Annotated in this window: 46 protein-coding genes and 1 pseudogene (2 of these 47 cut by a window edge); 30 read left to right on the plus strand and 17 right to left on the minus strand. The window is 68.1% G+C overall.

Features of this window, described 5'->3' with window-relative positions; translation table 11 throughout:
• From AB5T46_RS02640 to AB5T46_RS02655, 4 genes are all read left to right on the plus strand, one after another.
• Positions 1-2851 carry the 3' portion of an efflux RND transporter permease subunit gene (locus tag AB5T46_RS02640; protein ID WP_370562266.1) on the plus strand. Its footprint begins 284 nt before the window's first position, so only the last 2851 of its 3135 coding nucleotides appear in the window; the start codon falls outside the window, past its left edge; the stop codon is at positions 2849-2851.
• Complete coding sequence (locus AB5T46_RS02645) at positions 2844-3401, plus strand: GNAT family N-acetyltransferase (protein ID WP_370562268.1); 558 nt, start codon at positions 2844-2846, stop codon at positions 3399-3401. The genes AB5T46_RS02640 and AB5T46_RS02645 overlap by 8 nt, the downstream gene beginning before the upstream one ends.
• Before the next feature lie 448 nt (positions 3402-3849).
• Positions 3850-5283, plus strand: coding sequence for an alanine/glycine:cation symporter family protein (locus AB5T46_RS02650; protein ID WP_459558934.1), 1434 nt, complete (start codon positions 3850-3852; stop codon positions 5281-5283).
• A gap of 4 nt (positions 5284-5287) precedes the next feature.
• Positions 5288-6127 carry a TrmH family RNA methyltransferase gene (locus AB5T46_RS02655; RefSeq protein WP_370562270.1) on the plus strand — a complete coding sequence of 280 codons (840 nt, stop codon included), beginning with the start codon at positions 5288-5290 and terminating at the stop codon, positions 6125-6127.
• Positions 6128-6616: 489 nt separating this feature from the next.
• On the opposite strand, the gene AB5T46_RS02660 is transcribed toward AB5T46_RS02655, so the two are convergent.
• On the minus strand, positions 6617-6943 hold the full coding sequence (locus tag AB5T46_RS02660) for a hypothetical protein (protein ID WP_370562271.1): 327 nt from the start codon (positions 6941-6943) through the stop codon (positions 6617-6619).
• A gap of 174 nt (positions 6944-7117) precedes the next feature.
• Between AB5T46_RS02660 and AB5T46_RS02665 the strand changes: the two genes are divergently transcribed.
• Together AB5T46_RS02665 and AB5T46_RS02670 are read left to right on the plus strand one after the other, a co-directional pair.
• A complete protein-coding gene (locus tag AB5T46_RS02665) occupies positions 7118-7774 on the plus strand; it encodes a LamG-like jellyroll fold domain-containing protein (RefSeq protein WP_370562273.1) in 657 nt (218 codons plus the stop codon).
• Positions 7775-7935: 161 nt separating this feature from the next.
• On the plus strand, positions 7936-10950 hold the full coding sequence (locus AB5T46_RS02670) for a TonB-dependent receptor (RefSeq protein WP_370562274.1): 3015 nt from the start codon (positions 7936-7938) through the stop codon (positions 10948-10950).
• Positions 10951-11188: 238 nt separating this feature from the next.
• Here the strand turns inward: AB5T46_RS02670 and AB5T46_RS02675 are convergent, their stop codons facing one another.
• The 6 genes from AB5T46_RS02675 to AB5T46_RS02700 all read right to left on the minus strand — a co-directional run bounded on the left by AB5T46_RS02675 (position 11189) and on the right by AB5T46_RS02700 (position 16669).
• A complete protein-coding gene (locus AB5T46_RS02675) occupies positions 11189-12376 on the minus strand; it encodes an AGE family epimerase/isomerase (protein ID WP_370562441.1) in 1188 nt (395 codons plus the stop codon).
• A gap of 165 nt (positions 12377-12541) precedes the next feature.
• Positions 12542-13591, minus strand: coding sequence for a LacI family DNA-binding transcriptional regulator (locus AB5T46_RS02680; RefSeq protein ID WP_370562275.1), 1050 nt, complete (start codon positions 13589-13591; stop codon positions 12542-12544).
• A 68-nt stretch (positions 13592-13659) separates the two neighbouring features.
• The gene (locus AB5T46_RS02685; RefSeq protein WP_370562276.1) at positions 13660-15063 is read right to left on the minus strand and encodes a M28 family peptidase; all 1404 of its coding nucleotides are present in this window, start codon (positions 15061-15063) and stop codon (positions 13660-13662) included.
• A gap of 138 nt (positions 15064-15201) precedes the next feature.
• Entirely contained in the window at positions 15202-15621 is a 420-nt protein-coding gene (mscL, locus tag AB5T46_RS02690) for a large-conductance mechanosensitive channel protein MscL (RefSeq protein WP_370562278.1), read from the minus strand.
• 30 nt (positions 15622-15651) lie between these two features.
• Positions 15652-16365, minus strand: coding sequence for a fumarylacetoacetate hydrolase family protein (locus AB5T46_RS02695; protein ID WP_370562279.1), 714 nt, complete (start codon positions 16363-16365; stop codon positions 15652-15654).
• 10 nt (positions 16366-16375) lie between these two features.
• On the minus strand, positions 16376-16669 hold the full coding sequence (locus AB5T46_RS02700; RefSeq protein WP_370562280.1) for a hypothetical protein: 294 nt from the start codon (positions 16667-16669) through the stop codon (positions 16376-16378).
• A 121-nt stretch (positions 16670-16790) separates the two neighbouring features.
• Here AB5T46_RS02700 and AB5T46_RS02705 point away from each other — a divergent pair, with 121 nt between their 5' ends.
• A complete protein-coding gene (locus tag AB5T46_RS02705) occupies positions 16791-17144 on the plus strand; it encodes a Rieske (2Fe-2S) protein (RefSeq protein ID WP_370562281.1) in 354 nt (117 codons plus the stop codon).
• Between the two features lie 107 nt (positions 17145-17251).
• On the opposite strand, the gene AB5T46_RS02710 is transcribed toward AB5T46_RS02705, so the two are convergent.
• Positions 17252-17593, minus strand: a complete 342-nt coding sequence (locus AB5T46_RS02710) for a hypothetical protein (protein WP_370562282.1) — start codon at positions 17591-17593, stop codon at positions 17252-17254.
• Positions 17594-17935: 342 nt separating this feature from the next.
• Between AB5T46_RS02710 and AB5T46_RS02715 the strand changes: the two genes are divergently transcribed.
• From AB5T46_RS02715 to AB5T46_RS02730, 4 genes are all read left to right on the plus strand, one after another.
• The gene (locus AB5T46_RS02715; protein WP_370562283.1) at positions 17936-19180 is read left to right on the plus strand and encodes an alkaline phosphatase family protein; all 1245 of its coding nucleotides are present in this window, start codon (positions 17936-17938) and stop codon (positions 19178-19180) included.
• 354 nt (positions 19181-19534) lie between these two features.
• Positions 19535-21055 carry a DNA-3-methyladenine glycosylase 2 family protein gene (locus tag AB5T46_RS02720; protein ID WP_370562284.1) on the plus strand — a complete coding sequence of 507 codons (1521 nt, stop codon included), beginning with the start codon at positions 19535-19537 and terminating at the stop codon, positions 21053-21055.
• A 42-nt stretch (positions 21056-21097) separates the two neighbouring features.
• Positions 21098-21601, plus strand: a complete 504-nt coding sequence (locus AB5T46_RS02725; protein ID WP_370562285.1) for a methylated-DNA--[protein]-cysteine S-methyltransferase — start codon at positions 21098-21100, stop codon at positions 21599-21601.
• A 336-nt stretch (positions 21602-21937) separates the two neighbouring features.
• Positions 21938-22324 carry a SpoIIAA family protein gene (locus AB5T46_RS02730; RefSeq protein WP_370562287.1) on the plus strand — a complete coding sequence of 129 codons (387 nt, stop codon included), beginning with the start codon at positions 21938-21940 and terminating at the stop codon, positions 22322-22324.
• Positions 22325-22456: 132 nt separating this feature from the next.
• Here AB5T46_RS02730 and AB5T46_RS02735 read toward each other — a convergent pair whose 3' ends face one another.
• Complete coding sequence (locus tag AB5T46_RS02735) at positions 22457-25006, minus strand: membrane-bound PQQ-dependent dehydrogenase, glucose/quinate/shikimate family (protein WP_370562442.1); 2550 nt, start codon at positions 25004-25006, stop codon at positions 22457-22459.
• A gap of 266 nt (positions 25007-25272) precedes the next feature.
• On the opposite strand from AB5T46_RS02735, the gene AB5T46_RS02740 reads away from it, so the two are divergent.
• A complete protein-coding gene (locus AB5T46_RS02740) occupies positions 25273-26454 on the plus strand; it encodes a COG3904 family protein (RefSeq protein ID WP_370562288.1) in 1182 nt (393 codons plus the stop codon).
• On the opposite strand, the pseudogene AB5T46_RS02745 reads toward AB5T46_RS02740, so the two are convergent.
• Positions 26424-28253, minus strand: a pseudogene (locus AB5T46_RS02745) (ABC transporter ATP-binding protein); the annotation flags it as partial. The gene AB5T46_RS02740 and the pseudogene AB5T46_RS02745 sit on opposite strands and share 31 nt — an antisense overlap.
• 77 nt (positions 28254-28330) lie before the next feature.
• Entirely contained in the window at positions 28331-28906 is a 576-nt protein-coding gene (locus AB5T46_RS02750; protein ID WP_370562289.1) for an NADPH-dependent FMN reductase, read from the minus strand.
• A 71-nt stretch (positions 28907-28977) separates the two neighbouring features.
• Between AB5T46_RS02750 and soxR the strand changes: the two genes are divergently transcribed.
• From soxR to AB5T46_RS02825, 15 genes are all read left to right on the plus strand, one after another.
• Positions 28978-29448, plus strand: coding sequence for a redox-sensitive transcriptional activator SoxR (gene soxR, locus AB5T46_RS02755; protein ID WP_370562290.1), 471 nt, complete (start codon positions 28978-28980; stop codon positions 29446-29448).
• A gap of 271 nt (positions 29449-29719) precedes the next feature.
• A complete protein-coding gene (locus AB5T46_RS02760) occupies positions 29720-31096 on the plus strand; it encodes a YfcC family protein (RefSeq protein WP_370562291.1) in 1377 nt (458 codons plus the stop codon).
• 200 nt (positions 31097-31296) lie between these two features.
• Positions 31297-34632 carry an RHS repeat domain-containing protein gene (locus AB5T46_RS02765; protein ID WP_370562292.1) on the plus strand — a complete coding sequence of 1112 codons (3336 nt, stop codon included), beginning with the start codon at positions 31297-31299 and terminating at the stop codon, positions 34630-34632.
• A complete protein-coding gene (locus tag AB5T46_RS02770) occupies positions 34520-36154 on the plus strand; it encodes an RHS repeat domain-containing protein (protein WP_370562293.1) in 1635 nt (544 codons plus the stop codon). Before AB5T46_RS02765 ends, AB5T46_RS02770 begins: the two co-directional genes overlap by 113 nt.
• Positions 36151-36633 (plus strand): hypothetical protein, encoded by a 483-nt coding sequence (locus tag AB5T46_RS02775; protein WP_370562294.1) that lies wholly within the window; start codon positions 36151-36153, stop codon positions 36631-36633. The genes AB5T46_RS02770 and AB5T46_RS02775 overlap by 4 nt, the downstream gene beginning before the upstream one ends.
• 111 nt (positions 36634-36744) lie before the next feature.
• Complete coding sequence (locus AB5T46_RS02780) at positions 36745-37014, plus strand: hypothetical protein (protein ID WP_370562295.1); 270 nt, start codon at positions 36745-36747, stop codon at positions 37012-37014.
• A 6-nt stretch (positions 37015-37020) separates the two neighbouring features.
• Complete coding sequence (locus AB5T46_RS02785; protein ID WP_370562296.1) at positions 37021-37512, plus strand: hypothetical protein; 492 nt, start codon at positions 37021-37023, stop codon at positions 37510-37512.
• Positions 37509-38120 carry an RHS repeat-associated core domain-containing protein gene (locus tag AB5T46_RS02790; RefSeq protein ID WP_370562297.1) on the plus strand — a complete coding sequence of 204 codons (612 nt, stop codon included), beginning with the start codon at positions 37509-37511 and terminating at the stop codon, positions 38118-38120. The genes AB5T46_RS02785 and AB5T46_RS02790 overlap by 4 nt, the downstream gene beginning before the upstream one ends.
• A gap of 334 nt (positions 38121-38454) precedes the next feature.
• On the plus strand, positions 38455-38916 hold the full coding sequence (locus tag AB5T46_RS02795; protein ID WP_370562298.1) for a hypothetical protein: 462 nt from the start codon (positions 38455-38457) through the stop codon (positions 38914-38916).
• 309 nt (positions 38917-39225) lie between these two features.
• The gene (locus AB5T46_RS02800) at positions 39226-41187 is read left to right on the plus strand and encodes an alpha/beta hydrolase family protein (protein WP_412753977.1); all 1962 of its coding nucleotides are present in this window, start codon (positions 39226-39228) and stop codon (positions 41185-41187) included.
• A 344-nt stretch (positions 41188-41531) separates the two neighbouring features.
• Positions 41532-43613, plus strand: coding sequence for a prolyl oligopeptidase family serine peptidase (locus AB5T46_RS02805; RefSeq protein WP_370562300.1), 2082 nt, complete (start codon positions 41532-41534; stop codon positions 43611-43613).
• Positions 43614-43782: 169 nt separating this feature from the next.
• Positions 43783-45030 carry a DUF819 family protein gene (locus AB5T46_RS02810; protein WP_370562301.1) on the plus strand — a complete coding sequence of 416 codons (1248 nt, stop codon included), beginning with the start codon at positions 43783-43785 and terminating at the stop codon, positions 45028-45030.
• A 212-nt stretch (positions 45031-45242) separates the two neighbouring features.
• A complete protein-coding gene (locus tag AB5T46_RS02815) occupies positions 45243-46925 on the plus strand; it encodes a carbon starvation CstA family protein (RefSeq protein ID WP_370562302.1) in 1683 nt (560 codons plus the stop codon).
• A 2-nt stretch (positions 46926-46927) separates the two neighbouring features.
• Positions 46928-47203, plus strand: coding sequence for a cory-CC-star protein (locus AB5T46_RS02820; protein ID WP_370562303.1), 276 nt, complete (start codon positions 46928-46930; stop codon positions 47201-47203).
• Entirely contained in the window at positions 47194-48189 is a 996-nt protein-coding gene (locus AB5T46_RS02825) for an ArsA family ATPase (RefSeq protein ID WP_370562304.1), read from the plus strand. The genes AB5T46_RS02820 and AB5T46_RS02825 overlap by 10 nt, the downstream gene beginning before the upstream one ends.
• 167 nt (positions 48190-48356) lie before the next feature.
• Here AB5T46_RS02825 and AB5T46_RS02830 read toward each other — a convergent pair whose 3' ends face one another.
• From AB5T46_RS02830 to AB5T46_RS02845, 4 genes are all read right to left on the minus strand, one after another.
• The gene (locus AB5T46_RS02830) at positions 48357-49364 is read right to left on the minus strand and encodes a magnesium and cobalt transport protein CorA (RefSeq protein ID WP_370562305.1); all 1008 of its coding nucleotides are present in this window, start codon (positions 49362-49364) and stop codon (positions 48357-48359) included.
• 54 nt (positions 49365-49418) lie between these two features.
• The gene (locus AB5T46_RS02835) at positions 49419-51449 is read right to left on the minus strand and encodes a glycoside hydrolase family 97 protein (RefSeq protein ID WP_370562306.1); all 2031 of its coding nucleotides are present in this window, start codon (positions 51447-51449) and stop codon (positions 49419-49421) included.
• Positions 51450-51796: 347 nt separating this feature from the next.
• Entirely contained in the window at positions 51797-52939 is a 1143-nt protein-coding gene (locus AB5T46_RS02840; RefSeq protein WP_370562307.1) for a lipoprotein N-acyltransferase Lnb domain-containing protein, read from the minus strand.
• A gap of 119 nt (positions 52940-53058) precedes the next feature.
• The gene (locus tag AB5T46_RS02845) at positions 53059-53940 is read right to left on the minus strand and encodes an HlyC/CorC family transporter (RefSeq protein ID WP_370562309.1); all 882 of its coding nucleotides are present in this window, start codon (positions 53938-53940) and stop codon (positions 53059-53061) included.
• Positions 53941-54294: 354 nt separating this feature from the next.
• On the opposite strand from AB5T46_RS02845, the gene AB5T46_RS02850 reads away from it, so the two are divergent.
• On the plus strand, positions 54295-54804 hold the full coding sequence (locus AB5T46_RS02850; RefSeq protein ID WP_370562311.1) for a hypothetical protein: 510 nt from the start codon (positions 54295-54297) through the stop codon (positions 54802-54804).
• 95 nt (positions 54805-54899) lie between these two features.
• Here AB5T46_RS02850 and ybeY read toward each other — a convergent pair whose 3' ends face one another.
• Positions 54900-55382 (minus strand): rRNA maturation RNase YbeY, encoded by a 483-nt coding sequence (gene ybeY / locus AB5T46_RS02855; RefSeq protein ID WP_370562313.1) that lies wholly within the window; start codon positions 55380-55382, stop codon positions 54900-54902.
• A gap of 258 nt (positions 55383-55640) precedes the next feature.
• Entirely contained in the window at positions 55641-56624 is a 984-nt protein-coding gene (locus AB5T46_RS02860) for a PhoH family protein (RefSeq protein ID WP_370562315.1), read from the minus strand.
• A 124-nt stretch (positions 56625-56748) separates the two neighbouring features.
• Between AB5T46_RS02860 and AB5T46_RS02865 the strand changes: the two genes are divergently transcribed.
• Together AB5T46_RS02865 and AB5T46_RS02870 are read left to right on the plus strand one after the other, a co-directional pair.
• On the plus strand, positions 56749-57465 hold the full coding sequence (locus tag AB5T46_RS02865) for a TetR/AcrR family transcriptional regulator (RefSeq protein WP_370562316.1): 717 nt from the start codon (positions 56749-56751) through the stop codon (positions 57463-57465).
• Positions 57455-57671: the start of an HlyD family secretion protein gene (locus AB5T46_RS02870; protein WP_370562317.1), read on the plus strand. Its footprint extends 866 nt past the window's final position; 217 of the gene's 1083 nt are visible here — the first part of the coding sequence; it begins with the start codon at positions 57455-57457; the stop codon falls past the right edge of the window. The genes AB5T46_RS02865 and AB5T46_RS02870 overlap by 11 nt, the downstream gene beginning before the upstream one ends.

A 57671-nucleotide genomic window follows, 5' to 3' on the forward strand; every position in this document is an offset into this window, starting at 1 on the left:
CAACCTGAGCCGCGACATCGAGGCCGCCGCCAACGACGTGCGCGACGCCGTGAGCCGAGTGATGGACCGGCTGCCGATCGAGGCCGATGCGCCCGAGATCGAGAAGGCGCAGTCCGACGGCGACGTGATCGCCTGGCTCAACATGCGCTCCAGCACGATGGACACGATGGAGCTGACCGACTACGCCGAGCGCTACGTGGTCGATCGCCTGTCGTCGATCGACGGAGTGGCACGCGTCGCCCTCGGCGGCGGCCAGCGCTACGCGATGCGCATCTGGCTGGACAGCGACGCCATGGCTGCGCGCGGCATCACCGCCAACGACGTCGAGACCGCGTTGCGCAACGAGAACATCGAACTGCCGGCCGGGCGGATCGAATCCGAGGACCGCGACTTCACCCTGCGCGTGGAGCGCGGCTACATCGAGCCGGCGCAGTTCGCGCAGATTCCGCTGGGCAAGGGCGAGGGCGGCTACGTGGTGCGCCTGGGCGACGTGGCCGAGGTGGAGCTGGGCGCGGAGGAGCGGCGCGCCTACCTGCGCAGCAACTTCGTGCCGAACGTGGGCATCGGCATCATCCGCACCTCGACCGCCAACGCGCTCGACGTGGTGCGCGCCGCGCGCGCCGAGGCCGAGCGGATCCAGCAGACCCTGCCCGAAGGCACCGACATCTACGTCTCCTACGACGGCACGGTGTTCATCGACGCCGCGATCAAGCGCGTGTACTGGACGCTGCTCGAGGCGATGGCATTGGTGGTGCTGGTGATCTGGCTGTTCCTGGGCAGCGCGCGCGCGGCGCTGATCCCATCGGTGACGGTGCCGGTCTGCCTGATCGCCGCCTTCATCGCGCTGTACGCGTTCGGCTTCACCATCAACCTGCTCACGCTGCTGGCGCTGGTGCTCTGCATCGGCCTGGTGGTGGACGATGCGATCGTGGTGCTGGAGAACGTGCAGCGCCGTGCCGACCTGGGTGAGCCGCCGCTGGTGGCGGCGCGGCGCGGCACCGCGCAGGTGGCGTTCGCGGTGATCGCCACCACCGCGGTGCTGGTCGCGGTGTTCCTGCCGGTCGGCTTCATGGAGGGCAACAGCGGACGCCTGTTCCGCGAACTGGCGGTGGCGCTGGCCGGCGCGGTGGCGCTGTCGGCATTCGTGGCGCTGTCGCTGACGCCGATGATGTGCTCCAAGCTGGTGCGCCCGCACGGCAGGGAGACCGGGTTCAACGCCTGGATGAACCGGCAGCTGAGCCGCGTGAGCGCCGGCTACGGACGCCGCATCTCGCGCCTGGTGGCGTTGCCCGGCCGCCGCATCCTGTTGCTGATGCTGATGGCGATGGGCGCCTGCATCGCGCTGGTGCTGCTGTTGCTGTGGCGGGTGCCGAGCGAGCTGGCGCCGGCGGAGGACCGCGGCCGCTTCTTCATCTCGGTCGACGGGCCGGAGGGCGCCGGCTTCGACTACACCGTGGCGCAGATGCAGCAGGTCGAGCAGATCCTCGGCGACTACATCGGCGAGGGCAAGCCGATCCAGCGCGCCAACTCGCGCGCGCCGCGCGGCTGGGGCGGCAGCGAGGAGATGCATACCGGGCAGGTCATCGTGTTCCTGCAGGACTGGGACGTGCGCGACATCGCCACCGAGGACCTGGTGGCGGAACTGCGCGGCAAGTTCGCCGCGCTGCCGGGCGTGCAGGTGCGCGCCAACGTGCCCGGCGGCCTGGTCAGCAGCCGCGGCCAGCGCTACCAGCTGGTGCTGGGCGGGCCCAACTACGAGGACCTGGCGGAGTGGCGCGACCGCATGCTGGTGCGGATGGAGGAGAACCCCGGCCTGACCGACATCGACTCCGACTACAAGGAAACCCGTCCGCAGATGCGCGTCAACATCGATCGCGACCGCGCCGCCGACCTGGGCGTGTCGGTGACCGAGATCGGGCGCACGCTGGAGACGATGATGGGCTCGCGCCGGGTCACCACCTTCGTCGACGACGGCGAGGAGTACGACGTGCTGCTGCAGGCCGGCCGCGAGAACCGCATGACCCCGGCCGACCTGCGCGACACCTACGTGCGCGGCCGCGGCGATGCGCTGGTGCCGTTGGCCAGCCTGGTGACGCTGAGCGAGATCGCCGAGCCGGGCAGCTTCAACCGCTTCAACCGCCTGCGCGCGATCACCATCAGCGGCGGGCTGGCGCCCGGCTACACCATGGGCGAGGCGCTGGAGTGGACCCGGCAGGTGGTCGCCGAGGAACTCCCCGACTACGCCCAGATCGACTGGAAGGGCGAGTCGCGCGAATACCAGGAGGCCGGCGGCGCGGTCATCGTCACCTTCACCCTGGCGCTGCTGGTGGTGTACCTGGTGCTGGCGGCGCAGTTCGAGAGCTTCGTGCATCCGCTGGTGATCATGCTGACGGTGCCGCTGGCGATCCTCGGCGCGCTGGTCGGATTGTGGCTCACCGGCGGCACGCTCAATCTCTTCAGCCAGATCGGCATCATCATGCTGGTGGGGCTGGCGGCCAAGAACGGCATCCTGATCGTGGAGTTCGCCAACCAGCTGCGCGACGAGGGACGCAGCGTGACCGAGGCGATCGCCGAATCCGCCGCGGTGCGCCTGCGCCCGATCCTGATGACCTCGATCGCGACGATGGCCGGCGCGGTGCCGCTGGTGGTGGCCGGCGGCCCCGGCTCCGCCAGCCGCGCCACGATCGGCGTGGTGGTGATCTTCGGCGTCGCCTTCGCCAGCCTGCTGTCGCTGTTCGTGGTGCCGGCGTTCTATGCGCTGCTGGCGCCGTTCACGCGCTCGCCGGAAGCGCTGGCGCAGAAGCTGGAGCGACTGGAGGCGGACACGCCGCCGGTCAGCGGCCATGCCTGAGCCGGCCGCGGACCGCTGGGACGGGGTCCGCCTCGGCGGCGACGGATTCGTCCTGCGCCGCTGGCGCCGGGACGACCTGGACGCGCTGGTGCGCCATGCCGACGATGCGCAGGTCTCGCGCGCGGTGAGCGACCGTTTTCCGCATCCGTACACGCGCGAGGATGGGATCCGCTTCCTGGCCGGCGAGGTGGTGGACCTGTCGCAGCCCGTGTTCGCGGTCGAGATCGGCGGCGAGGCCTGCGGCGGCATCGGCGCGCGGCCCGGCAGCGCCGAACGGGCGCACAGCGCGGAGTTCGGCTACTGGCTCGGCCGCGCGCACTGGGGGCGCGGCACAATGACCCGCGTGGTGGCCGCGTTCGCGCCGTGGCTGATGCGGGAACTGGCGCTGCATCGCCTGTTCGCCACCGTGCTCGATACCAACCCGGCCTCGGCGCGGGTGCTGCTCAGGAACGGATTCGACGAGGAAGGCGTGCAGCACTGCGCGGTACTCAAGCGCGGCCGGCTGCACGATCTGCGCGTGTTCGCGAAGGTCGACCGCAGCGCCCCGTAGGAGCGCGCCATGCGCGCGATGCCGCGCCAGGCAGTCCTTTCCGCTACGACGAAGCCAGCCCCGTCGCCACGGGCGGTGTCAGCGAATAGCCCGCACCTCAAGCCAAAGAAGATGAGGGGTTGGTCCATCGTGATGGGCTTGGCTATTGATTGGCACCGCCCGTGGCGACGGGGCTGGTCTCACCGCAACGGAGAAGACTGCCTGGCGCGGCATCGCGCGCATGGCGCGCTCCTACGGGGATGCCGGCTGGCACGGTCGTGCCACCACGCAGGCTGGCGGTAGAAGCGCTCTGCCGTCGTTTTCCTTCGCGACGCGCGGCGGCGCGTTCATCGTGGTCGCCGCCGATGGGTCTGCCTAGCGCGATTTCGCGTTTGCGCCGGGGATCATGGAGAATCGGGACTTCGTTCGCGTCGCGGACCGAATGCCGTCCAACCGGGGAGCACGCCTAGTGGAACAGATCGTCAACACCCTCAACAGCCTCATCTGGAGTCCGCCGCTGATCGTGCTGTGCCTGGGCGCCGGGCTGTACTTCTCGATCCGCACCCGCTTCATGCAGATCCGCCAGTTCGGCGAGATGATCCGGCTGATGCTCAGCGGCACCAAGTCGGACGCCGGCGTGTCCTCGTTCCAGGCGCTGGCGATGTCGCTGTCGGGGCGGATCGGCATCGGCAACATCGCCGGCGTCGCCACCGCGATCGCCTTCGGCGGCCCGGGCGCGGTGTTCTGGATGTGGGTGGTGGCGTTCTTCGGCGCCTCCACCGCCTACGTCGAATCCACCCTGGCGCAGATCTACAAGGAGAAGGACGAGAAGGGCCGCTACCGCGGCGGGCCGGCCTACTTCATCGAGAAGGCGATGGGGCAGCGCTGGTACGCGTGGCTGTTCGCTGTGGTCACCGTGATCGCCACCGGTTTCCTGCTGCCGGGCGTGCAGGCCAACGGCATCGCTTCGAGCATGACCAACGCCTGGGGCATCCCGCCGACCGCGACCGCCGCGGTGGTGGTGGTGGGCCTGGGCTTCATCATCTTCGGCGGCGTCAAGCGCATCGCCAGCTTCGCCCAGGTGGTGGTGCCGTTCATGGCGCTGGCCTATCTGCTGATCGCGCTGGTGATCATGTTCCTCAATGCCTCGGCGCTGCCCTCGATGCTGGCGCTGATCTTCAAGAGCGCCTTCGGGCTGGAGGCCGGCATGGGCGCGATGCTGGGCCTGGCGATCGAGTGGGGCGTCAAGCGCGGCATCTACTCCAACGAGGCCGGGCAGGGCACGGGCCCGCACCATGCCGCAGCGGCCGAGGTGTCGCATCCGGCCAAGCAGGGCTTCGTGCAGGCGTTCTCGGTCTACGTCGACACGCTGCTGGTGTGTTCGGCGACCGCGTTCATGATCCTCTCCACCGGCATGTACAACGTGGTCGGCCGCGGCGGCGAGATGATCGTCGAGGCGTTGCCGGGCATCGAGGCCGGGCCCGGCTTCGCCCAGCACGCGGTGGAATCGGTGCTGCCCGGCTACGGCGCCGGCTTCGTCGCGGTGGCGCTGCTGTTCTTCGCCTTCACCACCATCCTCGCCTACTACTACATGGCCGAGACCAACGTCACCTACATCAACCGCAAGGTGCACCGGCCGTGGCTGGTGTTCGCGCTGCGGATCGGGGTGCTGGCGGCGGTGACCTTCGGCGCGGTGCGCAGTGCGGAACTGGCGTGGACGCTCGGCGACATCGGCGTCGGCCTGATGGCCTGGCTCAACATCATCGCCATCCTGATCCTGCAGAAGCCGGCGCTGGCGGCGTTGCGCGACTACGAGCGGCAGCAGGCGGCGGGCGTGGATCCGACCTTCGATCCGGAGGCGCTGGGCATCCGCAACGCCGATTTCTGGCGCACGCGAAAGTAATCCGATGGCGCGCAAGCCGCCCGGTTCGGGACCGGATTCGCCCTGGGGCGGGCGTGCGCGGGAAGCGGCACGCCCGGCGCCGCCGCGCGACGCCGCGCCCCGCCCCGATCGCCGCGAGGAAGTGCGCCTGTACGGCCGCAATGCCGTGCAGGCGGTGTTCGCGCACCGGCCGCAGGCGATCCGCAAGCTGTATCTGGGCCAGGCGCTGATCCCGCAGCTGCAGCCGCTGCTGAAATGGTGCGTCGCGCAGCGGGTCGGCTACCGGGTGGTCGAGGAGGCGGAACTGGGCAAGCTGGCCGCCAGTTCGCATCACGAAGGCGTGGTCGCCGACGTGCTGCGGCAGGAGCCGGGCACGCTCGAACCGTGGCTGCGGGAGGTGCCGGAGGGGCCGTGCTGCGTCCTGTGGCTGGATGGCATCGGCAACCCGCACAACTTCGGCGCGATCCTGCGTTCGGCGGCGCACTTCGGCGTCTCCGCGATCCTGCTGCCGGAACGGTCGGGCCTCGGCCTGTCCGGCGCCGCGGCGCGCGTGGCCGAGGGCGGCGCCGAGGCGGTGCCGCTGCTGCGGTTCGCCGACGGCGGGGATGCGATGGCACGGCTGCGCCGGGCCGGCTTCACGCTCGCGGCGACGCTGGCGCGCGGCGGCGCGGATCTTTTCGGCACGCCGCTGCCGCAGCGACTGGTCTACGTGCTGGGCGCGGAGGGCGAGGGCATGAGCGACGCCCTGGCGCGCGACTGCGACCTGCGCTTGTCGATCCCGGGCAGCGGCGCCGTCGAGAGCCTCAACGTCGCGGCCGCGGCCGCGGTGCTGCTGGCGGCGTGGCGGGCGCGGATCAGCGCTTAGGATGGGGCCGGATGCGGGTGCAGCGGAGCAAGCTCCGCTCTACGGGAGCGGCGGGCGCTCGATGTAGCGGCAGGCAGGTCCGATCCGACGGTACCGTAGAGCCGAGCTTGCTCGGCTGCTTTGGACGGCGCCGCAGCTGCGGGTGCAGCGGAGCAAGCTCCGCTCTACGGGAGCGGCGGGCGCTCGATGTAGCGGCAGGCAGGTCCGATCCGACGGCACCGTAGAGCCGAGCTTGCTCGGCTGCTTTGGACGGCGCCGCAGTTGCGGGCGCAGCGGAGCAAGCTCCGCTCTACGGGAGCGGTGGGCGCTCGATGTAGCGGCAGGCAGGTCCGATCCGACGGCACCGTAGAGCCGAGCTTGCTCGGCTGCTTTGGACGGCGCCGCAGCGCGGGCGCAGCGGAGCAAGCTCCGCTCTACGGGAGCTGTGGGCCGGCATGCGGCACGAGCCGCAATGCCGCGCTGCCGTTGGCGGCCATCGGCAGCGACAGTTCACCCGCCGGCATCGACCGGCACGTCTCGATGCGCAGCGCATCGGGTCGCGGGCCGTCCAGGTAGAGAACGGCCGTGAAGCTGCAGGAAGTCGATGGGAACGCGCACCGTGCGCGTCTTGCGGTCGAGCCCGAGCAGCGACGGCGCGATGACCTCTCGGCCGCGGAACGACACCGCGTATTGCGCCGCACCATCGGGCGCGAGTGACAGCGCGATCGCGACTTCGCCGCCGGGAGAGCGCAGCTCCAGCGGCGGTTCCGCGGCGGAACCGCCGCGCGGGAACAGGCAGATCGCGAGTGCGGCGGCGACGATTCGGCTTGCTCGCATCGATGATTCCTCCCGGAAGCGGCCGCTCGCGGCCGTCGTGTTGAAATCGCCAAGATCCTGGGATAACGTTACCAGAAACCGGTGTCACCGAGATTCAGGCACCTGGATCGCTCGCGGCGATTCGCGCGACCAAAACACGCGGTCTTGAGGCAGAAGGGCTTGGGAGGGTCTCTAATGCTGCAACGGCTCCAGTGCATCATGTGCGGCCTGGTGTTCGCGGCGGGTGTCGCGGCGCTGGTGCCGGCGTCGGCGGCGGAGTTCGGCTCCTGGAATGCCGAGGTGCCGGCGGGTGGCGTGGGACTGGAAAAGCCGCTTCCGGAAAATTCGCCGCTGCTGGCCGCGGACGCGCGGTGGACCGCCTACGGCTGGATCAACGCCACGCGTTCCGCATCCGGCAAACAGCCGCTGGCGGGTCTGGGTGATCCGGACAGCGAAGCGCGCTGCTTCATGGCCGGTGCGGGGCGGCCCGGGTTCTGGTGGGGCGCCGATCGCGCGCTGTCGTCGAACGCGCGACTGCAACCCGGCCGATGGCACTTCCAGGCCGCGTCGGCGCGCGACGGCGAGCTGACCCTGCCCCTGGACGGCCGCCGCGTCGCGTCCGGTCCCGCGAGCGCTTCGCCGATCGCGCCCGCGGCTGCTGGGCCGCATCGGCAGCCGTCGAACGACGCGCAGCACTTCGCCGGACGCATCGCCGGCTTCACCGTGGGAGACACCGTGCTCGACGCCGCGCGCGTCGCCGCACTGGCGCGAACGCCGCCTGACGCATCGACCCGCTGCGAGCCGGCATCGCCCAGCGGCCGGTGCAGACGCGGCAGGTGGCCGGGCAGGTGACGCCACAGCCGCCGGCAACGCTGCCGGCCTGAGGCCGCACGCCGGGACCGGTCAAGGGACGATGCGCACCACGGAGGTATCGTTAACAGAAAACGAGGTCGCTTCACCGCATCCGCTGTTGCCGCAAGCGCAATCGAAGAAGCCATTCGCTGGAGGGTCCAATGAAGACATTCTCGAAGAACCGCATCTCGCCGCTGGCGCTGTCCATCGCCGCATCGCTGTTCACGCTGGCCGCGGCACCGCCTGCTGCGGCGCAGGAGGACACTCCCAATCCGGCGAGCGAGGCGGTGGAACTCGATCGGGTGGTCGTCCGCGGGGTGCGCAATGCGCAGGCGGAGGCGATCAACACCAAGCGCGACGCCGCGCAGATCCTCGATTCCATTTCCGCCGAGGACATCGGCAAGCTGCCGGACGTGACCATCAGCGACTCGCTGCAGCGCGTGACCGGCGTGCAGATCCGGCGTTCGGCGGGCGAGGGCGCGCAGGTCAACATCCGCGGCATGCCGCAGGTGCAGACCACGATGAACGGCGAGCTGTACCTGAGCGCCGGCGGCGGCGACGAGTGGGGGCAGCCGAACCTCGGCGGCGCCCAGCCGGACTTCGTCGATATCCCGCCCACGCTGTTCAGCGGCGTGGACGTGATCAAGTCGCCGACCGCGGCCGACCTGGACGGCGGCATCAGCGGCACCATCTCGCTGCGGACCCGGCGCCCGTTCGACCTGCCGGAGGGCTGGACCTTCAGCGGCCAGGCGGAAGGCTCCTACGGCGACCGGGTCGAGGAGGTCAACCATCTGTACTCGGCCCTGGCCAGCTACCGCACCGAGCGCTGGGGCGCGCTGCTGACCGTGTCGCGCTCCGAGGCCACGCTGGAGAACAAGCGGCCCAGCGTGTTCAGCGGCGGCGCGCAGAAGTCCACCGAGTGCGATCTTGGTGCGCTCGACGGTGATGGTCTCCCCAGTGGATTGGATTTCAATGGAGACGGACAGATCGGTATCGGCCAGCGCGATCTGGAGACAGGGAGATGGGCGTGCAACACCGATCCTGCAAACCTGCCACGACAGTACTTCTACAACTGGGTGGGCACCGAGCTTGAGAACCGCAAGACGGAACGCGAGCGCATCGGCGTCAACGGCTCGTTCCAGTTCAACGTCACCGATTCGGTGACGCTGCTGGGCGACGCGGCCTACACCAAGATGGACAACGTCGACACCTCGGTCGCGGCCCAGCTGCACACGAGCTGGAAGAGGGATCAGCTGCAGCCCGGCTCGATCGTGGACGAGAACGGCGTGCTGGAGCACGGCATCTTCGTATACGACCGGTTCCAGGCGCATTCCTTCGCCGGCAAAAGCGAGTCCGAGGCGCTCAACACCAATCTGGAACTGCGCTTCGACGACGGTGGGCCGTTCCGCGGCTCGCTGCGCTGGGTGCACGGCAAGTCCGAGCGGCAGTACGACGAGGCGCGCGCGGATGCGGTCGCGACCCGCGGCAACCAGATCACCCGCTCCGACGGCACCACGCAATGGGCCAACGCCAACGGCCTGGAGACGGTCACCGCGACGGTCGACTTCCGCGGAGAGTTCCCGAACGTGGACATGATCACCGACGTCTCCAACCCGGAGAACTGGCAGCTGATGTCGACCTGGGCGCAGGGAAACAGGATCGAGGCCAATCTCGATGCGCTCAGCGCCGACGGCGTATTCGAATTCCAGAATGGCGTGGTGCGTTCATTCCAGTTCGGTGCGCGCTACGGCGAACGCGACTTCCAGTACGACGCCTATCGCTATCTGTCGCCGGTGTCGCCGGGGCCGTGCCCGGACCCGAATCTGGCCTTGTACTACTTCAAGGATCCGCTGATCGGCGACACCTGCACCGGCTTTTCCGAGGCGCGGATCCTGCCGTTCGATTCGATCCCGGACTACTGGTCCTACTTCAACGATTTCGATCCGCTCACGGTCGGCGGCCTCGGCAGCCAGGGCCTGCCGGCGATCGATCCCGACGTGATGAAGGACCCCGTCGCCTACCTGGACAGCCTGTATCCCGGCAACGTCGCCTACACCCACGCGCCGGATTCGTACAAGGTCACCGAAAAGAACTCGTCGCTCTATTTCATGGCCAACCTCGAGGGCAGCACCGGCAGCAACGGGATTCCGTGGTACGCGAATCTCGGCGCGCGCATCGTGCAGACCCGGCTGCTGATCGACCAGTTCGTGGTGGAGGGCGACACCTTCATCGGCAGCCACGACTGGAACGGGGTCTATCCTGCGCTGGGCGTCGATCGCATCATCAACCAGTACACCGACGTGCTGCCTTCGGCCAATATCGCGTTCGATATTTTGGACGAGCAGAAGATCCGCTTCGCCTACAACAAGGCGGTCGCCCGCCAGAACCTGCCGGACCTGGGCCGCGGACTGGTGGTGTTCTATTCCGCGAACAGCGGCCGGCATCCGGACCTGCCGGACGACCTCGCGATCTTCGGCAGCGGACGCGCCGGCAATCCGGATCTGGAACCGTTCCGGGCCAGCAACTACAACGCGTCATGGGAGTGGTATTTCGCCGATGCCTCGCTGCTCAATCTCGGCGTGTTCCTGATCGACGTGGAATCCTTCCCCGCGAGCGTGACCCGGATTGAACCCATGCCCGACAGCGATGGCGTGATCCGCGACGGCGGTCCGGTGGCCCGCATCGTCAATGGCGGCGGCGGCACCATCAAAGGCTTCGAGGTCGGCTATCAGCAGGCCTTCGATTTCCTGCCAGGCTGGTGGAGTGGATTCGGCACTAATCTCAACTACACCTATTCGGACGCTGAGACATCGGGCGAGCCGGATATAGACGGCAATACCCTGCCGATCGGCGACAACTCCAAGCACCAGGCCAATGCCGTCCTCTGGTATCAGAAAGACAGGATCCAGGCGCGCGTGGCCTACAACTGGCGCAGCAAGCGCTTCGCCCGGATGGACACCTCCGCCTGGGGCGACAGGCTGGGGATCTGGAACGACAGCGTCGGTTATCTGGATGCGTCTTTCAGCTACGACGTCACCCCCTATCTCACCTTGTACGTGCAGGGCACCAACCTGACCGGCGAGAACGAACGCCGCTACGCGCAGTGGAGCAATCATTATTTCGACCAGAACATCTACGAACGCCGCTACTACGCCGGCGTCCGCTTGCGGTTCTGACGCTTGCGCGCGACCTGCCGTCCGGTGCGGCGGCGGGCCGCGCGAATTGGCGCCGCTCCGCCTGCATGGCGCGGCGCGATCCGGCCGGGTCGCTCGCCCGGCATCTCTCCCCGGACCTTGGGCTGCGTCGTACCGGCGCAGCCATTTTGTCGTTGCTCTTCGGCCTCCGGAGGGTCAGGCCAGGACTCTCCCGCCAACGCGTGGCTGCACGGAGCATCGCGGATCCCCCCGCTCGTGCCTACATTCCCCGCAGCACCTCATGGCAGGCGCCCATGGTGTGATAGTCGGTCTTGCCGGCGGGGCTCTTCAGGTCGTCGTACTTGCGGTTGTCGCGCGAGAGAATGCGGAACCATGCGCCATGGCGGTGGTCGACGAAATGCGTCCAGCTGTATTCCCATAGACGCAGGTACCAGTCGCGATAGCGCGGATCGCCGGTCCGTCGCGCCAGCAGCGCGGCAGCGGCGATCGACTCGGCCTGCACCCAGAAATACTTGTCGTCGTCGTAGAAGCCGCCGTCGCGGTCGTTGCCGTAGACCATGCCGCCGTGCTCGGCGTCCCAGGACATGTCCAGGGCGCGGTCGAACAGCGCCTGCGCGCGGGGCAGGTACCATCCTGCGGGTGCGTGGCGGTCGAGGATCAGCAGCAGCTTGGCCCACTCGGTCTGGTGCCCCGGCTGGAAGCCCCAGGGGCGGAAGATGTTGCTGCGGTCGCCGCGGTTGTAGTTCCAGTCCACGGTCCAGTCGGGGCGGTAGTGCTCCCAGACCAGGCCGCCGGCGAGCGCGGCCTGGCGGTTGACCATGTTGTCGGCCAGCAGTGCCGCGCGTTCGAGATAGCGCGGTTCGCGCGTGGCCTCGTACGCGGCGAGCCAGGCTTCGCAGGCGTGCATGTTGGCGTTCTGGCCGCGGTAGGGCGACAGCGCGCTCCAGTCGGGCGAGGCCTCGTCCGCGTACAGGCCGTGGCGCGGCTCCCAGAAGCGGCGCTCCATCAGCTCCCAGGTTTCCTCAAGCCACTTCGCCGCCGGCCTGATGCCGACCTCGAGCGCCTTGGCATAGGCGAGGACGACGAAGGCGAGGCCGTAGCAATGATTGGTGGCGTCGGTCGCGACGCCGTCGCGCAACTCCCAGGCATAGCCGCCGGTGGCGGGGTCGCGGTGCGCGCCGCGCAAGTAGTCGATGCCATGGCGCACGGCCGCGCGGTAGGCATCGTCACCGAACGCCTGCCAGGCCATCGAATAATTGAAGACGAACCGCGTGCTGCTGACCAGGTGCCGCGTGCTGCGATCGTAGATGTCGCCGTTGTCGCGGAAGAACTGGAAGAAGCCGCCGGCCGGATCGATGCAGCGCGGATGGTAGAAGCGCATGGTGCCGGCGATGTGGTCCAGCAGGAATTCGCGCGACTCGAAGTCCGGTAGCGACCTGCCGGCCATGTACTCGCGATGCATCGTGCTGGCGCTCCGAAAAAGGTCGTGAATCGGGTGCTCCGGTCGCGCGTCGTAGGCCCGGGGCGACCGTTGCAGTCCGTCTGGTAAGGTTACCATACCGGTCCGTAGCGCAACACGGCGGGCGCATCGGACGCGAGCGTTTCCAGGCGGTCAGCGCCGCGGCGGCGGCGAGGAGGACTGGCGCCTGACCAGGGTGAACTTCATCACCTGGTGGGTGTCGGCCTTGGGCCGGCCGTCGCGCTTGCGGCGGATCTCGTCGAGCATCAGCGTGACCGCGGCGCGTCCCATCGCGGCCACCGGCTGGTGCACGGTGGTCAGCTCCGGCCAGATCGTCGTCGCCACCGGCGTGTCGTCGAAGCCGGTGACGGTCAGGTCGTCGGGCACGTGCAGCCCCATGCCGTGGGCGACCGACACGGCGGCCGCGGCCATGTCGTCGTTGCTGGAGAAGATGGCGGTCGGGCGGGGCCGCAACGCGAGCAGCTCCGCGGCCGCCGTGAGCCCGGTGCGATAGGTGAACATGCCCTGGGCGACGTGGTCGGGCGGGACCTCGATGCCGGCCTCGGCCATGGCGTCCAAGAACGCCGCCGCGCGCAGCGCGGTGGGCGTGTGCTGGGGGTCGCCCTTGATGAAGCCGATGCGCCGGTGCCCGAGTTGCAGCAGGTAGCGGGTCATCGCGCGCGCGCCCTGGTAATCGTCGATCCGTACCGAGGTGACGCCCTCCATCGGCGTGCCGGTGGCCACGGCCACGACCGGAATCCGGGTCGCGTCGAGTTCGTCGATGGTCCGCTGCGAGTCGCACAGCGGCGGCGGCAGGATGACGCCGTCGACGCCGGCTTCGAGCAGGCGCCGGGCCGCCGCGCGCTGGCTGCGGATGCCGCTGCACTTCTCGATCATCACCTGGCTGCCGTTGAGGCTGCTCTGTTCCAGGATGCCGAGCATGAACTGGTTGAGATAGGCGGCGCTGGGATTGCTGTACAGCACGCCGATGCGCGCGGTGCCGGAGGTGCGCAGCGAGCGCCCCGCCAGGTTGGGGCGATAGCCGAGGGTCTTGACCGAGGCCAGCACGCGCTCGCGCATGGTGTCGCCGACGTAAGGGTGATCGTTGATCACCCGCGAGACGGTCATCGGCGACACGCCGGCGTGCCTGGCGACATCCAGGATGGTCACGGCGGCACCGGTGCGGCGGCTGCGTTGGGGCATCTTCGCTCGGGCGTGATGGTTCGGATCGGCGGTGGCGCCGGCGGACCGTCGGCGCCACCTGTCGCAGCTTACTCGGCGGGCGCCTGCGACGCGCCGGCCGCGCTGCCGAAATCGCCTTCCGCCTCGGCCGCCAGGTACGCGAACACCGCATAGGCGGCGACGTTCTGCGCCACCGCCTCGGGGTCTACCTTGTCCAGGGTGTCGTCGGCGTTGTGGTGCAGGTCGAAGTATTCGGTGCCGTCCTGCGCCAGCCACGCCCACGCGCCGCCGGCCTGCGACACCGGGATGAAGTCCGGGCCGGGGCCGCCTTCCCCCGGCATGTATTCGATGCCCAGCGGCGCCAGCGCCTCGGCGATCTGCCGGGTGGCGGCCTTGGCATGGTCGGGTGCGCTGGTGTTGAAACCGTAGATCCGGCCGGCGCCGAAGTCGCTCTCGGCGGCGATCACGTGCTCGGCGATCTCGTCGGCATGGCGCTCGGCGTACTGGCGCGCGCCGATCAGGCCCTGTTCCTCGTTGGCGAACGCGATCACGCGGATGCTGCGCTTCGGCTTCCGTGGCAGCCGGCCGATCAGGTGCCCCGCGGCCATGGTGATGCCGATCCCGGACGCGTCGTCGACCGCGCCGGTGCCGAGGTCCCAGGAATCGAGATGCCCGCCGATCGCCACCACCTGTTCCGGGGATTCGCGTCCGGTGATCTCGCCGATCACGTTCTGCGAGGTGTATTCGCCGTCCCAGCCGCAGTCCAGCGCCAGCCGCACCCGCACCGGGCCGTGCTCGAGCAGACGCCCGAGCTGGTCGGCGTCGACCAGCGACAGCGCCGCCGCGGGAATCGGCTCGACGCCGTCGGCGAAGCGGGTCATGCCGGTGTTCGCCACCCGGTGTGGGCTGGTGCCGATCGAGCGCATCAGGTATCCGGCCGCGCCCTTGCTGCTGGCCACGGAAGGCCCGCGGCCGCGGATCGGCCCCGCATCGCCATAGCCGCTGCCATCGCGGGTGCGCGCCATGCGGTAGTCGAGGAATGCGATCTTGCCTGCCAGCGAGCCTTCGGGTGCGGCCTCCAGCGCGGCGAAATCCGCGAAGCGCACGATCTCGGCCTCGACTTCGCCCCCCGCGCTGCCGCCGAGCGCGGTGACCAGCAACGGCTGCGCATTCGCGCCGAGTACCTGCGCGTGCTCGCTGCGGCGCTGCCATGCCGGAAAGGTGACCGGCTCGGTCCAGACGCGGTCGAAGCCGAGTTCGGCGAACTTCTTCTCGGCCCAGGCCACCGCGCGCGCGTCCGCCTCGCTGCCGGCCAGGCGCGGGCCGATTTCGGTGGTCAGCGATTCGATCAGCTTCCAGCCGGTGTCGTCGGCCAGCGCCTGCTCGCGCAGCTGCGCCGCGTTGGCGAGCGCATCGTCGGGAATGCGTGTCTGCTGCTGTGCGACGGCGGGCGCGGCGAGGGCGAGGGCGAGGAGCAGCGACGCGAAACGCATGGAGAACTCCGGGGGCAAAAAAAGCGAAGCCGCGAGCTTATCAGCCCACGGCTCCGATGGTGGGCGCCGGACGCATGCGACCGTCCGGGGTCCCGGCGTCGCGGACGCCGGCAACGGCGGACGCGAATGCCGATGGCGTTACGGCGTCCGCTTCAGCGAATCGCGGATCTCGCGCAGCAGCAGCACGTCTTCCGGCGTCGCCTCGGGCGGCGCCTCCTCGGCTTGCTGCTTGCGCTTGAGCCGGTTGATGCCCTTGACCACCAGGAAGATGGCGAAGGCGACGATCACGAACTGCAGCAGCACGTTGAGGAACTCGCCGATCCCGATCACCACCGCCGGTATCACCTCGCCGGCGGCATCGATCGTCTCGTCGCGCAAGGTGATGCCCCAGTGGCTGAAATCCGCGCCGCCGATCAGCAGCCCGAGCGGCGGCATGATGATCTGGTCGACCAGTGCGGTGACGATCTTGCCGAAGGCGGCACCGATCACGACTCCGACCGCAAGGTCGACGACGTTGCCGCGCATCGCGAATTCCTTGAACTCCGAGCCCATGCTCATGCCGCAGTCTCCAGGTGGTGGACGCGCCGACTATATCCGCGCAGGAGCGATCTCGCAGTCCAGCGCGATGGCGTCGTCAAGTGCGGCGTGGCAGCGGTCGCCGGGCTGCAGGGCGGCGACGCCGGCCGGGGTGCCCATGAACACCAGGTCGCCGGCGCGAAGTGCGTACAGCTTCGACAGCTCGTGCAGGATCTCCGGCACGCTCCAGATCATCGCGTCGAGACGCGAGCGCTGGCGGATCTCGCCGTTGACCTGCAGCGACAGCGTGCAGTCGTCGAGGTGGCCGAGGTCGGCGGCCGCGACCAGCCGGCTGACCGGCGCGGAGTGGTCGAAGCCCTTGGCGGGGTCCCAGGGCAGGCCCTTGGCCTTGGCCGCCGCCTGCAGGTCGCGGCGGGTCAGGTCCAGGCCGATGCCGTAGCCGAACACCAGCGCCTGCGCGCGTTCCGCGGCGAGTTCGCCGTCGGGCGCATCGGCACCGAGCGCCACCACCAGTTCGACCTCGTGATGCAGGTCGCGGGTGCCGGGCGGGTAGGGCACGCTGCGGTCGGTGACGATCGCATCGGCCGGCTTCATGAAGAACACCGGCTGCCCGCGTGTCTCCGGCGAGGCCGGCGCCTGCGCGCCCATTTCCCGAGCGTGGTCGGCGAAGTTGCGGCCGACGCAGTAGATGCGTCGCACCGGAAAGGTGCCGCCACCGCGCACCGCGATGCGCGGCACCGAGGGTGCCGGAACCACGTCGTTCATGGGAGAAACCTCAGCGCAGCAGGGGCTTGTCGACGATGCGGAATTCGCCGTCGAGCGCGCCTCGACGCTGGCGCCCGGCATCCGGTTGCTCGCGCTGGCGCAGCAGGCGCATCGCCAGTCCCGCCGTCAGCATGGCGGCGCCGATGACGACGCCGAAGACCAGCAGCACCGCCAGCAGCGCCAGGCCCAGCAGCCCGAACGCAAGTCGCAGCAGCGGGTGACGCGGCTTGCGCGGCGAAAAGACCGCGGAGACGCCGGAGGCGCGGTAGCGCAGGTGCAGGATGTTGAAGAAGTTGGAAATCATTGCTTCCCGATAGGATGACGCGCGAACGAATGGCAGGCGCGCAGAACGTGATGGCGCGCGTGAGACAATGCGGCATCGAGCCGATGCCGACAGTATCGGCCGCCAACCGCTCCTGGATGTAATGACTTCGTTAAATCAAGCGCCGGCCGGTGTGCCCTTGGTCGCACTCGCGCAGATTGCCGACGGCGGTTTCGCCGAGGTCGAGGCGGCGATCGACGGCGTCCCCGAATCGCTGATCCTGTATCGCGAGGGCGATGCCGCGCGCGCCTGGCTCAACGTGTGCCCGCACGCCGGCCGGCGCCTTGACTGGGCGCCCGGCCAGTTCCTGAAATCGAAGGACGGCCTGCTGGTGTGCGCGGTCCACGGCGCCAGCTTCGAACTGGCGGCGGGCCAATGCGTGGCCGGGCCCTGCCGGGGAGAGGCGCTGCGCGCGGTGGCGGTCGAGGTTCGCGCCGGTATGGTGATGCTGCCGTAGAGCTGTGGAGCAGAAACGAGTGGGCGGCGGCGATGCCGCCGCAGGAGAGAGAAACGAGAGGGAGCGTTACCCACTCGTTCCTCGTTCCTCTCCACTCGTTCCTCGCTTCAGCGGATCGACGGATCCAGCCGGCGCAGCGCGTCGACGAGATCGACCGAGCCGGTACGCTCGATGTCGTCGCGCGTGTACACGCGGCCGCCCGCCGCCACGCATTCTGAGCGCTCCTTCTTGTTGCGAGCGTTACGGTGGGCGATGATGCGCGAGCCGGTTTCCCGGATGCAGAACGGCTCGGAAGCCTTGGCGGGATCGGCGCGGGTGGATGTCGCCTGCTCCTCGGGCTCGACGTCCTGCGCAGCGGCAGCGAAAGCGAAGCCAAGCAGCACACCGGCGATCAGAAGACGTTTCATGGCGAGACCTCGTCCGGATGCGTGGCACCGTTGCCACGCCATCGAGAATACGCCTGCGCGCCGTGGCAGGCACGTGCCGGACGGTTCGCCCGTTCAGAGCGCCGTCATTCCTCAAGGGAACCCCCCGGTGCTGCCGGGGGAGTGTCAAAGTTCGACTTTAGCGGCAGTCTGCTCCGAGGCTCCTCTCCCTTCGGGGCGAGACCGCACGGCTTGCGCGCCACTGGCGCGCGTGCGGTGGAGCGCTCGCACCGCTGGCGCGGGCCGGGGCGCGGAGCGGGGGTTGGGGTGAGGGTACGGCGAAGTCGCGATGGTTCAGACCGCTGCCGTTGCGCCGGCATGGCGCACGGGCGCAGCTGTCATGGAGGCGCCGTATCATGCGCGCCCATGTCGCGCCTGCCGTCTTTCCTGTATGTCCCGCTGTTGCTGCTGCTCGCGGCCTGCGCCTCCTCGCCGTCGACGTCGCCGGCGACAGCCGCGGACGCCAGGCCGACCCTGCTGCTGGTCTCGCTCGACGGCGTGCACCCGGACATGCTCGGTCGCGGCGACACTCCGCACCTCGACCGCCTGGCGCGCGAGGGCGTGCGCGCGCAATGGATGCGGCCCTCGTATCCCTCGCTCACCTTTCCCAACCACTACACGCTGGTCACCGGGCTGCGGCCGGACCGGCACGGGCTGATCCACAACACCATGCAGACGGACGAGCTGGGCTGGTTCCGGCTCAGCGATCGCGATGCGGTCGGCAACACCGCCTGGTGGCAGGGCGAGCCGTTGTGGGTCACCGCCGAGAATGCCGGCCTGCCCACCGCGACGCTGTTCTGGCCCGGCAGCGAGGCGCCCGTGCAGGGCGTGCAGCCGACGCGCTGGAGCCTTTTCGACGCCACCCTGCCGATGGACGAGCGGGTGGCGCGCGTGCTCGGCTGGCTGGCGGAACCGGAAGCCACGCGTCCGCGCCTGGCGACGCTGTACTTCGAGCATCCCGACAGTGCCGGGCACGCGCACGGGCCGCGATCGAGGCAGTTGCGCGCGACCCTGCGCGAGGTCGACGCCGCGATCGGGCGACTGCTCGCGGGCATTGCCGAAGGCGGCCTGCAGCAGCGCGTGAACCTGGTCGTCGTTTCCGACCACGGCATGGCCGAAGTGCCGGAGGGGCAGGTGGTGGCGGTGGAGGACATGGCCGATCCCGCCGATGCGGAGGCGATCAGCCATGGCCAGGTGCTCGGATTTCGCCCGCGGCCGGGTCGCCAGGCGGAGGCCGAGGCGGCGCTGCTCGGTGCGCACGATCGCTATGACTGCTGGCGCAAGGACGAGCTGCCGGCGCGCTGGCATTACGGCAGCCATCCGCGGATTCCGCCGATCGTGTGCCAGATGCACGAGGGCTGGGATGCGATCCCGCGCGAGTACCTGTCGCGGCGGCCCGGCGGCATGCGCGGCTCGCACGGATTCGATCCCGCGCTGCCGTCGATGCGCGCGATCTTCATCGCGCACGGCCCGGCGTTCCGCGGCGGCGTCACCCTGGCGGCGTTCGACAACGTCGATGTCTACCCGCTGCTGGCGCGGCTGCTCGGCGTCGAGCCGACGCCGAACGACGGCGATCCGGAAACATTGGTGCCGGCGCTGCGCGAGCCGTAGTCGCCTGAACCATTGCCTCGCAGGAGCGGTGCGTCCGGGCCTCCACTTGTGGGAGCGACGGAAGTCGCGACTTGTCTCCGCTCGCCGCGGATTACGGGCATGGTTCCGGATGAAAGGGCGCGCTACCACAGCGTCCGGCCGGAGACCGCGCCGGCACCGGGAGCAATGTCGCGACTTCCCGGCGGCGGTGTACCGCCGCCACTCCCACAAAGCCGGCTGGCGCGCAGGAAAAGTGCTTTGCACTGATAGACGCTCTACCGGGTCTTTAGCGGGTGCGGTCGAGCGAGCCCGGGGCTCGGCATCGATGTCCGAAAATGGCCAGTCCGAGTCCGGTGCCGGTGCTAGTCTGCGCCCATGCCGAACGTTTCCGCCCTTCCCGATCCCCACGTCTGCGAACAGGCGCGCATGAGCCGCGATCCGCGCTTCGACGGACTGTTCTTCACCGCGGTCACCAGCACCGGGATCTACTGCCGGCCGGTGTGCCCGGCGCCCGCGCCGAAGCCGCGCAACGTGACCTACTATCCAAGCGCCGCTGCGGCCGAGGCGGCCGGATTCCGGCCATGCCTGCGTTGCCGCCCGGAGCTTTCGCCCGCGGACGGCACCTGGCGGCGCGGCGACGAGGTGGTGGCGCGGGCGCTGAAGCTGATCGACCAGGGCATGCTGGCCGATCAGCCGCTGGCGGCGCTGGCCGAGCGCGTGCACATCGGCGAGCGGCAGCTGCGGCGCCTGTTCGTCGAGCGCCTGGGGGCGCCGCCGATCGGCGTGCACGGCACGCGCCGGCTGCTGTTCGCCAAGCAGCTGCTGACCGAGACCGCGTTGCCGATCACCGAGGTCGCACTGGCGGCGGGCTTCGGCAGCCTGCGCCGCTTCAACACCAGTTTCCGCGAGGCCTACGCCATGGCCCCGCGCGACCTGCGCAAGCGCACCGTCGTTGCCGACGGCGACGCCCTGACCCTGCGCCTGCACTACCGCCCGCCCTACGACTTCGCGGCGATGCTGGACTTCCTGCGCGGGCGCGCGCTGCCGGGCGTGGAGGTGGCGGACGCGGGCAGCTACACGCGCGTGTTCGGGCCGGCGGAGGCGCCGGGCTGGCTGCGGGTGAGCGCATGGCCCGGACCCGCCACCGGCAACGAGCGCGGTCACGCGCTGAAGCTGGAACTGCACGGCGGCCAGCCGGCGGCGCTGCTGGAGATCGTCAACCGCCTGCGGCGGATGTTCGACCTGGACGCCGATCCGCACACGATCGCCGCGGCCCTGCGCAGCGACGCACGGCTGCGCCCGCTGTTGCGCAAGCGTCCCGGGCTGCGCATTCCCAGCGGCTGGGACGGGTTCGAGATCGCGGTGCGCGCGGTGATCGGGCAACAGGTCAGCGTTGCCGCCGCGCGCACGGTGACCGCGCGACTGGCGCAGCGCCTGGGGACGCCGCTGCCCGAGGCCTTCGCCGCGCGCGGCCTGCTGCACCTGTTTCCCTTGCCGGAAACATTGGCGGAGGCCGACCTGGGCAGCCTCGGGCTGACCCGCGCGCGCGCCGAGACCGTTCGCGGCATCGCCCGGGCGCTGCTCGACGGGCGGGTGGATTTCCGCCCGGAGGCCACGCTCGAGGAGTTCGTCGAACGCTGGACGGCGCTGCCCGGGATCGGGCCGTGGACCGCGCACTACATCGCGCTGCGCGCACTCGGGCATCCCGACGCGTTTCCGGCCGAGGACCTGGTGTTGCAGCGGGCATTGCCGGGCGACGGCAGCCGCCTGAGCGCGAAGGCGTTGCGTGCCCATGCCGATGCCTGGCGGCCCTGGCGCGGCTATGCGGTGATCCAGCTGTGGCGCGATGCCATGGTGGCGCCGCCCGCCGCGACCGGCCGCGCGCGCGCGGCCTGAGAGTGCCGCGGGCCGCATCCACCGAACGAGGAGAGCACCGAGATGACCATCTTCCACACCCGGTTCGACGGCCCCGTCGGTCCGCTGCTGCTGGCGGCCTCCGATGCCGGGATGCATGCCATCGAGTTCCACGCCGCCAGGCACCCGGTGAAGCGCGGCGCCGACTGGCGCGAGGGCGATCACCGGCTGCTGCGCGAGGCACGCAAGCAGCTGCAGGCCTATTTCGACGGCCGGCGGCGCACGTTCGATCTGCCGCTGGCGCCGCAGGGCACCGAGTTCCAGCGTACGGTCTGGCATGCGCTGGCGGCGATCCCGTACGGCGAAACGGTGAGCTACGCGCAACTCGCCGCGCGCGTCGGCCGCCCGAGCGCATCGCGCGCGGTCGGCGCCGCCAACGGCCGCAATCCGCTGCCAATCGTGCTGCCGTGCCACCGCGTGATCGGTGCCGACGGCTCGCTCACCGGCTTCGGCGGCGGCCTGCCGACCAAGCAGTACCTGCTGGAGCTGGAGGGTGCGCTGCCGCGCCAGGCAGACCTTTCCGTCTAGACGAAGCAACACCGTCGCCACGGGCGGTGCCGCGCCAGGTAGCCCTTTCCGCCGCGACGAGACAACCCCGTCGCCACGGGCGGTGTCAATGAACAGCCGCGCCAGGCAGCTCCTATGTATGGACTCGCCCCGCATCGGTGATTCAATTCCAGACACTCGGATGCTTTTCCAACCGAAGCCACCGGGCACTGGAGCGGAAACGCACCGCCGGGATTGCAGAGAGCTGCTTTGCGCCACGAAAGCCGTGATCCGCGAACCCAGGTTCGCCTCCGGACCGCTTGACGCCGCCGCCACGGCGCCTGCGCTAAGGTCGGACGCCCGAACGGGAGCACCCCCATGATCGAGATCCTGCCGGCGCCGCCACACGTCGCCGCCTTCCACTTCAGCGGCCAGCTCGACGGCGATGACTACGATCGCTGCATCGCCTACATCGAAGCGCGCCTGGCCGAGTACCGCCGTATCGGGCTCTACGTGGACATGAGCGGATTCACCGGAATGACCGCAAAAGCGCTGGGCAAGGACCTGCGCTATGGCCTGGGCAAGTTCGGCGAGTACGACCGGTTTGCCCGTGGCGCGGTGATCACCGAGAAGAACTGGCTCGGCAAGGTGTCGGAATTCGCCGGCAAGTTCTTCCCGGGCACCGAGATCCGCACCTTCACGCCCGGCGACCAACAGACGGCGCTGCAGTGGGCGGCGGACATCTCACCGCAGGACGACGCCTGAACCGCCCCGGCGGCCGGCGAGATCCTGGACCGCGCCTCCGTAGAGCGGAGCTTGCTCCGCTGCGGGGTCTCCGGAGCCGGGAGCAGCGGAGCGAGCTCCGCTCTACGAACGGGGGCGTTCGCAGCCGCCATGTCATTCGGGCAGCGCATAGGCGATCACCTGGTCGCCGGCGGGCGTCTCCATGAAATGGTGGCCGCCGGTCATGATCATCAGGTACTGGCGCCCATCGACCTCGTAGACGGCGGGACCGGCCTGGCCGCCTGCGGGGAGCACGTCCTGCCACAGGGTTTCGCCGGTCTCGATATCGATCGCGCGGATCAGGTCGTCGGTGGCCGAGGCGATGAACACCAGGCCGCCGGCGGTCACCGCGGCGCCGCCATTGTTGGGCGTGCCGATGTCGATCGGCAACCCGGAGCGGATGCCGAACGGACCGTTCGCGCGCGCGGTGCCGAACGGACGGTCCCAGAGCGTGCGGCCGTTGTCCAGCGCGATCGCGCGGATGCCCCCGTACGGCGGCTGTTTGCACAGCAGCTTGGTGGTATGCATGCGCCAGCCGGCGTTGACCTCGATGCCGTAGTCGGTGCCGACCTGCGGGTCGTCGCCGCCCTCCGCGCCGCCCTCATCCTCGCCCGGGTCCATTTCCGCGCGCGTCAGCCAACCGCGGCGCTCGACCTCCTCGCGCGGCACCAGGCGATTGTGGTTGGGCATGTCGTTGTAGTTGGCGATGATCACCCCGCGCTGCGGATCGATCGCGATCCCGCCCCAGTCGGAACCGCCGTTGTAGCCGGGGTACTGGATCCAGTGGCGCTCGGTGGTGGGCGGCGTATAGATGCCCTGGTAGCTGGCGCGGCGAAAACCGATGCGGCAGACCAGCTGGTCGATCGGGCTGATGCCCCACATGTCGCGCTCGGTGAGGTCCGGCTTGCGCAGGGTATGGAAGCGCGAGAACGGCTGCGTCGGCGCGCGCTGGTCCGGCTCAACGCCGCCCTGCGGCACCGGGCGTTCCTCCACGCCGGCCAGCGGCTCGCCGGTACGGCGGTCGAGCACGTAGATGTCGCCCTGCTTGGTCGGCAGCACCAGTGCCGGCACCGGCCCGTCGGCCGACGGGAAATCGACCAGCGTGGCCTGCGAGCCGAGGTCGTAGTCCCAGGCGTCGACATGCACGGTCTGGAAGTGCCACGCCGGCTTGCCGGTGGTCACGTCCAGCGCCACCAGCGAGGTCGAGTACTCGTTTTCGACGGCGCTGCGGTCGGCGCTGAGGTAGTCGGCGGCGGCGTTGCCCAGCGGCAGGTAGACCAGGCCCAGGCGCTCGTCGCCGGATGCGGTGGTCCACATGTTCGGCGTGCCGCGGGTGTAGGTCTCGCCTTCGGGCGGAAGCCCGGAGCGCTCCGGGCGGACCATGTCCCAGGCCCAGCGCAGCTCGCCGGTGACGGCGTCGAAGCCCTGGATCACTCCGGAAGGCATGTCGCGCTGCTGGCCGTCGAGCACCTGGTGTCCGGTGACGATCACGTCGCGCACGATGGTCGGCGGCGAGGTGATGGAGACATAGCCCGGCGGCGTCTTGCCCATGCCGACGGTGATGTCGACCTCGCCGTTGTCGCCGAAGCCGGGGCAGGGCGTGCCGGTCCGCGCGTCGACCGCGATCAGGCGGCCGTCGAGCGTGCCCTCGATGATGCGGGTGGCGCAGGCGCCGTCGGCGACCGGTTCCACCGCGACGGCCGGCTCCGGATCCGCGGCCGGTTCGATGTTGGCGCCGGCGTCGGTCTCGGCCTCGGAGGCCAGCCCGGGGACCGCCGGCGCCGCGTCCTCGGCCGGCTCCGGCGCGGGCGCCGGCGGCACCGCGTAGTAGGTCACGCCGCGGCAGGCGGCGGTGTAGGGGATGGATTCGTTCGACACTTCCGGATCGTGGCGCCAGCGTTCCCGGCCGTTGCGCGCATCGAGCGCGATCAGGATGTTGCGTGCCGAGCACAGGTAGAGGCTGTCGCCGACCTTCAGCGGCGTGGTCTCGGCGCCCCAGCGGCGGTTCGGCAGGTCGCCGGTACGGTATTCCCAGACGCGCTCGAGGCGCGAGACGTTGTCGCGGGTGATCCGCGCCAGCGGCGTGAAGCGGCTGGCGGCGTTGTCGTGGCCGTACGCGGCCCAATCGCCGGCGGCCGGCGCGTCGGCCGCCTGGACGAAAGCATCCGCATCGATCGTGTCGGCGGCGGCGACCACGGCCGTCTCCGGCACGTCGTCGCCGCGGGTGATCGCGCGCGGCACGAACGCCAGCGCGAACGCCGCGACGAATACGAGCACCAGCACGCCGGCCGCGCTCCAGCCGGCGCGGCGCGAGACGCCGCGGTCGAGTCCGGGCGCCAGCAGCGCGACCGCGATGCCGAGCGCGGTCAGCAGCCCGGCGCGCGGCACCCAGCGCCAGTAGTCGAGGCCGGACTCGTACGCGCTCCAGGCGAAGGTGAGCAGCAGCACGCCCGCGTACCACCACGCGCCAGCCATGCGCCCGCGAATCACCAGCACGCCGGAAACGACCAGCCCGAGACCCGCGACCAGGTAGTACCAGGAGCCGCCCAGAACCAGCAGCCAGGCGCCACCGCAGGCGAGCACCAGGCCCAGCAGCACGATGACGGTACCCACCAGCGCCGGCCACCAGCGGATCGATCTGCGGTGGTTGTACGCGACGGACATCATGGTGTCGGCTCCTTAGGTGCGCCTGCGCACGACGGGCACACCTTAAGTGGATCGCGAACCAGGTGAAGTGAAGGATGGCCGGTCGCCCCGGTTCGCACGCGGATCCGCCGAAACGTGCAGTGTGGGTTAACATCAGGCGAGCACGATGTTCACGCCGCGTCGCGTGAGCCGGTGTTCACCGCACGTTCGCCCGCGCCCGCGGGGCGGCTCTAGACTATGGATTCGCGTGACCATCATCCGCAACGCCACCTAGAGTACGCCGCATGCCCAAGCAATCCTGGCTGACCGTGTCCTGCCTGTGCATCGCACTGGCGGCCTGCCGGCAGCCGGTGCCGCCGGAGGAAACGGTGGTGGTGGAGACCGAGGAGGTGGCCAGCCCCGAGGAGGGCGGCGCGGTCAGCACCGCGCCGGTCGAGCCCGAGGAGACGCCGCCTCCGCCGGTCGCGCCGGCCGAACGCGAGACCGACTGGTCGCCGCTGCGGCTCGAAGCCGGCGAGGCCTCGATCAGCTGCGAACTCGACTACGTGGCGCAGGGCGACGGCGAGCCGCTGGTGGAGCTGGACCGGGAGGCGGTGACCGCGGCCCTGGCGCCGTGCGCGGAGCGCGGCGTCGCGCGCCTGCGCTACAAGGGACGCATCACGTCCGATTTCACCGCGCTGATGGAGCGCACCACCGCGGTCGCCGACGATCTCGGCATCGACAAGCGCGTGCTCGACATCGACTCGGCCGGCGGCCAGGTCGAGGACGCGATGGCGGTCGGCGATTTCATCGCCGAGTCGCGCTGGACGATCTGGGTGCGCGAAGGTTCCGTCTGCCACAGCGCATGCGTGTTCGTGCTCGGCGCCGGCGATACCCGGCTGATCACCGGCAAGGTCGGCATCCACCGCATCATCCGCATGAGTTCCACCGCCACCACCCGCGCCGAACTCAATGCCGAGTTGCGCACCGTGTACGACCGGGTCAGGGCGTACCTGGAGCGCAACGGCGCCGCGGTCGCCATCGCCGACCTGATGATGGCGGTGCCCAACCGCAACCTGCGCCTGCTCACCAGCGAAGAGTTGCAGCTGTACGGCCTGGACGGAGCGAACCCGGCGCAGGACGACCTGGACCGCCTGCGGCTGATGCGCAAGTGCGGCCAGGACTTCGTGCGCCGCCGCGACGCCTTCGTGCGCGCGTTCGACGCACGCTGCAAGGCGCCGGACACCGAGCTCGAGGCGCTCAACAGCTGCGGCCTCGAGCTGCGCAGGAACTACGGGTTCCCGGACGAGACCTGTCCGGTCGAGAGCCCGTTGTCGGAATTCGACTCCGCGGCCGACCTGGTGTTCTCGCCGCTGACGCCGCCTGTGGACAGCGATCGCGACGGCACTTCCGGCTCGGTGAAGACGGACGAGGAGGACGACGCGGAGGCCGACGCCGAGCCGCAGTCGATGAACCCGCCCGACTGACGCCGCCACAGCTGCGCGTACAGGCCGCCGGCGGCGACCAGCGCGGCGTGGTTGCCGTCCTCCACGATCCGGCCTCGGTCCATCACGATCAGCCGGTCCATCGCCGCGATCGTCGACAACCGATGGGCGATGGCGATCACGGTCTTGCCTTCCATCAGCGTGGCCAGGTTCTCCTGGATCGCGGCCTCCACTTCCGAATCCAGCGCCGACGTGGCTTCGTCCAGCACCAGGATCGGCGCGTTCTTCAGCAGCACGCGGGCGATGGCGATGCGCTGTCGCTGGCCGCCGGACAGCTTCACGCCGCGCTCGCCGACATGGGCGTCGTAACCGCGCCGGCCCTGCGCGTCCTCCAGCTCCAGGATGAAGTCGTGCGCGCGCGCCTGCCTGGCCGCCTCGATCATTTCCGCCTCGCCGGCGTCGGGCCGGCCGTAGAGGATGTTGTCGCGCACCGAGCGGTGCAGCAGCGAAGTGTCCTGGGTGACCATGCCGATCTGCGCCCGCAGCGAATCCTGCTGCACGTCGGCGATGTCGACGCCGTCGATGCGGATCGCGCCGCGCTCGCGGTCGTGGAAGCGCAGCAGCAGGTTGACCAGCGTCGACTTGCCGGCGCCGGAGCGGCCGACCACGCCGATCCGCTCGCCCGGCCGCACGTGCAGGTCCAGGCCCTCGATCACGCCACTGCCCTTGCCGTAGTGGAAGCTGACGTTCTCGAAGCGGATGTCGCCGCGGGCGCGTCCGGCCGCCGGCGCGTCCGGCGCATCGTCGACCGTCGGCGGCAGAGAGATCGAGTTGATGCCGTCCTGCACCGTGCCGATGTTCTCGAACAGCGACGACAGCTCCCACATGATCCACTGCGACATGCCGAGGATGCGCAGCACGAACGCCACCGCCACCGCGATCGCGCCGGTCGTCACCGCACCGCCGTGCCACAGCCAGATGCCGACCGCGGCCACCGAGAACAGCAGCGCCATGTTGAGCGCGTAGTTCAGCGCGTGCACCCAGGTCGACAGGCGCATCTGCCGGTGCACCGTGGACAGGAAGCCGTCCATCGCCTCGCGCGCGTAGGCCTGCTCGCGCTGCGAATGCGAGAACAGCTTGACCGTGGCGATGTTGGTGTAGCTGTCGACGATGCGCCCGGTCATCACCGAGCGCGCGTCGGCCTGCTGCCGCGCCACCCGGCCCATCTTCGGCACGAAGTGCCGCATCAACGCACCGTAGCCGAGCAGCCAGCCGACGAACGGCAGCATCAGCCGCCAGTCCGACGAGGCGGCGACGATCAGCGCGCCGGTGAAATACACCAGCACGTAGTTGCCGACGTCGAGCAGCTTGATCACCGTCTCGCGCACCGCCAGGGAGGTCTGCATCAGCTTGGCGGCGATGCGCCCGGCGAACTCGTCCTGGAAGTAGCTCATCGACTGCCGCAGCAGGTAGCGGTGCGCGTTCCATCGGATCCGCATCGGATAGTTGCCGAGCAGCGTCTGGTGGATCACCAGCGAGTTCAGCAGCACCAGCACCGGCAGCGCCAGCAGCACCACCGCCGCCATCAACGCCAGGCGCCCGCCCTCGGCGGCGAGGAAGGTCGCCGGTGTGTGCCCGGCCAGCCGGTCGACCAGCGAGCCGACGAAGGCGTACAGCGACACTTCCGCGATCGCGATCGCCGCGGTCAGCAGCGCCATCGCCAGCAGCCATTTCCCGGCGCCGCGGGTGTAGTGGCGGCAGAACGCGTAGAGCGTGCGCGGCGGCTGCGCGGGCGGCAGCGGGGGAAAGGGATCGAGACGGGTTTCGAACCACCGCAGCAGCCGCGATCCGGGCGAGCGGGAGGCAGGAACCGCGCGGTCGTGCAGGGTGCCGCAAAGGGTCGAAGGCGCCGCGCCGTTCATGCCGCGGCCTCGCGGTAGGGCGTGGCTTCGCGCGCGTTGCGCAGGGCGACGGCCCACCAGTGCAGTTGCGCCAGCATCGCCTGCGTCGCCCGTTCGGTGTGCGCTGCCTCGCGCAGGCGCCCGTCCGCATCGAAGCGGCGCCAGACCTCGGCGAAGGCGATGCCGTCGTGGATCGCCACCGCGTGCAGCGCGCCGAACACCTGGCGCAGCTGCTCCACCGCGCGCAGGCCGCCGGAGACCCCGCCGTAGCTGACGAAGGCCACCGGCTTGGCGTGCCAGTCGTCGTAGGCGGCGTCGATCAGCTGCTTCAGCGGCGCCGGGTAGCCGTGGTTGTACTCCGGCGTGACCACCAGGTAGGCGTCGGCTGCGCGGATGCGCCGACGCAGGCGCACGGTGGCCACGTCGGGCGTGCGCGCGAGCGCCGCCGGAAGCTGCAGCACCGCCGGGTCGAGCGTGTCCAGGACGAAGCCGCCGTGCGCGCGGACCTGGCCCGCCGCCCAGCCGGCCACGGTGTCGCACAGGCGCGGCTCGCGGTTGCTGCCGTAGATCAGGGTCAGATGAATGGGTGGCATGGAAACCTCGGGTTGCATCGCAATGGCGCGCAGGTTAAAACCTAAACAAATATTGAGGTCAAGGACCCGGCATGAAGACAACACGCACGAAAGGCGCAAAGGCGCGCGAACTTGGTGTCGGCGAGGTCGCGGCACGCAGCGGCGTGGCGGTCTCGGCGCTGCATTTCTACGAGAAGAAGGGGCTGATCCGCAGCCTGCGCACCGCAGGCAACCAGCGTCGCTACACCCGCGACGTGCTGCGCCGCGTGGCGGTGATCAAGGTCGCGCAGCGCGCGGGCATTCCGTTGGCGGCGGTGCGCGAAGCGCTGGACACCCTGCCAGACGGCCGCACGCCCACCACCGCCGACTGGAGCCGCCTGTCGCGGCGCTGGCACGCGGACCTCGACGATCGCATCGCCCGCCTGACCCGGCTGCGCGACCAGCTCGACGGCTGCATCGGCTGCGGCTGCCTGTCGTTGAAGGCGTGCCCGCTGCGCAATCCCGAGGACGCGTTGGGCGAGGAAGGCCCCGGCCCGCGCCTGCTCGAGCCTGCGGACGCCTGACGGCGCGCTCGTCTCCGACGTAGCACCACCGCGCTTCGACTCTCTTGTCGCGACCTCCCGGCGGCGATGTACCGCCGCCGGGAAGTCGCGACAGATGGTTGGATGGCGACCCTAAACCCGTAGGGCGGTGCCGGTGAAACTCCGGCACTCCGAATCCACCGCAAACCGGCCCTTCCTGTCGCGACTTCCGTCGCTCCCACATCGTGTCCCCGGTACCCGCGTCCGCTCCACGCCCGCCTATACTGCGGCGAATTTCACCCGGACCCGGCCGATGTCCCGATTCCTGCGCGTTCCCCACACCCTGGTGCTGCTGTTCGTGATGATGATCGTGGCGCTGGCGTCGACCTGGGTGCTGCCGCAGGGCGAGTTCGAGACGGTCGAGGATGCGAAGGGCCATGCGCTGGTGGTGCCCGGCACCTATCACCACATGGAGGAGCGCGTCACGCTCTCGCCGCTTGCGCTGTTCACCGTGGTGCCGCGCGCGCTGGCCGCGGCGCAGGACATCATCTTCTTCGTGCTGATCGTCGGCGGCGCGATCGCGGTGCTGCGCGCCAGCGGCCTGATCGATGCTCTTCTGGGCTGGACCCTCAAGCGCATCGGCCACAGCCCCGGGCTGCTGATCGTGATCGGCATGAGCGTGTTCGCGATCGGCTCGGGCACGATCGGCGTGGCCGAGGAATACATCCCCTTCGCGGCGATGCTGATCGCGCTGTGCCTGGCGATGCGCATGGACGTGATGACCGCGATGGGGATCATGATCTGCGGCTACGGCATCGGCTACGGCGTCGCCGCGCTCAACCCGTTCACCGTCGTCATCGCCCAGGGCGTGGCCGGACTGGAACCGACCTCCGGCTGGCCGTTCCGGCTGGCGCTGTTCGTGCCGTTCGTCGCCATCGGCGTGCACCACGTCTGGAGCTACGCGCGCCGCGTGCAGCGCGATCCCGACGCCAGCCTGATGAAAGGCATCGAAGTCGCGCACGCGCCGCCGACCGAATACCCGGCGCTGACCGGCCGCAAACTGGTGCTGCTGCTGGCCGCCGTGGCGACGCTGGCGCTGATGGTCTGGGGCATCAGCACGCGTGGCTGGTACCTGGTGGAACTCGGCGCGCTGTTCCTGGGGTTGGCGGTGTTCGTCGGCCTGGCCGGCGGCCTCGGCGTGGACGGTACCGCGCGGCGCTTCGCCGAGGGCGCCGCGGAACTCGCCACCACCGCGCTGCTGATCGGCTTCGCCCGCTCGATCGCGCTGCTGCTCGAGGACGGCCACGTGCTGCACACCATCGTCAATGCATTGGCCGCGCCGCTGACCCTGGTCGGCGCCGAGATCGCCGTGGTCGGCATGCTGCTGGTGCAGACCGTGCTCAACCTGTTCATCCCGTCGGGCAGCGGGCAGGCCTTCGTCACCATGCCGATCATGGCCCCGCTCGGCGACCTGATCGGCGTCAGCCGCCAGGTCTCGGTGCTCGCCTACCAGTTCGGCGACGGCTTTTCCAACATGATCGTGCCCACCAACATCGTGCTGATGAGCATCCTCGGCATCGCCGGCATTCCCTACGACCGCTGGTTCCGCTTCGTCTGGCCGCTGATCATCAAGCTCACCATCGCCGCGGCGATCGCGCTGGTGGTGGCGGTGCTGATCGGGTACCGGTAGCCGCAAGGTCATGTGCAGGGCGCTTTTTCGCCCTGCGATGCCCCGCAGGCAGGCCCGGCTTGCATCAACCGGGGCCTTGGAATAGGCTCGCGAAAGTTCGCAGGGACGGTGCTGGGGAGCGCCGAGGCGACGACAGGGGGAACACGGATGTTTCGCCGGAATCATCCGCCTCCACCGATGCACACATCCGGGAGGGGGCAATGCGGAAGATCTGCTGCTGCGCGGCGCTGTTTGCGGCGCTTTTCCATGGGCCTGTCGTCGCACAGGACAAGGAAGTCTGGGAGGAATACGGCAAGCGGGTCGAAAGGAGCCGGGAAGTATCCCCATTAGGCCCCGATCTGTTGGGCGACCAGGCCAGCCTGTCGGACGGCAGCCTGTCGTTCCAGGCCACCGACGTCGACATTCCCGGCAACTCGGCATTGCCGGTGTCGTTTTCCCGCAAGTACGCGGTAACCGACCGTTCCGGCCGCTATCGCGATTCGCCGCTCGCGGACTGGGATATCGACGTGCCCAGCATCAGCGGCGTTTTCGCGCCCGATTGGGTCAGCGCATCGCCAACGCCGCAGAATCGCTGCTCCGCAGCACCCGCTCCGCCTACCGTCTCGATCCAGGGCTCGAGCTTCTATCCCATCGACTATTGGCAGGGCATCCACCTCAATCTGCCGGGCGGCAGCGGCGGCGAACTGCTCAGGACCAACGCGGGCGCACCGAAGCCGAGCGCGGGCAACTACATCTGGGTGACGGGCGACGGCACCACCCATGTCTCCTGCCTGGGCAGCATCGCGAACGGGACAGGCGAGGGCTTCCTGGCCATCACCGCGGACGGCACGCGGTACTGGTTCAACTGGATGGCGCAGTACATGGAGCCGGTGCTCAAGGCGACCAACGGAACTGGCAGGATTCCCCGTCGCAAGAACGTGTTGTACGCCACCCGCGTAGAAGACCGTTTTGGAAATCGTGTCGATTACACGTATACCAATGCCTGGAACGCGCCAGCACGGCTGACCAGGATCCAGGCCAATGATGGTCGGACTCTAACGATCAGCTACAACGGGAATGGCTTCGTCAGCACAGTGGGCGACGGGGCTCGCACGTGGACCTATTCCTATACGTCGTCCAGCCTGTCCGCCGTGGAGCTGCCCGACGGCAGCCGCTGGGAGATCGCGCTGTCTCCACTGTCATCGGCCAGGATCATGCTGTTCAAAATGGTCGGCGTGCCTCCTCCTGGGTCGCCGGGTTGGGAGCCGTGGCGGAATTGCGTATGGCAGCCGGAGGCGGTCGGACAGACGGAGTTTACCGGATCGATCACACATCCCTCGGGCGCGACCGGGCAGTTCACCGTGGAAGTGGAGCGCCATGGGCGCACCAATGTGCCGGTCAACTGTCTCAACTACACGTCGCCCCACAACGACGTCAACGACGACATCTCCTTCTGGCCGATCACCTACGATAACTTCGCGCTCAAGACCAAGACCATCACCGGCCCAGGGCTGCCGCCGGCGACCTGGCAATACGACTATCATTCGCCGCCGTCCTACTACTACCCAAGCGGTTCCAGCAGCCATCCGGTCTGCCCCGTAGGCACGGACTGCAGCATTCCCCAATGCACGTCGGACGATTGCGCCGGCGCGAGCAGGACCACGGTGACCGGGCCAGAGGGGAAATGGACGCGGTACTGGCACGGCAACAGCTATCGCTACAACGAGGGCAAGCTGCTCTCGGTCGAGACTGGGGCCGGGCCTTCCAGCGTCCTGAAGCGTACGACCAATAGCTACGACCTCAACAACACGTTGCGGTTCGGCACCAGCCCGCAACAGCGTGGCGATGGATTCGCATCGGAATACGTGCGCCCGCAGCTCGCCGCTGTCGTGGCGCAACAGGGAGTGGACTTCACCTGGCAGGCAAACGCCTTCGATGCCTTCGCGCGGCCTACCAGCGTTACCAAGTCCAGCACCGTGACCGGTAATCCGATCCGAACCGAGGTCGCCGCCTACCACGACAATCTCAGCAAATGGGTGCTCGGCCAGGCGGCCAAACTGACCGTAAACGGCATCGTCGCCTCCGAGACGACCTACAACAGCAATGCCTCGCCGGCAGTACGCAAGCAATTCGGCAGGACGGTCGAGACCTTGACCTACAATGCCGACGGCACAGTAAGGACGGTCAAGGACGGCAATAATCGCATCACTACCCTCGGCAGCTGGTACCGCGGCATTCCGCGCGCGATCACCTATGCGGATGGAGCGTCGCAGTCGGCAGTGGTCAATGCCTCCGGTTGGATCACGCGCGTCACCGATGAGAATGGATTCGCGACCAACTACGCCTATGACCCGATGGGCCGGCTGAGCCGGATCACCTATCCGACGGGCGATGCGGTCGCATGGAATGCAACAACGATCAGTTTCGCGAAGTCGACAACGGGCGTCTATGGGATTCCGGCTGGACATTGGCGGCAAGTCGTCGGAAGCGGTGACAGCCGCAAAGTGACGTACTTCGATGCCCTGTGGCAGCCACTGGTGGTGCGCGAATACGACAATGCCAACGTTGCCGCGACGGAACGATTCATCCGCTATGCCTACGACCATGCGGGTCGGGTCACCTTTGCTTCCTATCCCAGCGCTAGCTACAACCCGACTGCAGGCACCAGGACCGTGTATGACGCGCTGGGCCGGCAGACGTCGGTGACGCAAAGCAGCGAACTGGGTCTCTTGAGAACGACGACAGAGTATCTGGCCGGATTTCAGGCTCGTGTCACGGATCCACGGGGCAATCAAACGCATTACCGCTACCTGGCTTGGGATCAGCCCACGACTGACTTCATCACACGAATCGTTCAACCGGAAGGAGTCTATACCTACTCTGGACGCGATGCCTTCGGCAAGCCGATGTACACGACTCGACGTAACGCCGATGGCAGCACTGCGTTAGCCCGGCGATACGTCTACGACGCGCATCAGCAGCTGTGCAAGATGATTGAGCCGGAAGTCGGCGCCACCGTGCTTGCCTACGACGGAGCGGGCAACCTGGCCTGGAGTGCGGCTGGTACTACCTTTACCTCCTCAGCAAGCTGTAATACCGACGATGTGCCTATCGCCCAGCGCACGGTACGCGCCTACGATCAACGCAACAGGATCAAGTCGCTGGCATTTCCAGACAACATGGGCAATTCCACCTACAGCTATACGCCGGATGGCCTGCTCAAGCAGCTGCTGACGGATAACGGTGGCAATCTGGTCTATAACAACTATGTCTACAACCGACGCCGTTTGCTGGCCGGCGAATCGATGGAATGGGGCAGCATCTCGTACGGGATCGGTTACGGTTATGATGCCAACGGCCATTTGGCATCGCATGCCTATCCGCTTGGTCAGACGGTGACTTACGCCCAATGCGCTGGGCCAGCCGACGAGAGCAGGGTCCTATGTGACCGGTGTCAGCTATCACCCCAATGGCATGGTCAAGCAGTTCACCAACAACAATGGTGTCGTTCACACGACAGCGCAGAACGTGCGTGGGCTTCCGAGCCGCATACGTGATGCGGGCACCAATGTCTACGTCGATGAGGGATATGACTACGATGGCAACGGGAACGTCGCGGCGATCAGCGACGGTCGAGCGGGGCACCGAAGCGATCGGACGATGCAGTACGACGCATTGGATAGGCTTACGCAGGTGGTTTCGCCGATGTTCGGAACCGCGGCGTACGAGTACGATCTCTTCGACAATCTCAAGCGCGTGCGAGTCGGCGCAACCGCCATGCGGCCCGCCCGTGATCATACCTACCAGTACAACGCGCAAAACCGACTGAACCGAATCGTCAACACTTCGGGCGGGGCCGAAGTAACGAGCCTGAGTTACGACAATCGCGGCAACGTAGCCGCTCGGACCGGTGCCAGTTTCAGCTTCGACTCGGGCAATCGGCTGCGCAGCGCCAACCAGAATGGCACGGCAAGTAGCTATGTATACGACGGCCATGGCCGTCGGGTACGCGACGTCACCGGTGCATCGAAATACAGCCAATACAACGTCAACGGACAACTGATGTATGTTAACAGTCTCCGTTCAAACCAGCGAGAATGGCACATCTATCTAGGCAGTCGATTGGTGGCGATCAGGCAGCAGAACACATCAACCGGAAGTACTGCCACCCAGTATCAGCATTTGGACGCTCTAGGCAGTGTGGTGGCGCGAAGCAACAGCGGTAGTGCAATTTACAGTGAGTACGAGCCGTACGGAGCGCTGAGCAACCGGGCCAACCATGACCGGCCGGCGTACACCGGGCATGTGCAGGATGCGGCGACCGGGCTGACGTACATGCAGCAGCGCTATTACGATCCCCAGCTAGGCCTCTTCCTCAGCGTTGATCCGGTCACGGCGCTGAGCAATCCTGTTGGGCAGTTCCATCGTTACCGCTATGCCAACAACAATCCATACAAGTTCGTTGATCCGGATGGACGTAGAGCTTGTGGTAAAGACTGGGATTGTCGAATGGCGCAGCACAATGGAGGTGTGAGCTTTAGTCGCGGTGAGTTGAATGCAGCACGGAAGAATCCGGACAGGTTCATTAGCCGATTGAACGACATACCAAATTCGCAACGAACCGAGCAAGGATCGGGACGTTATTTTGCAAGAAGCGCAATGCCTGTGACGATTGCAACTGGCAGGGAGGTTGGTGCCGATATTGTGAATAGGGGGGCTGGAGGCAAACCATTTAGCGTCGTAAACTTTGTTTTGGGCGATCCTGCGCGAGGAGACGGCTCTGGTTCAGTAACTCAAGGGCAGAAGTACAACGGCCTAGGAGTTCGAGTCGCGATAGCGCACACACACCCGATCAACAACGCATTTAGCGGGTGGCGCGGATGTCACTGCAATGGAGGTTGGAGGGGCGGGTTTATTCGCGGTGATCTTGAGCGCGCTTTATCAGCTGACGCTAACGCATATTTGGCAACGCCAAATGGTGCTTTGATGAGATTCGATCTTCAGTCAATGAAAGAAGACGTAGCACGGTCACCAGATGCTTATATTTCTGCTTCCTCATACTTCTCAATATCGCCATGAAAATATTCTCTCTTTTTACGTTTTTGGTTCTGATATCTAGTGGTTGCGCTAAGCCTGAGCCGGATAATCCGGGATCAAGGAATAGCGTATGCAAGTATTCCGGAAACAGTGCCAATGAGCAATATTGTGCGACAACATACTTCCAGCTTTTAGCGAATCCATCTAGCTACGAAGGTGAGCGGGTCCTGGTGCAGGCATGGGCTGTTAGCATCAATGGAAAGACGGTCATCTTTCCAACAAAAGACTCGCTCAATGGTGCGGAGACTGTTTCATCTATTGTGCTTGTCTCTGGTAGTGAGCTTGAACAGATAAATAGGCGGCTTAAAAGCGACAATGGCATTGAAGTGCCACGAAGGATGGCTATTGGGGGGGTATTCAAGCAGAACATTGAGGGCAAAGATGGTAAAGGTCAATTGAGCGGTTTTGACGTTGATAGATTTGGCGCGCTAACCGAGGTTGATCGCTTTTCGTTTCGATAGCTTGCCGAAGGATACACGCGTAAATAACGGTTACAGGTTCAATAACTGACCGTTGTGCCAGCGGTGAGTGCGGCACAAGCGGCGGCACCGGCCACCTACGCGATTGGCTGGATGGCGGTGACTACATCCGCCCGCTACGAATCGCAGGAGCGGCTGAACAGCGGCAGCTGGAGCACGATCCACGACGCGTCCGGCACCAGCAAGGCGATCTCGGGCAAGACCACGGGCACCTGGGGCTACCGGATGCGGGCGTGCAACGTGGCCGGCTGCGCAGCCTGGTCGGGCATCAAAGCCGTGCAGGTGACTCGGCCGCCGGCCAACGCCCCGACAGGGTTAACCGCGCCTGACAGCAGCGCGACCGGCAGTTATTCGGTGGCTTAGAACCTGGTGAATGCGGCAACCAAGTACCAGCTGCAGGAGCGTCTGGGCAGCGGCAGCTGGGCCACGATCCACGACGCGGTGGGCACCAGCAAGGACATCGAAGGCCAGGCGAACGGCAGCTGGGGCTACCGGGCCCGCGGCTGCAACGTGGCCGGCTGCGGCCCGTACTCGGCGATCAAGACGGTCAGCGTGCAGCTGCTGACGCCGGCGGTGCCGACGGGGCTGACGGTGACGTCGCAGGGCATGCTCTGCAAGTTCAGCTGGAATTCGGTGGGCGGCACCACGTCCTACAAGCTGGGCAACGGCAACGTCACCTTCTACGAAGGCCCCTGTCCCGTCTATCAATGGGACGCGCCGTGCGGGACGGCCGGCTACCGGGTGGCGGCGTGCAACGCCAATGGCTGCTCGGCCTGGTCGGGGCCGGTGTTCGGGAGCGGAGGCGGCGGCGGGACGCCACTTCAGGCCACCCCTGCCCTGGACGAGGAGGGCGGGGAATGAACGCGCTGACGAAGCGGTGGGGCCTCTGGCTGCTGCTGGGGCTGGCGTGGATGCAGCCGGCGCAGGCGCAGACGGTGGTGCGGTACTACCACACCGACGCGCTGGGCAGCGTGGTGGAGCGGCGGGAGTACGAGCCGTACGGGGCGCAGCTGACGCCGGCGGTGCAGGACGGGCCGGGCTACACCGGGCACGTGCAGGATGCGGCGACCGGGCTGGTGTATATGCAGCAGCGCTATTACGATGCGAAGTTGGGGCGGTTTCTGAGTGTCGATCCGGTCACGGCAGACGCGAACACCGGAGGCAACTTCAATCGATACTGGTATGCCAACAACAATCCATACAAGTCCATCGATCCAGATGGAAGGCGGGCGTGCGGCAAGGATACAACGTGTCGACTTGAGCAGGGGGAGCGCGGCGGAACAATACGGGTCAATGCGGGTGGTTCGACGGCAAATGCCAGCATCCCAGAGGCGCCATCGCCTAATGCTCGACCTACTTCGGCAGCAACGAAGAGTTTTGCGCAAAAGGCAGCTGGCTTCGGCGAGGATGTGATTGATGAAGCTTGGAACCGGTGGCTCCCCGCCTTCCTGGCGGCGGAGGTGCGGTAACTGGTCTGAAGCTTGCCGGCGGTGGCTTGATGGCCATAAGGTTTTCGCGGGCCATTGGATTGCCTGGTTAGAACAAGCTGACTGTTAATATGACGCATATCGCTGAGCGGCATATGGTGGGTGGTGCCTTTACGGAAGGGAGGTCAGTCTTTGTTGGCCTTAATCAAAGAGGTGTAACGGCCGCGATACGACAAGCATACGGCTCGTCCTCGGTCGTCAGGCAGCAGGGTGATCGAGTCCTTCTGTCTGGAACAACTCATACTGGTATAACTGTTGAAATGTGGTTAAATAGAGCTACCAGTGTAATTGAGACTGCGTATCCTGTGGTTGGGCGATGACGAAAATTATTGCAGATGCTGGATCTTTATGTGCTCGGAAAAATGAACCGGCTACTGCTGATATTTGGCTTGAAATAAATGGAACTGAGTTTCCAGCTCGTAATTGGAATGATTTTGCTGTTGTGATTATGGGATGGTGGTCGGATGCGCTTCTAAGAATATTAAGAAAGATAAGCGATCGGGAATTGATTGACTTTATGGATGGGCCATATGCAGTGGAGGTCACGTGTGTGCCAGGTGGAAGGCTAATGTTGCGAGCGCTTCAAGGGGTTGACCGCAAACTTGAGGTTGAGGCAGGAGAAGTCTTCACCTTGTCATTCGTCCATGAGTTTGTTTTTCAGGCGCATAGGCTGCTGGATGCATGCAAGCATAAGAACTGGTGGTCCAAAGATGCTGAAATGCTGGCGGCGTCGCTGCAGCCGCTTAATCTTGAATTGCTTCGCATACGAAATCGCTAAAGAACGAGAAGTCGGATATTCTCCGGGGTCCTGATTACTGACTAGTTAAGAATCTCCAGCCATGCCGATTCATTCCCTCTCCCGCTTGCGGGAGAGGCCGGGATGAGGGAAAAAGCGCCCTCATCCGCCCTCCGGGCACCTTCTCCCGCAAGCGGGAGAAGGGAGACTGAAGGTCCGCGCTGGCAGGTCCGGAGTTGTCCGCTCGACCGTGCCCTTCCGTTCCGGATCTTCCTTTGCCATAGTGGCGACCGCCTACGGTGCAATGCCGATGTGGCAAAAGGACTGATACGAAGGGGAGGAGGCATGGGAATGTTCCGGGGAGTGGCGGCGCTCGTGGCGCTGCTGATGGGATTGTCGCCGGTGGCGGCGCGGGCACAGATGGATGTAGGGCCGTTCGTGGCCGAGGACGCCTTCCGCGACATCAAGCTGTCACCGACCGGCGAGTTCTACGCGGTGACGGTGCCGATCGACGGGCAGATCGGGTTGGCGATCATTCGCCGCGAGGACGGCACGTCGATGTCGAGTTTCCGCTTCGAACGGGGCACCAGCGTGCACGACTTCTGGTGGGTCAACGACGAGCGGGTGCTGATGTCGGTGTCGGAGAATTTCGGTAGCCGGGACGATCCGCTCCCCACCGGCGAGCTGTACGCGATGAACGCCGACGGCAACAAGCGCGAGCTGCTGGTGGGCTGGCGGGTGTGGACCCAGCAGTTGGGCAGCAAGATCCGGACGGGCAAGAAGCAGGAGCGCGTGGCGGCGTTCCTGATCGATGCGCTACCGGATGACGACCGCAACGTACTGATCTCGGTGCAGCCTCTCGCCACCGACCCGACGACGCGCGTAGAGCGGATGGACGTGTATACGGGCCGACGCACGCGGGTGACGCAGGCGCCGGTGCCGCAGGCGCGGTTCGTCACGGACCATGCGGGTGTGGTGCGGTTCGCCATCGGCTCCGGCAGCAACAACATCACCCGGACGTACTACCGTTCCGCGACGAATGCGGAGTGGGAACTGATCAATGACGAGGCGGCCAGCGATCGCATCGAATCGCCCTTGGGCTTCTCGGAGGACGACGCCACCGCCTACCTGCGGGTGCAGCAGGCCGAAGGCCCGGACACGCTGGTCGCCTTCGACGTGGCAACGGGCAAGCGCCGCGAGCTGCTGCGCGACGAAGTGGTCGATCCACTGCCGCTATACCGCGACGGGTCCGGCCCGATGGTCGGTGTCCGCTATCTCGGCGCACGGCCGCGCACGGTGTTCCTCGACGAGGCATCCGACGACGCGCGCGTGCTGCGCAGCCTGGAGGCGGCGTTTCCCGGCAACATGGTGGAGGTCGTCTCGGCCACCTCGGATGGTCGCATCAAGCTGCTGCTGGTTTCCAGCGACGCCGATCCCGGCAGCTTCTACACCTACGACGCGGTCGCCAAGAAGGCGGACTTCGTGCTGGCGCGGCGCGAAGGGATCAACCCGGAACACATGTCGCCGATGCGCCCGGTCAGCCTGCAGGCCAGGGATGGGCGGACGCTGCACGGCTTCCTCACCGCTCCGGCCGGTGGCGGCAAGCGGTTGCCGCTGGTGGTGGTGCCGCACGGCGGGCCTTTCGGTGTATTCGATCGCTGGGGCTTCGACATCGATGCGCAATTGTTGGCGCAGGCCGGCTATGCCGTGCTGCAGGTGAATTTCCGCGGGTCGGGCAACTACGGCCGTGCGTTCCACCATGCGGGCGCCAGGCAATGGGGCGGGACGATGCAGGACGACGTGATCGATGCGACCCGCTGGGCGATCGGCGAGGGGATCGCCGACGCCGACCGCGTCTGCATCTATGGCGCCAGCTACGGTGGCTACGCGGCGCTGATGGGCGTGGCGAAGGAGCCCGACCTGTATCGCTGCGCGGTCGGTTACGTCGGTGTCTACGACCTGCCCAAGCTGCGTGGTGAGAATCGGCGACAAGGGAGATGGGCCCGCACCTGGACCGGTGAGTGGATGGGCGACGAACCGGAGCGGCTGGCGGCGATGTCCCCGAACCGGCTCGCCGGACAGGTCAAGGTGCCTGTCTTCCTTGCCGCGGGAGGTGAGGACCAGATCGCACCGATCGCGCACAGCGAACTGATGGAGCGGGCGCTGAAGAACACCGGGGTGCCGGTGGAGACGCTGTACTACCCGAACGAGGGGCACGGTTTCTACACGGAAGAGCACCGTCGGGAGTTCTACGTGAAGCTGCTGGACTTCCTGGGGCGGCATCTGGGTGGAGGCAGCGTCGCGGGCCGTTGATGGGTGGCGCTTGCTTCGCTGTATTTGGAACGGCTCCGGTGCCTTGCGCAGCCGAGCAAGCTCGGCTCTACGGGGTAAGCGGGGCGCTGTCGTAGAGCGGAGCTTGCTCCGCTGCTTTTCGTCGCCACCGGAGCCAGGAGCAGCCGAGCAAGCTCGGCTCTACGGGGTACCCGGTGCACTCGTAGAGCGGAGCTTGCTCCGCTGCTTTTCGTCGCCACCCGGAGCCAGGAGCAGCCGAGCAAGCTCGGCTCTACCGGCAACGGGCGGAGCGGGCGGATAGCGGGGCGGGCGGGTCGCCCTTGGCATCGGCTACCATCGGCGCCTTGTCCGCTCCGGAGACGATGATGACGCTGCGACCCGCCCTGCTGCCGCTGTGCCTGCTTGCCGCCCTGCCGTCGTTGGCGATGGCCGATCGCGGGTTCGAGGCCCGCGACCTGGCGACGCTGCCGCGGGTTACATCTCCGGTGCTGTCGGCCGACGGCGGCCGGCTGGTGTTCGCCGAGCGCACCGTCGACTTTGCCGAGGACAAGGCGAGCAGCGCGCTGTACCTGCGCGATCTGCGCACGCGCGACATGGCGCCGCCGAGGCGGCTGACGCCCGAGGGCTGGAACGTCAATTCGCCGGCGTTCTCGCCGGATGGCGCCGCCGTCTACTTCCTCAGCGCAAAGAACGGCAGCCAGCAGCTGTACGCGATCCCGACCGCCGGCGGCGAGCCGCGGCAGCTGACCGGTTTCGCGCTCGACGTCGGCAGCTACAAGCTGTCACCAGACGGCACCCGCGTCGCCTTCAGCGCCGAGACCTTCGCCGATTGCGCCGATGCGTCCGAAGGCGTGTTCGCCTGCACCCAGGCGCGGCTGGACGCCCGCGAGAAGGACAAGACCAGCGGCGTGCTGTACGAGCAGCTGTTCGTGCGTCACTGGGATACCTGGAAGGATGGCCGCCGCAGCCGGTTGTACGCGGCCGGGCTGCCGGCCGCCGGCGGCGAGCCGGTCGCCGCCGCGGTGGCGCTGAGCGGATCGCTCGACGGCGACATCCCGTCCAAGCCGTTCGGCGGCGCCGACGATTACGCCTGGGCGCCGGACGGCGCGTCGGTGGTGGCCAGCGTCAAGGTGGCCGGTCGCGAGGAACCGTGGTCGACCAACTTCGACCTGTACCGCATGAACGCCGACGGCAGCGGCGCGCCGGTCAACCTCACCGAAGCCAACCCGGCCTGGGATGCCGGCCCGGTGTTCAGCGCCGACGGCGGCACTCTGTTCTACCGCGCGATGCAGCGGCCCGGCTTCGAGGCCGACCGCTTCGCGGTGATGGCGATGGACCTGGCCAGCGGCGAGACCCGCGAGATCGCCCCGGACTGGGACCGCTCGCCCAGCAGCCTGGCGGTGGGTGCGGACGGCGCCGCGCTGTACGCGGCGGCGCAGGACACCGGCGAGTACCCGTTGTTCCGCATCGATATCGACGGCGGCGAGGTGACGAAGCTGGTCGCCGACGGCACGGTGTCGTCGTATGCGCTGGCCGGCGGGACGCTGATGTTCGCGCGCAACTCGATGCGCAGCGGCGACGTGCTGCACACCGCCACGCCCGACGCGCAGCACCCGCGCCAGATCACCCCGACCGCGGAGGAGCGCCTGCCGGATGTCGCCTTCGGCGAGTACGAGCAGTTCACCTTTCGCGGCGCCGGCAACGACACCGTGCACGGCTACGTGGTCAAGCCCTGGAACTATCGCGAGGGCGAGACCTATCCGGTCGCGTTCCTGATCCACGGCGGGCCGCAGGGCAGCTTCGGCGACGGCTGGAGCTACCGCTGGAATCCGCAGACCTACGCCGGGCAGGGCTACGCGGTGGTCGTGATCGACTTCCACGGCTCCACCGGCTACGGGCAGGCCTTCACCGACTCGATCAGCGGTGACTGGGGCGGCAAGCCGCTCGAGGACCTGAAGAAGGGCTGGGCCGCCGCGCAGCGCGAATATGCGTTCCTCGACGGCGACCGCGCCTGTGCGCTCGGCGCCAGCTACGGCGGCTACATGATCAACTGGATCGCCGGCAACTGGAACGAGCCGTGGCAGTGCCTGGTCAATCATGACGGCGTGTTCGACACCCGTTCGATGGGCTACGTGACCGAGGAGCTGTGGTTCACCGAGTGGGAGAACGGCGGTCCGGTGTACGAGAACATGGCCGCCTACGAAAAGTTCAACCCGGTCCGGCACGTCGACCAGTGGCGCGTGCCGATGCTGGTGGTGCAGGGCGAGAAAGACTACCGCGTGCCGGTCGACCAGGGGCTGATGGCGTTCACCGCGCTGCAGCGCCGCGGCATCGAGTCGAAGCTGCTGTACTTCCCCGACGAGAACCACTGGGTGCTCAAGCCGAACAACAGCGTGCTGTGGCACGAGACGGTCAATGGTTGGCTGCAGCAGCATCTCGGCGATTGATGGCCGGCAAACCGCCTTCCTCCGCCCGTAGAGCGGAGCTTGCTCCGCTGCTCCCGGCCCCGGAGCCGGCGCGGGTTCCTGATCCGGCGCAGCCGAGCAAGCTCGGCTCTACGCGGCCCGGGCCCGGTGCGGCGGAGCATCATTCATCCGGACATGCCTGGAGCGGCTGATGGACGAGACTTCCTTCCCGTTGATCACGAACGACGCCGCGGTCATGGGCCTGCTGGCCCTGACGCTCGGTGCGGTGTTCTGGACCGCCTCGCGCACCACCGGCTTCTGGAAGAAGTTCTACACCTATGTGCCGGCGCTGCTGCTGTGCTATCTGTTGCCGGCGGTCTACAACAGCATCGGCCTGATCGACGGCGAGGCCTCGAACCTGTACCCGGTGGCGCGCGACTACCTGCTGCCCTCGTCGCTGGTGCTGCTGTGCCTGGCCATCGACCTGGGCGCGGTGCTGCGGCTGGGACCGAAGGCGGTGATCATGTTCCTCACCGGCACGGCCGGGGTGATGCTCGGCGCCGTGGTGGCCTTCATCGCGATGGGCATCCTGCATCCGCCCACGGTGGCCGGCGAGACCTGGCGCGGGCTGACCACGGTGGCCGGCAGCTGGATCGGCGGCGGCGCCAATCAGGCGGCGATGAAGGAGGTGTTCGAGGTCGAGGACAACCTGTTCGGCCAGTTCGTCGCGGTCGACGTACTGGTCGCCAACGTGTGGATGGCGGTACTGCTGTTCCTGGCGCCGCGCGCGGCCGCCTTCGATCGCTGGACCCGAGCCGACACCACCGCGATCGACGACCTCCAGCGCCGCATCGAGACCTACCAGGCGGAGCACGCGCGCGTGCTCTCCCTGCCCGACCTGATGGCGATCCTGGCAGTGGGACTGGGCGCGACCGGACTGGCGCACTTCCTCGCCGACCCGCTGGTGGCCTGGATCGCGAGCCTGCCGGAATCGTGGCGCCTGGAGGACTACAGCCTGACCTCGGGCTTCTTCTGGATCGTGGTCTTCGCGACCACCGTGGGCCTGGCGCTCAGCTTCACCCGCGCCCGCGCGCTCGAGGGCGCCGGGGCCTCGAAGGTGGGTTCGGCGATGCTCTACGTGCTGGTGGCCACCATCGGCATGCACATGGACCTGGGCGCGCTGCTGGACCGCCCAGGATTGTTCGCCCTGGGGCTGCTCTGGATCTCGGTGCACGCGGGGCTGCTGCTGCTGGTCGCCAAGCTGATCCGCGCGCCGCTGTTCTTCCTGGCGGTCGGCTCACAGGCCAACATCGGCGGCGCCGCGTCGGCGCCGGTGGTGGCGGCGGCGTTCCACCCGGCGCTGGCGCCGGTCGGGGTGCTGCTGGCGGTGCTGGGCTACGCGCTGGGCACCTATTGCGCCTACCTGACCGGCCTGTTGCTGCGGTTGCTTGGGACCTGAGGGAAGGCTCCACCGTAGGAGCGCGCCATGCGCGCGAAACCATGATGCGACCGGATGAATGCGGCTTCACCCGCACAGCGGCCCCGGGCCGGCCGGTACGACTTTAGTCGTAATCCACCGGCCCGGGGTCGCCGGATCCTTCCATTCCCGGGCCGGAGCTTTCATGCTGCCGGAATGCCGGCGCCGAGCCGGACGCTACCGGAGATGCCTGGATGAATGCGATCGTATTGCTGCTCGTCGGCCTCGCCGTGATGGCGCTCGGTTACGTCTTCTATTCGAAATTCATCGCCGAGAAGATCTACCGGCTGGAGGCGGACTTCCGCACCCCGGCCCACACCTTGCGCGACGGCGTCGACTACGTGCCGACCAACCGCTTCGTGCTGTGGGGCCACCACTTCACCTCGGTGGCGGGCGCGGCGCCGATCGTCGGTCCGGCGATCGCGGTGATCTGGGGTTGGGGGCCTGCGTTCCTGTGGGTGGTGTTCGGTACCGTGTTCTTCGCCGGGGTGCACGATTTCGGCGCGCTCTGGGCGAGCGTGCGCAACAAGGGCAAGTCGATGGGCATGCTCAGCGGCAGCTACATCGGCCGCCGCGGACGCAACCTGTTCCTGGTGGTGATCTTCCTGCTGCTGCTGATGGTCAACGCGGCGTTCGCGGTGGTGATCGCGAACCTGCTGGTGTCCACGCCGACCGCGGTGATTCCGGTCTGGGGCGCGATCCTGGTGGCGCTGGTGATCGGGCAGCTGATCTACCGGGTCAAGATGGGGCTGCTGTGGCCGTCGATCGGCGGCGTGGTGGTGCTCTACGCGCTGATCTGGATCGGCAGCGCCTATCCGATCGCGCTGCCGGAGACGGTGTTCGGCATGAGCGCGAAGTCGTTCTGGATCGTGCTGCTGTTCCTGTACGCCGGCATCGCCTCGCTGCTGCCGGTATGGGTATTGCTGCAGCCGCGCGACTACATCAACGGGCTGCAGCTGTTCCTCGGGCTGGGCATCCTGTACGCGGCGGTATTGATCGCCTCGCCGACGATCGTGGCGCCGGCGTTCAACGACGCGGTGCCGGCGGGCACGCCGAGCATCGTGCCGCTGCTGTTCGTCACCATCGCCTGCGGTGCGGTGTCCGGCTTCCACGGCATGGTCGCCTCCGGCACCACCTCCAAGCAGCTCGACAAGGAGACCGACGCGCGCTTCGTCGGCTACTTCGGCGCGGTCGGCGAGGGCATGCTGTCGCTGGCGGCGATCATCTGCTGCACCGCCGGTTTCGCCACCCTGGTCGACTGGCAGGCGGTCTACAGCTCGTTCGGCGGCGGCAACGTCACCGCCTTCGTCAACGGCGGCGAGGCGCTGCTGACGTCCGGCCTCGGGCTGCCGGAGAACCTCGGCGCGACCATGCTGGCGACGATGGCGATCCTGTTCGCCGCCACCACCATGGACACCGGCCTGCGCCTGCAGCGCTTCGTGGTGCAGGAGGCGGCCGAGCTGGCCGGCTTCAAGGTGGGCACGCTGCTCGGCACCGTGGTGGCGCTGGCGGTGTGCATGGCGCTGGCGTTCGGCGCCGGCGCCGACGGCAGCGGCGGCATGGTGATCTGGCCGCTGTTCGGCACCACCAACCAGCTGCTGGCGGCGCTGACGCTGGCGATCGTCTCGGTGATCCTGATCAAGAAGGGCCGCAACCCGATTTTCACCATGGTGCCGCTGGCGTTCCTGCTGGTGATGTCGCTGTACGCGCTGGTCGTGCAGCTGGGCACGTTCTACGACGACGGCAACTGGCTGCTGCTGGGGATGGACATCGTGATCCTGATCGCGGCGCTGTGGGTGGCGCTGGAGGCGGTGATCGCGATGGCCAGGGGCCGCGATCCGGATACCGCCGGGGCCGCCGAGGCCGGGGAAGGCTGACCATGTCGCCGGGCGGGGACAAGGCCTCCGTGCTGGCCCGTCTTGCGGCGGGCCTGCGCGAGTTCTACGTCGCGCCGTACCGGCGCACGTTCGCGCGCGCGCAGCGCGACGAGGACGACCTGTTCATGCTGATGGTGTTCGCCGAATCGCTGGGCGTGCCCAATCCGGCAACCTGGTACACGCTCGAACTGATGCCGGTGATGTACGAGCGCTTCCACGACTGGCACCGGCGCATGGGCATGGAGCGCTCGCCGCTGGATCACGTCGGGTGCTGCTGAACCTGGCGGCATCGCGCCGCGTGCTGTTCTTCGGCGGCAAGGGCGGGGTGGGCAAGACCACGGTGGCGTCGGCCGTCGCCCTGGCGCAGGCCCGCGCAGGCCGGCGCGTGCTGCTGGTCTCGACCGATCCGGCGCACAACCTCGGACACTTGTGGCAGCGCGCGATCGGCCCGGCGCCGGTGCGCGTCGCCGCGGACCTGGACGCGCTCGAGATCGATCCCGAGGCTACCGTGCGCGCGCACCTGGACGAAGTCGGGCAGGCCCTGCGCCAGCTGATGCCGCCGCACCTGTCCGGTGAGGTCGACCGGCACCTGGCGCTGTCGCGCGAGGCGCCGGGCATGCACGAGGCGGCGCTGCTCGAGCGCATCGCCGAACTCGTCGAGCAGGCGCCGCGCGACTACGACCTGCTGGTGTTCGACACCGCGCCGTCGGGACATACCGCGCGGCTGATGGCGTTGCCGGAGATGATGTCGGCCTGGACCGATGGCCTGCTGCGGCGGCAGGAACGCAGCGAACGCTTCGGCGCCGCGCTGCGCAACCTCGGCAGCGACGACGGCGTCGCCTCGCGCGCGCTGGGCGGCGAGCGCATCGACACGGCGCAGGACCGCGACCAGCGCATCCGCCAGGTGTTGCACCGTCGCCGGCACCGGTTCGAGCACCTGCGTAGCGTGCTGGCGGACGACGCGCACACCGCATTCGTCATCGTGCTGGCGGCCGAGCGCCTGCCGGTGCTGGAGACCATCGAGCTGCACGCGCAGCTGCGGCGCGCCGGCGTCCAGGTCGGTGGTCTCGTCGTCAACAAGCGTGCGCCGGCGGACGCCGGCGATTTCCTCGCAGACCGGCGGATGCAGGAGGAGGCGCATCTGCGCGACCTGCGCGAGGCGCTGCCGGACCTGCCGCTGCAGCAGTTGCCGCTGCTGGCGGAGGACGTGGTCGGCGCGCAAGCGCTGGAGGCCTTCGCGGACCGGCTGAACGCCGGGGAATGATCCTTCGTAGGAGCGCGCCATGCGCGCGATACCGCGGGTGCCAACAGGATCCAATGGATGCCGCGATTCCGGACCGGCAGGCGCGCCGGTCATCGGAATCCGCGGGCGGCGAAACACCCGCGGCATCGCGCGTATGACGCGCTCCTACGGACAGGCGTTGCTCGCCCTCAGAGCCAGCGCGCGCGCTTGAACAGCCGGTAGAGGAGGCCGCAGGTCGTGGCGACGACGCCGATCAGCAGCGGATAGGCGTAGCGCTCGTCCAGTTCCGGCATGCCGTGGAAGTTCATGCCGTACCAGCTGGCGATCAGGGTCGGCGCCGCCAGCAGCGCCGCCCAGGCGCCGAGCTTCTTCACCGTCTCGCCCTGCGCCAGGGTGACCAGCGACAGGTTGACGCTGAGCGCGGTGCCGAGCATGTCGCGCAGGGCGTCGATCGAGTCGTTCACGCGCACCGCGTGGTCGAGCACGTCGCGGAAGTACAGCCGCACCTCCTCGTCGGGGATCAGCGGGCTGGAGGTGCGCACCAGCTGCGACAGCACGTCCTGCAGGGGCGCCACCGACATGCGCATGTAGGTCAGTTCGCGCTTGAGGTCGTACAGGCGCACGATCGTCTCGCGCCGGTAGGCGTCGGAGAAGACGTCCTTCTCCAGCAGCAGCAGCGTGTCCTTGAACTGCTGGGCGATCGGCAGGTAGTTGTCGACGATGTAGTCGAGCACCGCGTACAGCCCGTAGGAGGCGCCGAGCGCCAGCAGCTCGGGCTCGCGTTCCACCCGCGTGCGCACCGTGGCGTAGGACAGCGAGGCGCCGTGGCGCACCGTGATCAGGAAGCGCGGCCCGAGGAAGGCATGGGTTTCGCCGTAGACGATGCGTTCGCCGATCACCTGCGCGGTGTTCACCGCGATGAACAGCGAATTGCCGTAGGCCTCGATCTTCGGCCGCTGGTGCGCCTTGTGCGCATCCTCGATCGCCAGGTCGTGCAGGCCGAACTCCTCCTGCAGCTTGTCCAGCACGGTGTCCTCGGGCTCGTACAGGCCGAGCCAGACGAAGCCGCCGCCGTCGTTCGCCAGGACCTCGCTGATGGCGTCGAGCTCGAGGGCGTGGCGCTGGCCGCGGCCGTCGTAGCGGATGCAGTTGATCACGCAGTCGGGCAGCGAAGCGGGACGTTCGTTCTCGGCCATCGCCGCATCCTGCGTCAGCGGGCCGGCCGGGGCAAGGTGCGTAGCGCCGCCTCGTCAGTCCGCGACGAAGCGGATCGCCTGGCCGCCGCCCGGCGCCAGCCGCAGCGTCAGCGTGTCGCCGGCGCCGACCTCGCGCTCCTCGATCTCGAGGTCGGTCTGGTTGCGTTGCCAGCCCGCGTCCGGACCGTCGCGGTAGATCTGCGCGGTGTAGCGGCGGCCGGCGTCGAGGAACGACAGCGGCACCTGCAGCTCGCGCGCCTCGCCATCGGTGACCGCGCCCAGGTACCAGTCGTCGCCGCCGCGCTCGCGGCGGGCGATGGTGACGAACTCGCCGATCTCGCCGTTGAGCACGCGGCTGTCCTCCCAATCCACCGCGACGTCCTTGATGAACTGGAACGCGTCCATCCGGGCCTCGTAGTGTTCCGGCAGGTCGACCGCCATCTGCAGCGGGCTGTAGATCACCACGTACAGCGCCAGCTGCTTGGCCAGGGTGGTGGCGATCTTCTCGCCCGACTTGGTGTTCATCACGAACACGCCGGGAGTGAAGTCCATCGGCCCGTCGAGCATGCGGGTGAACACCAGCGTCGCCTCGTGTTCCGGCGGATTGCCCGGCAGGTCCCAGGCGTTGTACTCCATGCCGCGCGCGCCTTCGCGGGTCATCCAGTTGGGATAGGTACGGCGCAGGCCGCTGTCCTTGATCGGCTCGTGCGGGTTGATGCCGATGCGGCGCTTCGCCGCCTCGGTGATCACCTTGATGTGGTGGCGCGACATCGCCTGGCCCTCGTGCCAGGCCTGGTGCAGGGTGCCGTCGTCGCCCAGCACCTTGGCCTGGCCGCCGTCGGCGACGTAGCCGGTCTTGATCGCGTCGATGCCGAGCCGCTGGTACAGGTCCAGCGCGTCGTCCAGCTGCGACTCGTAGTGCGCGGCATGCCCCGACGTCTCGTGGTGGCCGATCAGGCGCACGCCCTTGGCCCTGGCATGCGCGGCCACGCGCTCCAGGTCGAGATCGGGATAGGGCTCGGTGAAGCTGAAGGCCTCGCCGTTGGCGAACCAGTCGCCGTCCCAGCCGACGTTCCAGCCCTCGATCAGCACGCCGCCGATGCCGTGCTCGGCGGCGAAGTCGATGAACCGCAGCGCGTGTTCGGTGGTGGCGCCGTGCCTGGGGCCGGAGCCCCAGGTCTTGGTATCCAGGTGCATTTCCCACCAGATGCCGAGATATTTCATCGGCTTCACCCAGGACACGTCGCCGAGCGCGTTGGGCGCATTGAGGTTCAGCACCAGGTCCGACTCGGCCAGCCCGCCGGCGTCCTCGCTCACCAGCAGCACCCGCCACGGCGTGGCGAACGGCGCCGTGCGCTCCACTTTCGCCGCGCCGGTGCCCGGGAACAGCACAGCGCGCAGGCGCCGGCCCTCCACCCGCATCAGGTTCATCGCCGAGTAGTCGAGCAATGCCGCCTCGTGGAAGGCCAGGTGCAGGCCGTCGTCGGTGCGCAGCGTCAGCGGCGTCTGCGCGTAGCCGACCTCGGCCAGCGGCGTGCGCTGGTAGACGTACTCCTTGCGGTTCCACTCCAGCGCCGGGATCCACCACGCCGTGGCGGGATCGGCGACCACGAACTCGGTCAGCTCGTCGGCGATGTGGACCTGCCGCAGGGCGTCCTGGTCGGGAAAATCGTAGCGGAAGCCGACGCCGTCATCGAACACGCGGAACACCACATCGAAGCGGCGCCCGGCGCCGGCACGTTCGGCGAAGGTCACGCGCAGTTCGTTGTGGCGGTCGCGCACGAAGCGGCGCTCGCCCCAGGGCTGCTCCCAGGTCTCGTCGTGTGTGCGTTCCTCCTGAGCCACCAGTTGCAGGTTGCGCTCCAGCTTGGGGGCGTCGGTGAGCAGGATTCCCAGGCGCGAGGGCGCGATCACCGGCTTGCCGTGGCGCGACACGCTGTAGCTGGCGCGACCTTCCGGGTCGGTGGTCACTTCGACCTGCAGCGTGTCGTCGGGCGAGGCGATGCGCGCAACCGGGGGCAGATCCTGGGCGAAGGCTGCAAGCGGCAACAGCACGGCGAGACAGGCGGACAGGTGGCGGATCATCGAGCTGGCTCCTGCGGACATGACGGTCATGAGCGCGGCCCGGGTTTCCCCGGACGTCCGCCCGATTCTTGCATGCGTGGTGCGATCACGTCGTTGCATACGTATGCGACGGCATGCCATGAACGCGCCGCTTCGCCTTGAATGCGGCCGACCGCCGAAGCCAGCCGCGACTGCACGAACTACGACCACCCGTAGGAGCGCGCCATGCGCGCGATGCCGCGGGCATTGGGCCGCCATGCGATTCTCCGTCCACCGGCGCGCCTTCCGGCCCGCGGGCGGGACCGCCGATGACGGGGACCGGAGACGCCCGCGGCATCGCGCGCATCGCGCGCTCCTACGAAATGGATCTATGCGTGCCGGCCGGTGCGGTTCGGCGACAGCGCAAGCAGCAGTCCGGCATGCACCGGCAGCAGCAACGCGATCCAGTGCACGTTGCGCTGCGGCAGCAGCGGCAGCCAATGCAGGAACAGCGCCAGTACCGCGCCGATCGCAACGGTTGCCAGCATCCAGCCGAACAGGCGGCCGGGGTCGCGTCCGCGCATCAGGCGCCAGGCACCCGGCAGCAACAGCACGGCGAGCGGGTTGAACAGCAGCAGGTTCTGGTTGCTCCAGCCGAAGCGATGCGCGGTGCAGCACCAGATGAACAGCATCAGCCCGCCGGCGACGGCGCACACGCTCCAGAACGGCAACGCGAACAAGGCCGGCCAGCGCGGGTTGCGCGCGCCCAGCCACGACAGCGCGCCGGCGATCGCCAGGCCCGCGAGCAGCCACGGCCACCACGGACGTGCGGTTTCCGCCGGTTCCGGCGCCAGCCGATGCGGCAGCAGTTCGGCTTCCGTGGCCACCAGCGGGCGATCGTCGGGGGTTCGCACCTGCCGCAGCGCGTCGGCCAGCCGCATCGGCACGAAGGCGTCCTGCCACAGCGAGTTCGGCCGGTCGGCGGCGGGGCCCAGGCCGAGATCGAAGCCGAGCCACATCCACGGCGCCGGCGAGGCCAGCCGCACCGCGTCGCCGCGATAGGTGTTGCCGCGCGAACGGCCCTGCAGCTGGCGCCGCAGCGCGCCGTCGAGCGCACCGTCGAGCGCGTCGCGCACGCGGGTCGAGCAGTTGTCGGTGAAATAGTCGTAACGGTAGCGCGCGTTTTCCGGGCGTGCGTTCTCCGCCAGTGCCTGCGCCAGCGCGGTCGCCCGGGCGTCGCCGAGGTCGAGCCACTGGATCGTCACGCCGCGGCCGACGTCGCGATAGTAGGCCAGGTCGTCCGCCAGCGGCAGCACCGCCAGGCGGTACTGCATCTCGCCACGGATGAAGTTGCCGAGGAAGCCGGGCTCCTCGAGATCGAAGAAGCCGAAGTTGTAGGACAGGGGCTCGGGCAGGGACGGATCGTCGACCACGATCGCGTTGTGGCCGAAGCGCTCGAAGAAGATTTCCCCCGGCTGCATCGTGATCACGCCGATGCGCGGCGCGGCCGTTGCGACCGACGAAAGGCACATCAGCAGCAATGCCGCCAGCAGCGATGCCGACGCGCAGGTGCCTCCTTTCCTTTGCGAGCGGATGAGAAACGAGTGGAGAGGAGCGAGGAGTGAGAGAAAGCGGGCTCTGCGCTCGTTCCTCACTTTTCTTCCCTCGTTTCCTGCGGACGCACGCTGACGTGCAGCGCGTGCAGCCGGCGCGCGTCGGCGCGCGCGACGCGGAAGCCGAAGCGGTCGAGCGTGAGCTCCTCGCCGGCCTCGGGCAGGTGCCCGATCGCGGCGGTGACCAGGCCGCCGATGGTGTCGTACTCGTCGTCGTCGAAGTCGGCGCCGAAGCGCTCGTTGAAATCCTCGATCGGCGTCAGCGCGTTGACCAGGTACTGGCCGTCGGCCTGCGCCGCGATCAGCGCGCTGTTGTCCTCGGCCTCGTCGTACTCGTCGTCGATCTCGCCGACGATCTCCTCGAGCACGTCCTCGATGGTGATCAGCCCGGCGACGCCGCCGTACTCGTCGATCACGATCGCCATGTGGTTGCGCGACTGCCGGAACTCGCGCAGCAGCACGTCCAGGCGCTTGGACTCGGGGATCAGCACCGCCGGGCGCAGCAGCTCGCGGATGCGCACCTGGCCGCTGCGCGGCACCACGCCGCGCAGCAGGTCCTTGGCCAGCAGGATGCCGAGGATCTCGTCCTTGTCCTCGCCGTGCACCGGGAAGCGCGAGTGGCCCGATTCGACCACCTGCTGCATCACCTCGACGAAGGGGGCGTCGACCTGCAGCGCCACCATCTGCGAGCGCGGGATCATCGCGTCGCCCACGGTCATGCCGGACACGGCGATCGCGCCTTCCATCGTGCGCAGGGTATCGGCTTCGATCAGGCCGCCGGTCTGGGCGTCGCGCAGGATCTCGACCAGGTCTTCGCGGGTGGTCGGTTCGCCGGAGATCGCCGAACCGATACGGTCGAGCCAGCTGCGGCGTTTTTCGGGGGGCTCCTGGGCGGAGCGACTACTGTCGTCTTCAGGCATTGCGATAACGCGGGCGCCCTTCGTGGGCCACGGGAGGAGTCTAACGTGGATGGCCGCTGCCGTGTCCAACTCCGTGCAGGCCCTGGACGGAGGGGCCGAACGGCGCCCGTCCGGGGCTGCCGGCGCAGGCGCCAGCGGTCGGTCGGGCCTGCGATTGCGTCCGCTTCGGAGTGCCGGTCGGGCTTCCTCTTCCGGGTCCGCCCCGGGCAGCCGTAGGAAATTTCCGACAGCCGACACATGCCGGCTCCGACGGCGGCTTCGGCGTTCGCCGGATGGCGGTGTGCGTGGATGGCGGAGAACCTGCGCGTGCGGCATCCGCCGCTCGACCATCGCACTCAAGGAGGAGTTTTTTCCATGTCCAGGACCTTCCGTTTTCCCGCCGCCGCCTGCTGCGCGTTGCTGCTCGCGGCCTCGATTCCGTTCCATGCCCAATCGTCCACGCCCGTCGTCGCCGGTGCGGCGCAGTACGTGGATGTCTCGGCCTATATCCAGGGGGACGAGCAGATCAACGCCTGGTACGGCATGACCTGGCAGCTGAAGCGGGACTTCGACGACATCTGCGGCGATACCTTCTGCGAAGGCGAGTACAGCAACATCGAGGCGCTGCGCTATCGCTGCTCGGTGCACCGGGTCAGCGGCCGCATCGGCATGTGCCTGTGGATGTTCGCCGCCAGCCACGAGGAGATCGAGCCGGCGACCGGCAAGATCGGGGTGGACGAGGCGTTCTGGCGGTGCCGCACGCCGTTGGCGCCCGGCACCACGCTCGAGGAATTGCTCGCCGCGGTGGAGGGGCGGTCGCCGCTGTACGCCGAACTGCCGGGCGGGCAGGTTTCGATCTACGAGGGATTGATCGACTGCCTGTGATCGAGCCTGAGGGAAGCCGGCAAGGCCGTCATCCCGGCACAAGCCGGGATGACGATCGGCTCTTCACGGCTCCGGCTTCCAGAAACCGCTTGGCTTCAGGCATCGAGATAGGGATCGGCGATCCCGAGCCTGGCCAGGATCTCGCGCTCCAGCTGTTCCATGCATTCGGCCTCGCGCGAGTCTTCGTGGTTCCAGCCCAGCAGGTGCAGGGCGCCGTGCACGGTCAGGTGGGCGTAATGCGCGTTCGGCGGCTTGCCCTGTTCGCGGGCTTCGCGCGCCACCACCGGCGCGCAGATCACCAGGTCGCCGAGCAACGGCAGGCGCACGCCGTCGGGCAGGCCCTCCGGGAGTTCGGCCGGAAAGCTGAGCACATTGGTGGCGTAGTCCTTGCCGCGGTAGTGGCGGTTGAGCGCGCGGCCCTCTTTGGCGCCGACGATGCGGATCGCGAGGTCGGCCTGGCGGATGCGGCCGGTCAGGGCGGCGGCCACCCACTTGCGGAAGCTGGCCGCGGCGGGGATGCCCTTGCGCGGCACCGCATAGCCGACGGCGACGTCGAGACGGACGGGGCCCTTGGTCATCCGGTAATTGTAGGCCGTCGGGCTGCCAGGCGCCGTGATCGACCGATATCGGGGGTAGCGCGGCCGCAACCGCCGCCCCGCCATGATCCACGCGTGTTTGCTGCCGCGGATCGACGCGGATCGTATCCCGGGAGAAGCGAGGGGAGGGGCAGGGCCGCGCAGGCGCGGTGGTGAGGCACGTGGCTATCTTGAAGGCCGTCTTGTCCGCGCAAATCCGCGGCCGATTTCCGGCTTGCCGAGCGATCGGGAAACCGCGCCTCAGGCCGGTCCGGTTTCCGCGTCCTGCGCGTCGCGCCGGTCGTAGGCGCTGACGACGCGTGCCACCACCGGGTGCCGCACCACGTCGCGCGACTCGAAGAAGGTGAAGCTCACGCCGTCGACGTCGCGCAGCACCTCGACCGCGTCGCGCAGGCCGGACTTCATGTTGCGCGGCAGGTCGATCTGGGTGAGATCGCCGGTGACCACGGCGGTGCTGCCGAAGCCGAGCCGGGTCAGGAACATCTTCATCTGCTCGATGGTGGTGTTCTGCGCCTCGTCGAGGATCACGAAGGCGTCGTTGAGCGTGCGCCCGCGCATGTAGGCGAGCGGCGCGATCTCGATCACGCTCTTCTCCAGCAGCTTGATCACCTTCTCCACGCCGAGCATCTCGTACAGCGCGTCGTAGAGCGGGCGCAGGTAGGGGTCGACCTTCTGCGCGAGATCGCCGGGCAGGAAGCCGAGCTTCTCGCCGGCCTCCACCGCCGGGCGCACCAGCACCAGCCGCTGCACCTTCGATTCGTTCAGCGCCTCGACCGCCATCGCCACCGCGAGGAAGGTCTTGCCGGTGCCGGCCGGGCCGATGCCGAAGTTGATGTCGTGGGTGGCGATCGCGTGCAGGTACTTCGCCTGGTTGACGCCACGGCCGCGCACGGTGCCGCGCTTGACCTTCACCGCGACCTCCTGCGGCGCGAAATCCTCGGCCGCGCGCTCGAGGTTGGCGCGGCTCAGGCGGACGTTGATCGCATGCGTGTCGAGGGTCTCGATGGCGGCCTCCTCGTACAGCCCGCGCAGCAGTTTTTCCGCCTGCGCCACGACCTCCTCGTCGCGGCCGCTGACGCGGAACACGTTGCCGCGGTTGGCGATCTCCACGCCCAGGCGCATTTCGATCTGGCGCAGATGGCTGTCGAACGGGCCGGCCAGGTTGGCCAGGCGCTCGCTGTCGGCGGGATCGAGGGTGAAATCGCGTTGGCTGGAGCCGGTCATAGGTGGGGCAGGGTAGCGCGAGCCGGGGGCGACGTGGCAGCCGGCAGCGACGGCACGGCAGAGCGGACAGCCGTTCATCGGCGGGGGCTTGCGTTTAATTAATCAATGAATTAAATATGGCGCCATGCGCAAGCCGCCTTCCCCGAGCAGATCCCCGCCCGCCCGCCTGGAAGCTTCCGATGCTGCCGCATCGCCGGGGCACAAGCGTCCGCCCGGGCGCCCCGGCGGCGACGGCCCGGACCTGCGCGAGCGCCTGCTCGATGCCGCCCTGGCCTGCTACGTGCGCTGCGGCATCGCGGCGACCACGGTGCGCGAGATCGCCACCGAGGCAGGCGTCACCCCGGCGCTGCTGCACTACTACTTCGGCGACGCCGCCAAACTGCGCGAAGCGGTCATCGAGCAGCGCCTGATGCCGGTGTTCCAGCGCGTGCGCGAGCCATTGCTGAACGCGGAGGACGGCGATATCGCCGCGCTGGTCGCGGGTTTCGTCAACGGCGTCTGCGGCATCGTCGAGCAGCATCCGTGGCTGCCGGCGTTGTGGGTGCGCGAGGTGGTCAGCGAGGGCGGCGCATTGCGCGACCTGCTGGTGACCCGGGTCGCGCCGGAACTGGCGCAGCTGATGTCCTCGCGCTTCGCCCAGGCGCAGGCGCAGGGGCGGCTCAACCCCGATCTCGATCCGCGCCTGCTGATGGTCTCGCTGATCGGACTGACCCTGTTTCCCGCCGCCGGCGCGCCGATCTGGCGGCGGCTGTTCGACGCGCAGGACCTGGGCATGGACGACGTGCGCATGCACGCGCTGGCACTGCTCGATCGTGGACTGGAGCTGGACGATGCGAAATGAGAACGCTGGAACGAGGAACGAGTGGAGAGGAACGAGAAACGAGTCAGAGCAGGAGACACTGGCTTCTCGTTCACGCCTGAAGGGCCTGCCTGGCGAGCGTCACACTCGTTCCTCGTTCCTCTTCACTCGTTTCTCCGCCCTCGCCGCGCTGCTGCTGGCGCTGGCCGCGTGCGGCGAGCAGCCGGAACAGGCGCTGGGCACCCTGG

The organism is Luteimonas salinilitoris, from assembly GCF_041300785.1.
Lineage (GTDB): Bacteria > Pseudomonadota > Gammaproteobacteria > Xanthomonadales > Xanthomonadaceae > Luteimonas > Luteimonas salinilitoris.

What these genes read in the sequence shown, in the direction of transcription:
- AB5T46_RS02795 (WP_370562298.1), top strand. Translation starts at nt 38,455, where the DNA reads ATGACGAAAATTATTGCAGATGCTGGATCTTTATGTGCTCGGAAAAAT.
- AB5T46_RS02805 (WP_370562300.1), top strand. Translation starts at nt 41,532, where the DNA reads ATGACGCTGCGACCCGCCCTGCTGCCGCTGTGCCTGCTTGCCGCCCTG.
- AB5T46_RS02845 (WP_370562309.1), bottom strand. Translation starts at nt 53,940, where the DNA reads ATGCCTGAAGACGACAGTAGTCGCTCCGCCCAGGAGCCCCCCGAAAAA.
- AB5T46_RS02715 (WP_370562283.1), top strand. Translation starts at nt 17,936, where the DNA reads ATGTCGCGCCTGCCGTCTTTCCTGTATGTCCCGCTGTTGCTGCTGCTC.
- AB5T46_RS02760 (WP_370562291.1), top strand. Translation starts at nt 29,720, where the DNA reads ATGTCCCGATTCCTGCGCGTTCCCCACACCCTGGTGCTGCTGTTCGTG.
- AB5T46_RS02705 (WP_370562281.1), top strand. Translation starts at nt 16,791, where the DNA reads ATGACTTCGTTAAATCAAGCGCCGGCCGGTGTGCCCTTGGTCGCACTC.
- AB5T46_RS02815 (WP_370562302.1), top strand. Translation starts at nt 45,243, where the DNA reads ATGAATGCGATCGTATTGCTGCTCGTCGGCCTCGCCGTGATGGCGCTC.
- AB5T46_RS02735 (WP_370562442.1), bottom strand. Translation starts at nt 25,006, where the DNA reads ATGTCCGTCGCGTACAACCACCGCAGATCGATCCGCTGGTGGCCGGCG.
- AB5T46_RS02865 (WP_370562316.1), top strand. Translation starts at nt 56,749, where the DNA reads ATGCGCAAGCCGCCTTCCCCGAGCAGATCCCCGCCCGCCCGCCTGGAA.
- AB5T46_RS02740 (WP_370562288.1), top strand. Translation starts at nt 25,273, where the DNA reads ATGCCCAAGCAATCCTGGCTGACCGTGTCCTGCCTGTGCATCGCACTG.
- AB5T46_RS02775 (WP_370562294.1), top strand. Translation starts at nt 36,151, where the DNA reads ATGAAAATATTCTCTCTTTTTACGTTTTTGGTTCTGATATCTAGTGGT.
- AB5T46_RS02850 (WP_370562311.1), top strand. Translation starts at nt 54,295, where the DNA reads ATGTCCAGGACCTTCCGTTTTCCCGCCGCCGCCTGCTGCGCGTTGCTG.
- AB5T46_RS02830 (WP_370562305.1), bottom strand. Translation starts at nt 49,364, where the DNA reads ATGGCCGAGAACGAACGTCCCGCTTCGCTGCCCGACTGCGTGATCAAC.
- AB5T46_RS02675 (WP_370562441.1), bottom strand. Translation starts at nt 12,376, where the DNA reads ATGGCCGGCAGGTCGCTACCGGACTTCGAGTCGCGCGAATTCCTGCTG.
- AB5T46_RS02680 (WP_370562275.1), bottom strand. Translation starts at nt 13,591, where the DNA reads ATGCCCCAACGCAGCCGCCGCACCGGTGCCGCCGTGACCATCCTGGAT.
- AB5T46_RS02665 (WP_370562273.1), top strand. Translation starts at nt 7,118, where the DNA reads ATGCTGCAACGGCTCCAGTGCATCATGTGCGGCCTGGTGTTCGCGGCG.
- ybeY (WP_370562313.1), bottom strand. Translation starts at nt 55,382, where the DNA reads ATGACCAAGGGCCCCGTCCGTCTCGACGTCGCCGTCGGCTATGCGGTG.
- AB5T46_RS02820 (WP_370562303.1), top strand. Translation starts at nt 46,928, where the DNA reads ATGTCGCCGGGCGGGGACAAGGCCTCCGTGCTGGCCCGTCTTGCGGCG.
- AB5T46_RS02810 (WP_370562301.1), top strand. Translation starts at nt 43,783, where the DNA reads ATGGACGAGACTTCCTTCCCGTTGATCACGAACGACGCCGCGGTCATG.
- mscL (WP_370562278.1), bottom strand. Translation starts at nt 15,621, where the DNA reads ATGAGCATGGGCTCGGAGTTCAAGGAATTCGCGATGCGCGGCAACGTC.
- AB5T46_RS02720 (WP_370562284.1), top strand. Translation starts at nt 19,535, where the DNA reads ATGCCGAACGTTTCCGCCCTTCCCGATCCCCACGTCTGCGAACAGGCG.
- AB5T46_RS02685 (WP_370562276.1), bottom strand. Translation starts at nt 15,063, where the DNA reads ATGCGTTTCGCGTCGCTGCTCCTCGCCCTCGCCCTCGCCGCGCCCGCC.
- AB5T46_RS02800 (WP_412753977.1), top strand. Translation starts at nt 39,226, where the DNA reads ATGTTCCGGGGAGTGGCGGCGCTCGTGGCGCTGCTGATGGGATTGTCG.
- AB5T46_RS02835 (WP_370562306.1), bottom strand. Translation starts at nt 51,449, where the DNA reads ATGATCCGCCACCTGTCCGCCTGTCTCGCCGTGCTGTTGCCGCTTGCA.
- AB5T46_RS02730 (WP_370562287.1), top strand. Translation starts at nt 21,938, where the DNA reads ATGATCGAGATCCTGCCGGCGCCGCCACACGTCGCCGCCTTCCACTTC.
- AB5T46_RS02695 (WP_370562279.1), bottom strand. Translation starts at nt 16,365, where the DNA reads ATGAACGACGTGGTTCCGGCACCCTCGGTGCCGCGCATCGCGGTGCGC.
- AB5T46_RS02765 (WP_370562292.1), top strand. Translation starts at nt 31,297, where the DNA reads ATGCGGAAGATCTGCTGCTGCGCGGCGCTGTTTGCGGCGCTTTTCCAT.
- AB5T46_RS02670 (WP_370562274.1), top strand. Translation starts at nt 7,936, where the DNA reads ATGAAGACATTCTCGAAGAACCGCATCTCGCCGCTGGCGCTGTCCATC.
- AB5T46_RS02645 (WP_370562268.1), top strand. Translation starts at nt 2,844, where the DNA reads ATGCCTGAGCCGGCCGCGGACCGCTGGGACGGGGTCCGCCTCGGCGGC.
- AB5T46_RS02790 (WP_370562297.1), top strand. Translation starts at nt 37,509, where the DNA reads ATGAACGCGCTGACGAAGCGGTGGGGCCTCTGGCTGCTGCTGGGGCTG.
- AB5T46_RS02750 (WP_370562289.1), bottom strand. Translation starts at nt 28,906, where the DNA reads ATGCCACCCATTCATCTGACCCTGATCTACGGCAGCAACCGCGAGCCG.
- AB5T46_RS02710 (WP_370562282.1), bottom strand. Translation starts at nt 17,593, where the DNA reads ATGGCGTGGCAACGGTGCCACGCATCCGGACGAGGTCTCGCCATGAAA.
- AB5T46_RS02725 (WP_370562285.1), top strand. Translation starts at nt 21,098, where the DNA reads ATGACCATCTTCCACACCCGGTTCGACGGCCCCGTCGGTCCGCTGCTG.
- AB5T46_RS02780 (WP_370562295.1), top strand. Translation starts at nt 36,745, where the DNA reads ATGGCGGTGACTACATCCGCCCGCTACGAATCGCAGGAGCGGCTGAAC.
- AB5T46_RS02840 (WP_370562307.1), bottom strand. Translation starts at nt 52,939, where the DNA reads ATGTGCCTTTCGTCGGTCGCAACGGCCGCGCCGCGCATCGGCGTGATC.
- AB5T46_RS02700 (WP_370562280.1), bottom strand. Translation starts at nt 16,669, where the DNA reads ATGATTTCCAACTTCTTCAACATCCTGCACCTGCGCTACCGCGCCTCC.
- AB5T46_RS02860 (WP_370562315.1), bottom strand. Translation starts at nt 56,624, where the DNA reads ATGACCGGCTCCAGCCAACGCGATTTCACCCTCGATCCCGCCGACAGC.
- AB5T46_RS02655 (WP_370562270.1), top strand. Translation starts at nt 5,288, where the DNA reads ATGGCGCGCAAGCCGCCCGGTTCGGGACCGGATTCGCCCTGGGGCGGG.
- soxR (WP_370562290.1), top strand. Translation starts at nt 28,978, where the DNA reads ATGAAGACAACACGCACGAAAGGCGCAAAGGCGCGCGAACTTGGTGTC.
- AB5T46_RS02660 (WP_370562271.1), bottom strand. Translation starts at nt 6,943, where the DNA reads ATGCGAGCAAGCCGAATCGTCGCCGCCGCACTCGCGATCTGCCTGTTC.